We start from the raw sequence: 57,671 nt of genomic DNA, 5'->3' as shown, positions 1-57,671 counted from the left end.
CGGCAAGAATTACCGTACCAATCAGATTAACCATGTACTGGCGACAACGCGCCAGCCAGGTTCGGCGTTTAAACCGATTATGTATCTGGCAGCCCTAGAGTCCAAACAGCTTACCAGTGCATCCATATTTAACAGTGAACCTACCCTGTTTCACTATGACAATGACCGCAAAACCTATAAACCCGGCAACTTTGGAGACAAGTATCTGGGTGAGATTGATCTAAGACAGGCGATCGCCGCTTCAGACAATATCTATGCGGTGAACACCATTATGCAGATCGGTCCTGAGCAGGTTGTGAGTATGGCAAAAAACCTCGGCATTACAAGCAACCTGAGCGCCGTACCTTCTCTTGCACTGGGAACGTCACCTGTCAGCCCGTTGGAGATGGCATCGGCCTTTTCCGTCATTGCTGCTGGTGGACAACGGACGCCGCCTGTCGCCATTCTGCAAGTAACAGATGCCGCAGGACGTGTACTCTATGAATCGCCTCAGACGAAGGCTGAGACGGTTGTGGAACCTGCGGCAGCTTATGTACTGACTCGTTTAATGGAAAGTGTCTTCGAAAATGGAGGAACGGGCAACCGGGTGTCTAAGGCGATCAAACGTCCGGTAGCGGGAAAAACGGGAACAACCAACAAAGATGCCTGGCTGGTTGGGTTCACACCTGAGCTCTCCACCGCGGTATGGGTTGGGTACGATCAAGGCAAATCCATCTCGACTTCGGATGGCCGCCGGGCAGCGCCGATCTTTGCCCAGTTCACAGAACAGGCCCTTGCGAGCGTACCACCCAAAATCTTCACCGTGCCTGATCATGTCGTAAGTGTATATATTGATCCGGAATCCGGCAAGCTGGCAGGCAACGGTTGTGAAGAGAAACGATTGGAAGTTTTTATTGATGGTACTGAACCGACAGAGGTATGCCATGGCACGACGGATGATTCGGATTCTGGAGAAGATGAGAAGACTCGTCAGGTACAGAATCAACAAGGCATACAGGAAGAGAAACATTCTTGGTGGGGAGATTTCAAACGTTGGTGGGTAGAATGACGTAAATGAGCGATGACTTAATTGCGTCACCTATAACATCTGGTTATATTGAACAATTGGAAACTCACTTTGGATGAAAACTCATAATTATTCAGATCGATGAATACGACTAAGGCACAAGCAAAAGACCCCCCCAACCGAACTTTCCGGTCAAGGGGCCTTTTGCTTTCTTTGTTTTAATACTTTGTTGAAATTGATCTGCCTTAGGCGAGTGCCTCCTTCAATACATCTGGAGAAGCATTCCACCAGTCTTCGTTGTGTGAGATCAGCAGTGTCTTAAGTGCAGCTCGAGCTTCAGGTCCAAGCTCATCCAGCATGAAGCGACGCTTCAAAGCATAATCCATGCGATTCACATGTTCCGCCAGAAGTTTCCATCCACGTCTTGCTTCCGTATCAATCCACATCTCACATGCCGTTGCTCCACCATACAGTTGGCCTTCCTCCGTGCGATCGACAGCTACCCATACCAGCCATACCTGGCGTCCGTTGGGTACATCTTCACGATTGGTTGAGAACTTGATATTGCGTTCCACTTTGCTCTTCGCATGCATCGCACCGATATCGATTTTGGCTTCGCCATTATCAATAATGACCGGGGAAAGGTTATTCAGCTCAATGGAGCCTGCACCGAAGCCTTTATGCTTGCTTTTTGCACTAACGATATTCAAGGCAATCTGTTTTTTGCCGTTTTGCTCGTTTTGGTCCATGTTTATAACCTCCAAGGGTTGATACAAATATTTTAACTAATAATTGTCCCATTGCAAACATATACATGCTGTAGATGCTTGTCAACGGGAGGTATTTAACGATGATTCCACGACGCGCCAAGAGCTGGCTCACTGCATCCCTGGCCCTGTGTGTACTTGCCGGAGGGATATGGATCACTCTGGGTTATAATCGCTCAACTCATTCCGAATTGCCAGTACTCGCCCCCGAATCGGGCAAGCCTAAGGCAATAGCCCCAACGCCATCACCTCCAGAAAGTGTACAGACCCCTACTGCCGAAGTGTACAGCAACCGTGTTGTGGAATATCACATGGATGTAAAACTGGTCGAAGGGAATGTACTGGAAGGGACTCAGACGATTACCTGGACACATCCAGGTAAAAAAACCGTCAGCGAGCTTTACTTTCATATGTATCCCAACGCCTTCTCTTCTGCTGACACCACCTTTATGAAGGAATCCGGTGGAAAACTTCGGGGTGATGTCATGCCTACCAATGGTTACGGCTCCATGAACATTACCGAAATGAAAACGGAGGACGGGCTCTCTCTGCTACACCGGATGCAGTATGTGCAACCAGATGACGGAAATATCAAGGACACCACCCTCATTAAAGTACGCTTGCCCAAACCCGTCAAAGGCGGGGAAAGCATCACGCTCCACACCCGATTTAAAGTGAATCTGCCGAAGATTTTTGCCCGGATGGGAACTGCTGATCATTTTGTCATGGCAGGTCAATGGTTTCCCAAATTAAGTGCCTATGAACCTGTGGGCAGACGTGGACGAACAACGGAAGGCTGGAATCTGCACCAGTACCATGGCAATTCAGAGTTTTACGCTGACTTCGGTATATATAGTGTGCGTATTCGGGTGCCTGAAACATACAAAGTGGCTGCTACCGGATTTCCGACGCAGCAAGCCGTGGTGAAGAATGGAGAAAAGGTCTATCAATTCTATGCCGATGATGTGCATGATTTCGCCTGGGCGGCCTCACCCGATTTTGTGTACGCCGAGGAACCCTTCTCTGCACCCAATGTGCCTGGTGTACGAATCAAGTTATATCTGGACCCTGCTCATCAGGATCTGAAAGAACGTTATTTCTACGCCGCGAAGGCCGCTCTAGCCAATTATAGCAAATGGTTTGGCCCATATCCTTACGCTACCTTATCCATCGTAGTTCCACCCAAAGCGGGGAACGGCGCAGGAGGTATGGAATACCCTACGCTAGTTACAGCCTTTGGAGCCGATGACACCACGCCAGGTTATGACCTGGAACGTACCGTAGTCCACGAGATCGGACACCAGTACTTCTACGGCATGGTTGCCAGCAACGAATTCGAGGAAGCCTGGCTGGATGAAGGGTTCACCTCTTATGCAGAAGACAAACTGATGGAGCAGGAATACGGATTGATTCCGAATCTGCCGGTACAATCGGGACTGATTACGTCTCCTTCATCCTTAACACAAGAATCCTGGAAGTTCGATTCACAGAATGAGTATGCGGCCAATGTCTATACACGTGGCAAACTTGTATTGCTTGGTATCGAACATCAAGTCGGTGCCAAAAAGATGGAACGTATTCTCTCTACCTATGTGAAGAAGTACCGTTTCAAACATCCCACTTCATCTGATTTTCAGAAAATTGTGGAACAAGTGACCCGCACTTCCTGGTCTGATTATTTTGATCAATACGTCTATGGTAACGGGATGGCTGACTTTGCTGTAGAGAAGATTCGTATTACGCCCGTACAGAAAGACGGTCAAACATTGTACGAGTCATCCGTGACGATCGCAAAAAAAGGTAGTGATTACAGCGCCGTTCCTGTTCGCATTGCTTTTGAAGACGGGCATATCCTCACCAAGCAATGGAATGGCAAAGAAGAGCGCATCACGTATAAATTAACTCACACATCCCCCGTATCCTGGGCCATGACCGATCCCCTGTACTCGATCGTGCTGGAGAACCGCCATATGAACAATTTCCTGAAATCCGGACTGGATGAGCAGACGAAGTCCCGCTGGAGCATGAGTGTAACCAAACTAATAGAAGCCATATTCGGAGGTCTGTCATGGTGAGGTGGAAACGGTGAAAGCGAAAATACGTGAAGGCTGGTTTCTCGTCCGTCAGCATATGTTCATTGCTGCACTCTTATTTCTCTATCAACTCATTTGGGGATATTTCTTCTATCGAATGGTACAATCGGCCGTCATCCCACTGCTCCTTCGCTATCCAGATGCTGATGCCGGTGAGCTGAGTACACTTTTGTTCAAAATGGAAAGTCAACTTAACCTGTCTACCCATCCGGAGGTTCATCGTTATCTATGGATTCTCGGGGGCATGCTGCTGGTTCGCATGTTGATCAGCCCCCTCATTCAGGCAGGACTGCTCTACTCACTTCAGCACTTTAATTCTACAGAAGAGCGTATCCCCTTTGTCCGCGGAATCAAAAATCTGTGGAAACCGATGCTGCTGCTCCACACCATACGTACATTATTGATACTTCTGCCCGCCTACTGGCTCATACCGAAGCTCTACTCGATTCTCATGGACGGATTTCATTCCCTTCAATTACTTTTGCCTGGCATACCTTATGTTGCTGCCTGGATTGTATATGGTTGGATCATCCACCATGTCATACTCTATATGCAGTTCGGTGTTTCGGCACCAGAAGGAGAAGGCGGGGCTCACGGTACCCTCAAAGCACTCTGGATTGCACTGCGTCATATCATCGCTGTAATCGGCATTGCATTACTGCTGGGCGGAGTACACCTGCTCGTCTTTGGGGCATTCACTACAGCCTCATGGTTATTAACGGGACTGACCGGACTTATACTACAACAGACGTATCCACTTGCCAGATGTCTGTTGAGTCTGTGGAAAATATGCAGCCATTTCCGATTATGGCAGTCCAAAATATCCAAAGGTGAGAGCAGATAGTTTAAAAATTGTTACCATCACATGTTAAACTCATGGCCTAATATGTACTTATAAATAGGCAAACCTCAACCTTTCCCCGTCAAAGGTCGAGGTTTTTTTTGCTAATTTTGTTGCTAAACGTTGCCAAAGCCGTACTCCTCTGTTACAATAATCGCAGTGAGTTTTTAGTAACAACTTTGTAATCTTTACATTCATATTTGTAACTACTTAAAATTAAATCGTCATTTCTTGATTTCGCAGGTGCATAACTAGCATAGCCAAATTCCTGGCACCTGGGAAGCGGGGGAACCAGTTATGGGTGAATTGATCTTGCTACAGAGGGATCATAGGGGACCTTCAACCGAATCCTTAAGCTAACCTCGCAGGCATTGGAAGGGGAATATCTCTTGTTCAAGAAGAAATTAACCGCAGCTGTACTTAGCATCACATTCGCTTTATCGCTTGGTGCAGGTAGCGCATTCGCAGATTCAAAGATGGACACAGTAATTGATTCAGCAATGGGAACTACATACAAAAGTGGGGGAACAACGCTTAACGGCTTTGACTGCTCCGGATTTACACGGTATGTATTCGACAAGTTGGGTATTGATTTGGCACGCCAATCCAGTTCCCAATTCGACATGGGCGATTCCGTATCCCGCATGGAGATGAGAGCTGGCGATCTGGTGTTCTTTAATACAACAGGTAAAGGCGTATCCCATGTAGGAATCTTTGTAGGGGATGGAAAGTTCGCACACTCCTCTTCTTCCAAAGGCGTTACGATCAGTGCATTGAGTGAAAACTATTGGGCCAATCGTTATGTTGGCGCAAAACGGATTATGAGCACGGACGCATATGAATCACTGGCCCTTGACTAGGGACAAGCTGAGCAACATGATGCTGTAACCATTAAACATACTGGAACGAAGCAAGAAGCATAACAGAACCGCCCGGTACATTCTCCGCAGGAATGTATCCGGCGGTTTTTTTGTGCTTCAATCCTTATTCATGTTGCAAGTTATACTCGGGGCATATCCTGCGACATCAACAGGTTCATTTTGCGTTCGTTCGTCCGTGCCCTTATGATGTTTTTACCCATCCCGTTATAATATAAACGAAATTACCGGAACTTTTGTTTCATTTTTTTTCTTGGGAAGGAAGACTTGCTAAATGAACATCACTTTTGTAGAGTGGACAAAGAGTTCTGTTTCAAGGAAAGGAGCATGCAGGTGTATGAAGGAAACCCCTGTGACGTTTCACGTTGTACCCATGCGAGAAGAACATGCGGAGCTTATCTGCAGTTGGCAGTATGATCCGCCTTACAATATCTACAGCTGGCTCCCCTGGGAGCAGATGAAGGCTCTGGAAGTGGAATTCGGAGATGCACAGCTGCGGCAGGAGCAATATGCAATCGTCCTGGATCAGAACGATCGTATATGTGGGTTTGCTCAATACTTCCCACTTCAAGGGGTAACCCGGATTGGCCTTGGCATGCATCCAGAGCTTTGTGGTCAGGGTCAAGGGACAGCTTTTGTCACTGCCATTGTACAGGAAGCTATTCGCCGAAATCCCACGAATGAGATTGATCTGGAAGTACTCACTTGGAATGCTCGTGCCATTCAAGTCTATCTGAAGAGTGGATTTGTCACCCAGGATACATACGAACGACAGACCCCAAGCGGCTTGAAGCCCTTTCACTGTATGGTTTATGAAGGGCCTCGCGGTTAGAATCCATTGCAAAACAACCAAATTTGCCCCTTGTTATGTGATTAGTTCAAAAAATTCCCACAAAATGCTATGATGTCAGTACAGGTTCCGTTATAATGATATGGATAGTTTCAGGTTAGATGATCTTTCATTCTGGAGGGGACATAAGGGATGCACAAATGGATCATGAGCGGAGTATTTTTTGCAGCATGCGCTTTAGCTATTGTTTTAATGTTTACGCTTCCAGGGAAAGAAGAAGTGGCTGAAGAAGCCAAGCCAACCATGCCGGAAGTAACATTGGATGCCGGACAAGCTGAAGCACTGGTCAAAGCCAATTGTATCTCCTGTCACGGGGATCAGCTTCAAGGTGGCGTAGGACCTGCTCTGGCCAACATCGGCAGCCAGGATGATCTGGAGAAGATCTATTCTACGATTGTCAAAGGTAAAGGTGGTATGCCTTCCTTCAAGGGCAAACTGCAGGACGAAGAGATTGCAAATATCGCCATGTGGCTGTCAGAGAAGAAATAATCTCTGCACACGCATAACAAAGAGGCCCTTAATCCCCTTTTCGGAGAATAAGAGCCTCTTTGTTATATCAATTATTAAGCCTCTGCGTCATGCTCAGCCAGAAAGGCCTCAACTTCACGTGCGGACGGCATCCCGGACTGGGCGCCGAGCTTTGTCACGGATAACGCGGCCGCACCCATGGCGAAGCCTACGGCCGCGTCCAAAGTCTCACCGCGCGCGAGGGCTACCGCCAGCGCGCCGTTGAAGCAATCGCCAGCGCCGGTCGTATCCACGGCGCTTACGGCGTAGCCGGGCGCACGGCACGCGCCGGCACGCCCTGCTTGTACGCGTCCACCAGGCGCCGCCGCGTACACAGCCCCCTCGGGGCCGAGCGTCGTGACGACAGCGGCCCCGAGGGATGCGGCGAGCTCTGCGACCGCCGCATCCAGGTCTTCCGGCCGGAGATGATCCCGGCCGGTAAGCACGGCAAGCTCACTGCGGTTTGGCGTGACAACGTCGACGCACCGCAGGAGCTCCTGGGGCAGACCCGGCACCGCGGGAGCCGGGTTGAGCACCACCAGTGCGCTGCCTTCAGCCGCCAGTTGGGCGGCGCGGGTAACCGCTGGCAGCGGGATCTCCAGCTGTAGCAGCACCGCTGCGGCTGCAGTCAGGCTTTTTACCGTATCCGCCTCTTCCAGCATTTCAGGCGCCACTTGCCCATTCGCACCAGGAATAACGATAATCCGGTTGTCTCCCCGAGAAAGCCAGATGGAAGCCGTCCCTGTAACCGTGTCTTCCAATATGCGAACCTGCGAGGCATCTGCACCACTTTCCGTCAGACTGTGCAGCAGACGTTCGCCAAAACCGTCCGATCCCACCGCACCAATCATCGTAGTCTGTCCACCCAGACGCGCAGCGGCAACAGCCTGGTTGGCCCCTTTGCCACCAGCGAGATAATGCAGCTCCTCACCGCTCACCGTCTCTCCCTCTTCCGGAATCGTGTCTGTCTTCACCACAAGATCCATATTGAGACTGCCTACGACAGCAATAAGAGGTTGTTTCTGATTATAGTCTGACATGTATGGTTCACTCACTTCTGGCCTCGCGATAATAACCGACCTCGTTATTGCGACCTCATTTTGTCATATGCTTCGTTATATTGCCCTGCTTCCTTGATATCTACAGATGTGATACCACCCGCATCCCATGATGTGAGACGCAGTGTAATCGTTGTATAATCAATTGTAATAAAAGGATGATGATTGAATGCTTCCGAGATCGCAGCGACCTCATCCACAAATGCAATCCCTTTCATGTAGTTGGAGAACACGAATTTACGTACAATCCACCGTCCCTCTTCCAGTTCCCAGCCTTCCAGCCTTCCCAGATGAGCTTCGACTTCCTCTTGCGAAAAAACCATGCGTTATCTTCCTCCCCATAGGATGGTACATTACAGACATGCGTCCGTATAACCACCGACACCTTCGGCGCAATCAACAGCAACCTCAAAGGCCAGGCTCACCGCCATGCGGTTGGCCCATTTCACGACTAACATCTTACCACGGACAAGCTTCAAAATCCAATCAACTACATGGCATAGAACCAATAACCATAAGGCTTTGAGGGGAATTCCAATTCCATTTACACCCCTAAAGATGCAAGTAAACACACTAAATTAAAGGTACAAATGTCAACTCTTCTTCCCCGATCAAAATATGAATGCGGTGCTGTTCCTTATCATGGATGACCACGCCACTTCCAACCGGAATAACGGACTCCTCGCCCAGTGCATAGAACAGATCCTCCGCCAACGCCTCATCCACTTCAAGTTGGTCAGATGCAGCCAGTCTCTCCCACTCTTCCGCGTCCATTTCAAAGAAAACATACCGATCCGGTATGCGTCCGATTGCCGTTGTCAGATCTGTCAAAATTCCTTCATAATCCCGTCCATGCTTTACGCCCATTGGCTTTTCACTCCTATTCGGCCCCTAAGGAGCGGATTTGATCTTATTATACCTGAAAATAGCCCTTAAAAAAAAAGGCCTTCTGGTCGATAAATACATATATGACCGTTTTAACTGTCTTCGCAACCGTAAGGAATGCCTAACATTGAACGGATTGCGGCCAAAAATTCGTCCGGAAGCCCGAACACAGCCGCTTGAAAGGATTCAATTTTATCTCATGGATGAGGTGTATGATGAACATTTCAACGATTATTGGACTAATTTTGGGGCTGGTCTCCCTTGTATTTGGTATGTTCTTGAAGGGTGCGCCCTTAATCAACCTGGTTAACAATCCCGCAGCCTACATTATTATCTTTGTTGGTACGGCAGGAACCATCTTTATCGCATTTCCGATGTCTGAAGTTAAGAAAATCCCTAAGCTTTTCGGGATTGTTTTCAAAAATCAAGTACTTATTGATCGCGTATCCCTGATCGGCACATTTATGGATTGGGCTTCCACTACCCGTCGTGAAGGTTTGCTTGCACTGGAATCAAAAGTAGAAGAGATTGACGATCAGTTCCTTCGTGGCGGTATGCGTATGATTATAGACGGCAACGATCAGGAATTTGTAAGTGATGTGCTCATGGAAGATATTCATGCTACAGAGGAGCGCCACCGTGGCAGTGCCTTGATCTTCGCTCAGGCGGGGATGTACGCACCAACGCTCGGGGTTCTCGGGGCCGTTGTAGGTCTCATCGCAGCACTTGCCGATCTCAGTGACATGGAGAAACTCTCCCATGCGATTGCGGCAGCATTTATCGCAACACTCCTTGGTATATTTAGTGGTTACGTGTTATGGCACCCGATGTCTAACAAGCTGAAACGGATGTCCAAGCAAGAAATGGAGATCAAGCTGATGATGGTTGAAGGACTGTTATCCATACAATCCGGTGTCTCCACCATCGCCATCAACCAAAAGTTATCCGTATTCCTGACACCTTCCGAACGTAAACAACTGGAAGAGAAGGAGGGATCACCAGGTGAAAAAGGCTAAGAAGCACGAACCACATGAAGAGCATATAGACGAGAGCTGGTTGCTTCCCTATTCCGACTTGATGACCTTGTTGCTCGCTCTGTTTATTGTATTGTTCGGTATGAGTTCAATCGATGCAGCTAAGTTTGAGCAGATGGCTTCCGCACTAAACAGTGCATTAAATGGAGGTTCCGGAATTCTGGACCATTCGTCCATGAATCCGGATACGCCAGGTGCTGATTTGGGTAAGAACAAACAGGAACCTACAGAAATCACCAAGAAAACACCAGCTCAGATTACAGATGCACAGATGGCTAAGAAAGAACAAGAAGACCTGGAGAAACTCAAAGAGCGACTCGACAAATATATCTCGAAGAACGGACTTTCAGACCAGCTGAACACCAAGCTGAATCAGTCTGAATTGAAGATCACCATCAGTGATAACGCCCTGTTCTCCTCAGGCCGAGCAGATGTGAAGCCTGAATCACGATCCCTGGCGAAAGCAATCTCAAGCATGCTGCAGGAGTTCCCTGAATATGAAGTGGTTGTATCCGGTCATACCGATAATATTCCCATTTCGAACAACCAATATAAGGATAACTGGGATCTAAGCGCAGATCGTGCGCTCAACTTCCTGAAAATCCTGTTGCTGAACTCGCAATTGGACCCTTCCAAATTCACACCAAGTGGTTATGGAGAGTATCACCCAATTGCCAGCAATGACACCAATACGGGACGGGCACAGAATCGCCGTGTAGAGGTATCTATCATTCGGAAGTATCAAAGTAACAATACAAATGTAAAAGCCGTTGGCGGAGGAAACTAGAGGCCTGCAGCGATTCATTAACCAAAGACCGTTCTCCAGGTACAAGGAGAACGGTCTTTTGGGTTTATATAAGGCTTATGCCTGGTTCATCTACATATTTCCTTACTATTCGGTATTATTGACTAGTCTTCATTAACTCTGCTTTCCAAAAAAAAGCCCTGCGCTCCTTTTCGGAAAGCAGAGCTTTAATCGGTTAAATTAGTCGAACTCGAACCAACTATTCCAGTGAATAGTCCAACAGACCGCCCAGCTCCGCTTTTTCAGCAGGGGTAAGCTCTCTCCATGAACCTGTCGCCATTTCTCCAAGATGGATGTTCATGATCCGAATACGTTTCAACTTACGAACCTCGTAACCAAAGGCACTACACATCCGCCGAATCTGACGATTCTTTCCTTCAGTCAGGATGATACGGAATACTCGATCCGTCATCCGGGTCACTGTACAAGGCAGGGTCATTTCACCCAGGATCTTCACCCCAGTGCTCATACCCCTAAGGAAACTCGGGGTTACAGATCGATCAACAGTGACGATATACTCTTTCTCATGGCGCCCTTCTGATCTAAGAATCCGGTTAACGATATCACCATCATTGGTCATCAGGATCAAACCTTCCGAGTCCTTATCCAGACGTCCAATAGGAAAGATACGTTCATCGTGCCCGACAAAATCAACGATATTGCCCTGAATATGCTGCTCGGTTGTACTTGTGATCCCGATCGGTTTATTCAGCGCGATATATACGTGTTTTCTCTTTTCCTTGATTGGCTTGCCATTGATTCGTACATCGTCGCCTTCTTCTGCCTGACTGCCCAGTTCAGCCTTAACTCCATTAATGGTTACCTGACCACTATCCACCAACTTGTCGGCTTCACGCCGGGAGCAATAACCTGTTTCACTAATAAATTTATTAATACGCAAAAGGTAATCTCACCTCATCTATTTCTCTTCATCTGTAAGTGTGTCATCTGTTACCTGATCTACCTCAATAACTTCCGGTTGTTGCTCGGATGCAGGCAGTTCAATAATAACCGTTGTTCCCTTGTTCATGACGCTTTTAATATCCATCATGCCCTTATGTGATTGAATAATGCGCTGACTGACCATCAGGCCAAGCCCTGTTCCAGACTCTTTATTCGTAAAGAAAGGCTCCCCAAGCTTGGGCATCATCTCTTCCGGGATACCGATCCCTTCATCCCTGATCTCAATTCTGACGCGTTTCGATTGCTCGTCATGCTTGAGCTTGATATGGATGTTTCCTCCATTTGGCATGGCCTCCATACCATTTTTCAGCAAATTGATGAATACCTGCTTCAACTGGTTCTCTTCACAGTGTACCATAGCCGAATCGGATGAGGCACGCAGTACAAATTCTACACCATGCAGATGCGCCTGACTATCCAGTAACGAGATGACATCGCCAAGAATAAAACGAATGTCCCGATTCTGAAAATGAACCGCCTGCGGTTTCGCCAGAATCAAAAATTCACCAACAATAAGGTTGATTCGATCCAGCTCTGATAACATCAGATCCAGATGACGATGATTCAGCTTGTTGCTCTCTTGCTGTAACTGCAGGAATCCGCGCAGCGTGGTCAGTGGATTACGAATCTCATGTGCCACACCTGCTGCAAGCTGGCCCACGGTTGTTAGCTTCTCAGAACGTCTCAGCAGCTCTTCCATCCGATTACGGCTTGTAATGTCCCTGGAGACACTAATGAGCGCGGTAATCTCTCCAGCCTCGTCTCGTACCGGAGCCGTACTGACACTGACCTCTACTCGGGTCCCGTCTTTCTTCATCCAGGTAGTTTCGTTGGACGTAATGGACATCCCCTCAACGAGTTGGGCATGCTGACGTTTCATTTCTTCTTCTGCCTCTGGCGGGATGATCTTCAGATTACGACCTTCCACCTCACGACTTCGAAAGCCATATAATTGTTCAAATGCGCGGTTAACCCGAAGCACTTTTCCTTCAAGATCCGTAATGTGAATGGCATCCGCTGTCTGATTGATAATGGATTCCAGATGTTCTTTCACCGCCCGATTCTCTTCATACATCTGTTTCAGACGGCTCGTATAATGGCCCAGATTACGAATCATGGCATTAATACGATTGGCCAGCTGGCCAAGTTCATCCTTCCTCTTTACTTTCAGACGGAAATCAAAGTGCCCATCCGCTACATCATTCACTTTGCCCAGTATGGATTGGATCGGACGTGTAATATACCCTGCGAGCAAATAGCTGCCAAAAATCACAATCTCCAGCAAAACCAACGATATGGAGGCATGGCTCACCAACTGCTCAGATACCATGGAGGATATTTGCTTATAGTCCATGACAATACTGATCACATAGGAAGACTGATTGGGTGTGAAAATGGGAATAAAACTCTTCAGTACCTTCTGTTCGTGCGTTTCACTGACAAAAGATACATTTTGCCCTGTTCGAATGGCGCGCACCACAGCACGATGATCCTCATCCGTAGAACCATACTGGTATGTACCAAAACGAATCGGTCTGTTATTCAACTTGCTAAAGTTCGAATCTCTTCCGTCATCACCCATGTTCGGGCTGCCAAAAGTCAACGGATTGATGCCTGTAATCTCCAGAATGGAGGGATTGACCTCACGAATTTTATTTAAAATCTCATCCGGACTAGAGATTTTCACATAGTCATCAACTTCCGTATTATTATAGAAGGGATTGATTATGTAGTTTCTCTTTCCATCATGGTAGTAACCCCAGATATCAATATCCGAAGGACTGGATGTCGAGTATTCGAATCCATCTGACCAGAAATGCTCCAACTTCTGCCCTTGGGGAATCGTCACCTGCTGTTTTTCAAACAATTGCTTAAAGGCCTGATACCAATATGTCATGGATTTGGTGGACAGCCCGATTTCTCTCGGATCTGAGGAGCGGCTAACAACGATGTCATCATCCGTCTGCTCCATTAACGAAATATGTGAGACGCCGACCTTTTGGCTCAAGCGTACAAGTTCTTCATTTGTGATATTATTAATATCCGGGTCCAATTCTTCCGCTGCCATAACAGCAGCAAGCCACAGATTGTTTCCAATCTGCCGTTTTACATAATCCGAACTGTATTGATTCTGTTCGACAGCAATTGCAATCTGCTTTGCAGTGAGCACCATCTTGGTTTCACTGTCCTGCCTCAGATTCTCTTCTGTAGTATAATAACTCAGTGCGATATTCAACACTAAAATAACGAGCACTGAGCACGACATAATCATGGATAATTTCGTTTTAATAGACAAGTTTTTTTGTTCACCTCTCGGCTTGTACCCTCTGGCGATATATGGCAAAACCTATCTCCATCATAACGCTTGTATGTCTTTTTGAAAAGGATAATTGACCCGTGTCCAAAAGTTACCGAATGACTGAAAAGCTCGAAATTCGTTGTTTTTTGCATTTTCGAACTCTACAATGAAATTAATCACTATATTTATCCACATACCCACAGGCTTGTGGATAGTTTGTTTATAACTATGTGAGCAACTACACGGTTATCCACAATTCTATACACAACATGTTAACAACCCGAATATTTGTTCGCTGAATAAACGATTTTGGAAGGAGTTATATAGTAATGACTGACCATTTTCTTCAGACCGATCTTGCGCATTTATCTGAGGAAGCTCAGCATGAGCACTGGATGCGAGAGGCCATTGCCGAGGCCTACAAAGCTGAGGCTCTTGGGGAAGTGCCGATTGGAGCTGTAATCGTACAAAATAACCAAATTATTGGTCGGGGATACAATCTGCGTGAAACTACACTGGATTCCACCGCCCATGCAGAGATGGTGGCTATTCGTCAGGCCAGCGAGACCATCGGAGCTTGGCGTTTGTTGGATTGTTCTCTGTATGTCACATTGGAACCTTGTCCAATGTGTGCAGGTGCAATTGTACAATCCAGAGTTCCCCGGGTTATCTACGGTACGGCTGATCCCAAGGCAGGCTGTGCAGGTACACTGATGAATCTGCTACAGGAGCCGCGTTTTAACCATCGCACCGAGGTTATTGCGGATATTCTCCAACCTGAATGCTCCACGATGCTAACTCAATTTTTCAGAAGTCTGCGCCAAAAGTTAAAGTAGTCACCGACTACAAACATCCCAATTAGAAAGGAAGTGTGCTGTAATGGCACTAACACTCTATGATACAGCCAATGGCATAAGCCTTCGGTTGCTCACACCCCAAGATACACAGTCCTATTTGGACCTGATTCAGGTCACACGCGTCCCCTACCAGTCTGTAGAACCCGTGCGAGACGATGAATTCTATACACTGGATGCTCAGACTCGGCGGATTGAGGATCGGGTCAAGGCAGCAGAAGATGGTACAGGATATCAATTTGGAATCTATACTATTAAAGACAGCCTGCTAATTGGACAAGTAAGTATCAACAATGTCGTATTCGGCGTTGCCAATTATGCGGATATGGGTTACTTTATCCATCCAGATTATCAGGGTGGCGGACGAATGACAGCAGCGGTTAAACTAGCCGTAGCTTATGGCTTCCGTGCGCTAAAGTTAAATCGGATTCAGGCTGCAGTATTGCCCTCCAACAAAGGTTCACAGCGCGTTCTGGAGAAGAACGGATTCCAGTTTGAAGGTACTGCTCGCAAATACCTCAAGATCAACGGCAAATATCAGGATCATCAGATCTATGCTGTACTTGCTGAAGACTTGGACGAACTTGCAAACTAATTAAGAAGAAACGTATCCTCTCAACCGTCTGCATTCCAATTCAAAAATATACAAATTTAATGTACAAAACCGCACTACCCTAGCTATGTAGGAGAGAGTGCGGTTTTATTTATATAGATCACCAGCCACGATTCAAAATCAAAGATCATTATTTTGCGTATATCCCCTCTTACGCTGTCTAACAAAAAAAACGCCTGTACCCAAGCGGAAGGAAATTATCCTTCACTTGAATCACAGACGGTTTGAACTCAGCGAGATTAGTATCCGTATGAAGCGTTCATCAGTTCTTCGAACTCTTGCATAGTAATTACGTCATCGCCAGTAGGAATGTTGATTTTGAATGCTGCTTTTTCGTTAATCTTGGTGTACGTATTGGAACCGGTAAATGCCAATTTCACTTCGTCTTTTGTATCTTCTGGCTTGATCAGCACATCAGCGACCATCTTTTGATATACAGGGAAGTCGTTTTTGTCCAATGCGAAATCGATGTTGAATTGGTTGATTGTCAGAACATCTTTCAATTTATCCAAGTCTTTAGCCATTTCAGCCTGATCTGCTTCAGTGATCTTCAGATCTTCTTTAGCTTTGTCGATATCAGCCTGATCCATTTGCAGCATTTCACGATATTCCTCTTTGGACAGAATATCCAATACTTTAGGCATAGCTTTTGTTACCAGTACAGTAACTGCTTCTTTAACATTGTCATTATTCACCGAGAATTGTACAACTTGCTTCGCATCTACACCTTCAGGAAGTTGTGCATCTTTGGTGTCTAGATTTTTGAAGAATTTAGCTTGATCGTACTCGCTCAGCACTGCGTCCATGACTTCGTTGCTCAGCTTTTGCGTTTTGGCTGCGTCCATAGCATCAGGGTTCCATTCTGTACCCTCTTGCTCAGCCAGTTCTTTCAGGTCAAGTTCCAGGAACTTGTTAACAACATTCTCCGGAATCGGGAAGAACGGAATATTCGGCACTTTCACATAGAGTTTCTCTGCCGTCATCACCATTGGGATGTTAAAGGTCATACCCATGTCGCCTTTAAGCTCGATGCCAAGAGTCATCTCTGTCTGCATTGGCTCACTTTGGTATACACCTGTTACATTCAACTGAGCATCCTTCAGCATGCTCATAAACTGAGTCATGGTAGGATCAGTTTGTGAAGCATCCCCAGGTTTATAGCTCAATTCATTAATGGTGAAATTAGAACTCATTTCATACGAAGTCAATTTGGAAGCATTGGCCGCAGCCGTCTTCAATGCCTCTTTTGGTTCCTGCTTGCTGCTACATGCTGTCAATGCCATAGATACGGTCAACAGCAACGTGAGAAGAAGCGCCCCCATACGTTTAGTCATTTGTTTCTCTCCTCTCGTGATAACCCCAAAAAAAGTAATTCAATATCAATGATATACCATATCACCAGATACCGAAACCTAATTTGGGAAAAATGTGATCTTTCCTCTTTAAAATGGCTACAAAGACCTATGTCAGCTTTGGGAATAACCATGTGCCTGTCTTTATATATGTATGAATACGCAAAAGCCCCCTGTTAGGTAACAAGGGACTTTTGCGTGATTCTGTTTCTTCTATTAACCTTGGGGGTTCAAATGATCCACATGATTTTGATTTTTTACTTTTTTGGAACCGGATAATGGTTCCTGCATGGAAGAGCGTTTGGATGAATGACGATGCTGTTCGGATGCTTGCGCTTCCGGTACGGGAATTGTTTTTGGTTTGCTCATATTATTGCCCCCTCATCATTGTTAGGAATGGGATGGGTCCCTATCTTCCGTTTTGTCATGATTCAGTGCATCCTGATGACGGCGATCATTAATATCTTGCTGAATTTGCTGGGCATGATGACTGTTTACGGCAGGCTTCTCAAGATCATCGACTACATTTTGCAGGTTTTTGTCTACTCCCGCTTTGGCTTTAGTCAATTGAGTTCACTCCTTCAGATTTCAGGCTATTATCTCGTCTGGGATTGTAATGACTGGGCGCATTCATGAATGTGCCGTGTATAATCGTGAGCCAGTTCCTGAATCGGTTCTGTACGCTCATCCGTCGTTCGTCCATCCCGTTCCACATCAATCAGCTGTACGCTGACTTCACGGGAATCGACATATGCACATTTGAAATCAAAAGAGTACATCTCGTGCCCTGCTGTAGCAATGTGTATCCGAATCGCCTGCTGATCGGCTTCATCGGCCATTACCTGAGCCTGGTCTCCAACATTCAGGACTTGAGGCAAACGTTCTTGCCAAGCCCCTACAAGCTCTGTCTGATCGATGTTTAACTCGCGGTTCATCTTACCACCTCCACTCCTATAAAGTGCGGCGATGAAGATGTTTTTATACATATTATCCTTATTCAAAATATAACGTTGTACTGAGCAACGTATACATCGGTCACCAACCTGTATGCTCACTACGCTGGACAAACTCACAACGCAAAAAAGGACCCGAGCGAGATCGCTCGAATCCTTGTTATAAGTGTAGTATGGCGGAGAGGGTGGGATTCGAACCCACGTGGAGTTGCCCCCTAACGGTTTTCAAGACCGCCCCGTTATGACCGCTTCGGTACCTCTCCAGGGAAATTAATTTTTATAAACTTGCCACAAAAAGTATCATACCACATCTCGACATTATAATGCAACCTTTTTATATTAAAATTATGATCCCTTATCAGACAACTGCCTCAGTTATACAAAACACTCCAATCCGCCATTCCGAAATGACGGATTGAATTTGTATTCCCCTTGATGAGGATGGTTAGCTAACTCTTACTTAAGAGCGACGTGCAATCACACTTGCACCGCCCATATAAGGACGCAATGCTTCAGGAATGACAACCGTACCATCTTCCTGTTGATAGTTCTCCAGGATAGCGGCTACCGTCCGTCCAACAGCCAATCCTGACCCGTTCAATGTATGAACAAATTCCGGTTTCGCTTTTGGTTCTCTGCGGAAACGAATATTGGCACGACGTGCCTGGAAGTCCTCACAGTTGGAGCACGAAGAAATCTCACGATAGGTATTGCTCTCAGGCAACCATACTTCAATATCATACGTTTTAGCTGAGGTGAAGCCCATATCTGCCGTGCACAATGTCAGGACGCGATACGGCAAGCCCAACAATTGAAGAACACGCTCCGCATTTTGAGTCATTTGCTCCAGCTCTTCATACGAAGTCTCCGGAGTAGAGAGCTTGAGCAGCTCTACTTTGTTGAATTGATGCTGACGAATCAAGCCGCGTGTATCCCGTCCAGCCGAACCGGCTTCAGAACGGAAACAAGAGCTGTATGCCACAAAATGCTTCGGCAATTGATCTACATTCAGAATCTCTTCGCGATGATAGTTCGTTACCGGAACTTCAGCAGTAGGGATTAGATAATATTCGGTATCTTTCAACTTGAACAGGTCTTCTTCGAACTTAGGCAGTTGACCTGTTCCAAACAAGCTGTCCCGATTAACGATGTATGGAGGCAGAATCTCTTCATATCCATGTTGATCGCTGTGCAGATCCATCATGAAGTTAATCAATGCACGTTCCAGACGTGCGCCCAGACCTTTATAAAAGGTAAAACGGGAACCTGTTACTTTGGCAGCCGCTTCAAAATCAAGAATATCGAGATCCTGCGCAATTTCCCAGTGTGCTTTTGGTGCAAAAGTAAATGACTTCGGCTCTTCCCAACGACGAATCTCAACATTGTCGTCTTCAGAAGCTCCAATAGGTACACTTTCGTTAGGAATGTTCGGAATCGCCATTGTGAGATCATTGATCTTCACTTCCAGTTCCCGAACTTCTTCGTCCATGGCTTTGATTCGATCAGAGACTTCACGCATCTCCACAATCAGATCATCAGCGTTCTCACGATTCTTCTTCAGTCTAGCAACTTCTGCGGAAACTGTATTCCGACGGCTCTTCAGCGTTTCACTCTCTTGAAGCAATTCCCGACGCTTGGCATCCATCTCGGTAAATCCAGCGATAAGATCCAGCGATTTGCCACGTTTAGTCAATGCTTCTTCTACACGTGCATACTCATTCCGCAATATTTTCACATCAAGCACGATATACCCCTCCTAAATAACCTCACAACGTGAAGCCTTATGTTAAATCCATTCTCATAACTCTACTGTATACACCTTACTATATACTTATCGGAACCTGTAACCCAAAAAACAACCTATATCCCCCTTGTCACCCTCCGCTGCGATTCCCGCTATGAAGCAGATACAGGCAACATCAGGCATCCGTTCAGATGCAACTGCCAACCAGTGGCCTTACACGGCTTCTGGTGAAGTGATCCGATGACCGGGAGATCATAGGTTGTACATCATGCATTATTTAGAGTCTACCGTGTGTTTGTAGGATCTGGCCATGTCTACAAAATAAGTATGCAGACGATAGTCATCCGTCAATTCCGGATGGTAGGAGCAAGCCAACAAATGTCCCTGACGAGCCGTAACAATCTCATCCTTGTATGTGGAGAGAACCTCCACCTGGTCTCCGACACTCTCGATCAAGGGCGCCCGTATAAATACAGCCCTTACCGTTTCCTCAATGCCTTTGACTGGCAAATCCGTCTCAAAACTCTCTCTCTGCCGTCCAAATGCGTTTCGGGATACTGTCATATCCATTAGCTCCAAATGAGCTTCTTCATGCCCTGCAATGTGTTTAGCCATAACGATCAAGCCAGCACAGGTACCAAATACCGGTTTGCCCTCAGCAGCAAACGCCCGAATGGCATCCATAAACCCATACTTGCGCATCAGTTTACCAATCGTTGTGCTTTCCCCGCCAGGAAGGATAAGACCATCCAAGTCCTCCAATTGCTGAACCTGTTTGATAGCTATACCTTCTGCTCCAGCACGTTCAATACTTCGAATATGCTCTGTGACAGCTCCTTGAAGTGCTAAAACGCCGATCTTCATACGCTCATTCCCCTTCTCTTACCAGCCACGATCTTGCATACGGTAAACGAACATTGTACTTTTTCACTTCATCATACGTGAATTCTAACTTGATATTTTACCGGAAAAATTGTAAATATACAATCCATCCGGTCGGAATAACTTGTATTTTGTCAATGATATGGCCATGTAAACATTAAAATCATGATCATACTCTTTCCATGAAGTTTGTTATAGACTAAAACAGGTTTTTAATCCCGTCAAAAAGATCCACAAAGAAATCCTTCACAGCACGGAAGAACAAACGGAACCATCCGCCTTTTTCAGCCTCTTCAGCAGTGATCAAGTTCACTGTTTTTTCCTGTGGCTCAATTCCATCTGCTTTATACGTGTACGTTACCGTACCAACCTTCGTACCTGCCTTGAGTGGTGCTACCAACTTGTCAGCCTCAGTTACGTTGGCTTTGAACGTCACATCCAGGTTCTGAGTACCTTTGGGTACAACAAAACTTACCGCATTATCTGTTACAACAGGAACGGTTGTTTCTTTCCCTTTTTTCAAAGGTACCGCTTCCCAGCCCGTCACTTTGGTCTTGCCTGCAACAGCCTGTTTCACTTCAAAGTTGTTAAATCCATAGTCCAATACCTTTTTAGTTTCTCTGAAACGTGCGGATTCCGAATCTGTGCCCATAACAACACTAATTAGACGCATACCGTTACGTTCTGCTGTACCTGTAAAGTTATTACCTGCGTTCGTGGTATGGCCTGTTTTCATTCCATCCAGACCTTCATAGGCATAGCTTTTGAAATTGGTTATATTTTTATTCGCTTCCAGCATCCAGTTGTAATTGATAATTGGAGCTTTATCATTGGGACGGAACTTGTAGGATTGAATCGTTGTAAATTCTGTGTAGTCCGGGTGATCCATAATGATGTATCGGCATAGAATTGCAGCATCCAGAGCGGACATCACTGTTTCCTTGTCTTCAGCTGGGCGGAAGTCAGCAGGCATATCTGCTCGATCCAGACCCGAAGAGTTGATGAAGAACGTATCCTTCATGCCCATACGCTTCGCTTCATCATTCATCATTTTCACGAAAGCTTCTTCCGAACCGGCAACATGTTCAGCCAAAGCAACCGTAGCATCATTGGCAGAGCCAACAGCCATAGCAATATAGAGATCCTTAACTGTGTGCTGGTCACCTTCCGCGAGGAAAATTCGCGACCCGATACTTTGTGCAGCATTCTTTTTAACAGTTACAATATCGTCCCAACCGAATTTACCTTGTTTGACTTGTTCGGCGACAATGTACTCTGTCATCATTTTGGTCATACTTGCAGGTGGCATCGCTTTATCCGCATCAACATTTAGTAGAATCTGTCCCGTTGAGGCTTCCATTAGCACCGCTGATCTAACCTCAAGCCCAAGTGAGTCTACCCCAGGCACCTTTACGGCTTTTTCCGTCTTTGTTGTTGTTGCCGCAGCAGTCAGAACCTGACCGGAGTTGTCCGCTGCAGCCATGACCGGCATTACTGCAGACATACAAAGCATGTTAATTAGCATTACCGAGGCTACGCTCTTTTTGAGCATTTGGCGTTTCTTTTTATTCATGTGTTTGGCTTTCAATGATGAATACTCCCTTCGATCCAAAGCATTGTTAATTGCTTCAGTGCAGCTTATGCTGCGATTTTCTTGTTCCCTAACCTGTGCGTTTGATGTATGAGATGTGTGCTATATGCGCTGTATCGAACGAGCAATATTATTGCTCCTAAAGTTCGTTGTCGATTGTCACTTAGTCCGCATTTTGCAAATGCTTATGTAAAAGGACGTCCGCGCTTCTGTTTAACTGGTAGCCTTTTCTGGCACTGCACTTGCTTTTCAAAACCATATTCATAGATTCACGTCAAAAAGCCGCCGCAACGCCTTAATCCATCCATGGATCGTCACCGCTTGTTCTATTCTATCACAGGGGTATCTGCAAAAAAAGACAGACCCGGTGAAAATCACCGAGCCTGTCCTGGAAATGATTAACTCTCTTCAGATTACAACGAGTAGTTAGGTGCTTCTTTGGTAATCTGTACATCATGGGGATGACTTTCGCGCAGTCCCGCACCTGTAATTCGGATAAAGCCTGTATCGTTACGAAGTTGCTCCAAGTTACTTGTACCACAGTATCCCATACCCGAACGAAGGCCACCAATCAGTTGGTGGATCGTATCAGACAATGGTCCTTTGTAAGCGACACGACCTTCGATTCCTTCCGGAACCAGTTTCTTGTCATCATCTTGGAAGTAACGATCTTTACTACCTTGTTTCATTGCAGCCATTGAACCCATACCGCGGTATACTTTGTAGCTACGTCCTTGGAAGATTTCAGTTTCTCCCGGGCTTTCTGCTGTGCCGGCAAACAAACTTCCCAGCATCACCGCGTGTGCGCCTGCAGCCAGTGCCTTTGTAATTTCACCAGAATATTTAATTCCACCATCCGCGATAATCGGAACTCCATATTCGCGTGCCACTGTTGCACAATCGTACACTGCAGTTACTTGAGGTACACCAATACCAGCGATAACACGTGTTGTACAAATCGAACCTGGACCAATACCTACTTTGACTACCGAAGCCCCTGCTTCGATCAGGTCACGAGTGGCTGCGCCAGTAGCGACGTTACCTGCAACGATGGTCAGACTAGGGAAACGTTCACGAAGCTGACGTACAGCTTCAATGATATTGATGTGGTGTCCGTGAGCCGAGTCTACCGTAATCAGGTCGACACCAGCTTGTACCAAAGCATCTGCACGTTCAAATGTATCTTTGGAAATACCAATCGCTGCACCAACCAACAAACGTCCTTGAGCATCTTTGGCTGCATGAGGGAATTGAATGGCTTTCTCAATATCTTTAATCGTGATAAGACCTTTCAACGTGTTTGTCTCATCAACTAATGGAAGTTTCTCAATCTTGTGCTTCTGAAGGATACCTTCAGCTTCTTGCAGTGTAGTGCCAACAGGAGCGGTAACCAGATTCTCATGAGTCATGACTTCGCTAATTTTGATGCCGTAATCATGAATAAAACGCAAATCGCGGTTGGTCAAAATACCAACCAGCTTCTGATCTCCTTCAATAATAGGTACACCGGAGATCCGATATTTCGCCATTACTGCTTCCGCATCAGATACCAGATGATCTGCCGTCAGTGAGAACGGGTTTGTAATAACACCACTCTCCGAACGCTTAACACGATCTACTTCTTCTGCCTGTTGTTCAACCGACATATTTTTATGGATAATACCGATACCGCCTTCACGTGCAATGGCAATAGCCAATGTCGCTTCAGTTACTGTATCCATACCCGCACTGATCAAAGGAATATTTAGCTTTACAGTATCACTCAAACGAATAGATACATCTACTTCTTTAGGCAGTGTCTCGGATTTCCGTGGCACTAGCAATACATCATCAAAGGTGAGGCCTTCCTTACCAAATTTATCTTCCCACACGCAAGTGTTCCTCCTTATGTTTGCTCAGCTTTACGGTCCAAAACCCGAAGATTCCAGGCTGTATTTTACGCCGAAAATACGTTTTCTGAAAAATTTATTATTGCCATCTTAGCAAAGCGATATTTAGACTGTCAAGGAAAAGTACTTGGTTATATCAGGTGTATTGCCTGATGAACACAACTGTTTTTCCAGAGCGGACAAGTCTAGTTATTACGCAAAAAAACGTCAATTCATATCGAATAACGTTACCTGTATACATCCTATTGTGCTGAAAAATCACCAAATTCAATCTGTACTTTAATCCCATACTGCATAATAAAACTATATAATAAAAACCACCACCGAATAATATCGGCAGTGGTTCTTTGCTTGGCGGCGTCCTACTCTCCCAGGACCCTGCGGTCCAAGTACCATCGGCGCTAGAGGGCTTAACGGTCGTGTTCGGGATGGGTACGTGTGGAACCCCTCCGCCATCGCCACCAAACGCATAGCTTAGCTTACATTTCAGAGATCGTTCTCTGAAAACTAGATTCGAAACGAAACATGCGAATTACAACTTGCTATTGGATAAGCCCTCGACCGATTAGTACTGGTCAGCTCCATGCATTGCTGCACTTCCACCCCCAGCCTATCTACCTCGTCGTCTTCAAGGGGTCTTACATACTGGGAAATCTCATCTTGAGGGGGGCTTCACGCTTAGATGCTTTCAGCGTTTATCCCGTCCGTACATAGCTACCCAGCGGTGCTCCTGGCGGAACAACTGGTACACCAGCGGTACGTCCATCCCGGTCCTCTCGTACTAAGGACAGCTCCTCTCAAATTTCCTACGCCCACGACAGATAGGGACCGAACTGTCTCACGACGTTCTGAACCCAGCTCGCGTACCGCTTTAATGGGCGAACAGCCCAACCCTTGGGACCTACTTCAGCCCCAGGATGCGATGAGCCGACATCGAGGTGCCAAACCTCCCCGTCGATGTGGACTCTTGGGGGAGATAAGCCTGTTATCCCCAGGGTAGCTTTTATCCGTTGAGCGATGGCCCTTCCATGCGGTACCACCGGATCACTAAGCCCGACTTTCGTCCCTGCTCGACTTGTAGGTCTCGCAGTCAAGCTCCCTTATGCCTTTGCACTCTTCGAATGATTTCCAACCATTCTGAGGGAACCTTTGGGCGCCTCCGTTACTCTTTAGGAGGCGACCGCCCCAGTCAAACTGCCCACCTGACACTGTCCCCGCACCGGATTACGGTACCAGGTTAGAACCTAGATACGATCAGGGTGGTATCCCAACGTTGCCTCCACACAAGCTGGCGCTCATGCTTCAAAGGCTCCCACCTATCCTGTACAGATCGTACCCAAATTCAATATCAAGCTGCAGTAAAGCTCCATGGGGTCTTTCCGTCTTGTCGCGGGTAACCTGCATCTTCACAGGTATTAAAATTTCACCGGATCTCTCGTTGAGACAGCGCCCAAGTCGTTACGCCATTCGTGCGGGTCAGAATTTACCTGACAAGGAATTTCGCTACCTTAGGACCGTTATAGTTACGGCCGCCGTTTACTGGGGCTTCGGTTCACAGCTTCGGGATTGCTCCCTAACCACTCCCCTTAACCTTCCAGCACCGGGCAGGCGTCAGCCCGTATACTTCGCCTTACGGCTTCGCACAGACCTGTGTTTTTGCTAAACAGTCGCTTGGGCCTTTTCACTGCGGCCCCCTCGTGCTATTCACACTACCGGGGCACCCCTTCTCCCGAAGTTACGGGGTCATTTTGCCGAGTTCCTTAACGAGAGTTCTTCCGCGCGCCTTAGAATACTCTTCTCGCCTACCTGTGTCGGTTTGCGGTACGGGCACCATCACCTGGCTAGAGGCTTTTCTTGGCAGTGTGAGATCATGACCTTCGCTACTATAATTTTCGCTCCCCATCACAGCTCAGCCTTACAATGTGCGGATTTGCCTACACATCAGCCTTACTGCTTAGACGGACATCCATCAGTCCGCGTCACTACCCTACTGCGTCCCCCCATTGCTCATAACGGCTTACGGTGGTACAGGAATTTCGACCTGTTGTCCTTCGACTACGCCTTTCGGCCTCGCCTTAGGTCCCGACTTACCCTGAGCGGACGAGCCTTCCTCAGGAACCCTTAGGCTTTCGGCGGATCAGATTCTCACTGATCTTTTCGTTACTCATACCGGCATTCTCACTTGTATAATGTCCAGCGCTCCTTACGGTACACCTTCAACCCTTATACAACGCTCCCCTACCCCTGATGCAAAGCATCAAGCCATAGCTTCGGTGGTGTGTTTAGCCCCGTTACATTTTCGGCGCAGAGTCACTCGACCAGTGAGCTATTACGCACTCTTTCAATGGTGGCTGCTTCTAAGCCAACATCCTGGTTGTCTGTGCAACTCCACATCCTTTCCCACTTAACACACACTTGGGGACCTTAGCTGATGGTCTGGGCTGTTTCCCTTTTGACAATGGATCTTAGCACTCACTGTCTGACTCCCGGAAGTAAGTCTATGGCATTCGGAGTTTGACTGAGCTTGGTAACCCTTGCGGGCCCCGCACCCAATCAGTGCTCTACCTCCACGACTCTGTTTTCCGAGGCTAGCCCTAAAGCTATTTCGGGGAGAACCAGCTATCTCCGAGTTCGATTGGAATTTCTCCGCTACCCCCACCTCATCCCCGCATTTTTCAACATGCGTGGGTTCGGGCCTCCAGTGCGTGTTACCGCACCTTCACCCTGGACAGGGGTAGATCACCCGGTTTCGGGTCTACGTCCACGTACTAAGTCGCCCTATTCAGACTCGCTTTCGCTGCGGCTCCGGCTCTTCACCTTAACCTTGCACGGGAACGTAACTCGCCGGTTCATTCTACAAAAGGCACGCCATCACCCCTAAAACGGGCTCTGACTTTTTGTAAGCACACGGTTTCAGGTTCTATTTCACTCCCCTTCCGGGGTGCTTTTCACCTTTCCCTCACGGTACTGCTTCACTATCGGTCGCTAGGAAGTATTTAGCCTTGGCAGATGGTCCTGCCGGATTCATACGGGGTTTCACGTGCCCCGCACTACTCGGGATCCGTCTCGGAGGGAACAGACTTTCAACTACAGGGCTTTTACCTTCTTTGGCGGGCCTTTCCAGACCTCTTCGCTTAACCGGTTCCTTTGTAACTCCATGTGAGACGTCCCACAACCCCAAAGAGCAAGCTCTTTGGTTTGGGCTTCTCCGCGTTCGCTCGCCGCTACTGACGGAATCACTATTGTTTTCTCTTCCTCAGGGTACTTAGATGTTTCAGTTCCCCTGGTATGCCTCTACACAACCTATGTATTCAGTTGTGAGTAACTGGAAATTACCCCAGCTGGGTTTCCCCATTCGGACACCCCCGGATCAAAGCTTGCTTACAGCTCCCCGAGGCAGTTTCGTTGTTCGCCACGTCCTTCATCGGCTCCTAGCGCCTAGGCATCCTCCGTGTGCTCTTAGTAGCTTAACCTCGTGCTCCAGTTTCGACTGCTCACTTCCCTTGTTTTGCTTGCGCAAAGCCAAAAGTCGCTCCCATTCGATACCATCGTACGTGCAATCTACCGTTTTTATTGAAACTTGTTTAACACAAGTTCAGCTAAAAAGGAATGTTCTAATTCGCGTTTGTTTCGTTTCGATATCTAGTTTTCAAAGAACAAGCTCCATGCAAAAGCAAGCTTTTTGAGAGTTTGAGCTCTCAAAACCGAACAACGAGTGAGTGTTTTGCAGCTAAGCTGCGTATTTGAATGTTTCCGTTGCAGGAAACGATTCTCCATAGAAAGGAGGTGATCCAGCCGCACCTTCCGATACGGCTACCTTGTTACGACTTCACCCCAATCATCTATCCCACCTTCGGCGGCTGGCTCCTTGCGGTTACCCCACCGACTTCGGGTGTTATAAACTCTCGTGGTGTGACGGGCGGTGTGTACAAGACCCGGGAACGTATTCACCGCGGCATGCTGATCCGCGATTACTAGCAATTCCGACTTCATGCAGGCGAGTTGCAGCCTGCAATCCGAACTGAGACCGGCTTTGTTGGGATTGGCTCCATCTCGCGATTTCGCAGCCCGTTGTACCGGCCATTGTAGTACGTGTGTAGCCCAGGTCATAAGGGGCATGATGATTTGACGTCATCCCCACCTTCCTCCGGTTTGTCACCGGCAGTCTATCTAGAGTGCCCACCCGAAGTGCTGGCAACTAAATATAAGGGTTGCGCTCGTTGCGGGACTTAACCCAACATCTCACGACACGAGCTGACGACAACCATGCACCACCTGTCTCCTCTGTCCCGAAGGAAAGATACATCTCTGCATCGATCAGAGGGATGTCAAGACCTGGTAAGGTTCTTCGCGTTGCTTCGAATTAAACCACATACTCCACTGCTTGTGCGGGTCCCCGTCAATTCCTTTGAGTTTCAGTCTTGCGACCGTACTCCCCAGGCGGAGTGCTTAATGTGTTAACTTCGGCACCAAGGGTATCGAAACCCCTAACACCTAGCACTCATCGTTTACGGCGTGGACTACCAGGGTATCTAATCCTGTTTGCTCCCCACGCTTTCGCGCCTCAGCGTCAGTTACAGCCCAGAGAGTCGCCTTCGCCACTGGTGTTCCTCCACATATCTACGCATTTCACCGCTACACGTGGAATTCCACTCTCCTCTTCTGCACTCAAGTCACCCAGTTTCCAGTGCGATCCGGGGTTGAGCCCCGGGATTAAACACCAGACTTAAATGACCGCCTGCGCGCGCTTTACGCCCAATAATTCCGGACAACGCTTGCCCCCTACGTATTACCGCGGCTGCTGGCACGTAGTTAGCCGGGGCTTTCTTCTCAGGTACCGTCACCTTGAGAGCAGTTACTCTCCCAAGCGTTCTTCCCTGGCAACAGAGCTTTACGATCCGAAAACCTTCATCACTCACGCGGCATTGCTCCGTCAGGCTTTCGCCCATTGCGGAAGATTCCCTACTGCTGCCTCCCGTAGGAGTCTGGGCCGTGTCTCAGTCCCAGTGTGGCCGATCACCCTCTCAGGTCGGCTACGCATCGTCGCCTTGGTGAGCCGTTACCTCACCAACTAGCTAATGCGCCGCAGGCCCATCCCCAAGTGACAGATTGCTCCGTCTTTCCAGTTTCCTTCAGGCGAAGAAAACAATTATTCGGTATTAGCTACCGTTTCCGGTAGTTGTCCCAAACTTGAGGGCAGGTTGCCTACGTGTTACTCACCCGTCCGCCGCTAACCATCAGAGAAGCAAGCTTCTCTTCAAGTCCGCTCGACTTGCATGTATTAGGCATGCCGCCAGCGTTCGTCCTGAGCCAGGATCAAACTCTCCAATAAAGTATTGAAAAGAGCGATAAGCTCATTTTGAATCTGACGAGATTAAAAATCTCATTTGTGCTCCAGTCGATTCAAGCCAAGGCTTGTCTCAAACTTTCGCGTTCATTCTGCAAGCAGAATGTTTACTCACTCGTTGTTCAGTTTTCAAAGATCAAACTTATTTTGTTACCGAATGTCTTTCTCTTCAGCAACTTTTATATCTTATCACATCCGAACCAACTTTGCAAGCTCTTTTTTTAAGTTTCTTTCGAAGCTTATTTCATTTGCTTGCCGCACCGTGTAAACCGTGTTTTCTTGGCCGGAATTAGAATATACCATGTACAGATATTGAATGCAAGTCTTTTTTTGAAACTATATTAACAATCGGATTGATCTAATACGGACGTACATATGGTATTCTCCCAACTTAGCAAGTTCATACACACGTCCATTTTTACTTTACCGTTTAACATTCCTAGCAGGAACCTTTCTTGGCCATAAACTGTAACTAAAGCTTATCAGAAAATCAATACCGAGTATCAATCCCCACACTCTGATCAAATTATTGAAGACAGCTGTACGTTCAGCATCTCCAATCCACCATATCATGGCCAATAAAAAAGCACTTCCTATAGCCCAAGCCAATAGATGTCTAAACCATCCACTACGCTCACGACTGGCATGTTCTCTACCATATAACTTGTTACTACGAGGGTTTTCTCCACCTTTGAACCAATATAGGAAATATCGATCCGCCCAAGCGATCATCTGGTGACCATAGGCAATGCTTACTCCTATATACACCGCAGCTATACCATGAATCATACTTGCTGTAGCTCCTCGCTGTAGATCCATAACTGTAGCTACCAGCAATAACAGATCGATAACCGGCGTCGCCATTAACAAACCGATGCCTATTCGCTTCATGCCAAGGAGATACCTGACACTCAGACCTGCGAACACAAACACCCAAAAGGCAATCTCACAACCTATAATGAAATAACCAATCATTTCAGCCTCTCCTTTTTTGATACAAATGTATTAAATATAATTTAGCACGTGTGTACTATAATAATCAACAGTGATATAATATGCCTATGCCTAAACTTGTTGATCACGATAAACAGCGCGTGCTCGTGGCCGAGGCAGCTTGGCGTATTATACGAAGAGATGGCATGGAACAGGCCTCTGTTCGGAATATTGCTGAAGAAGCTGGAGTTTCGGTTGGTTCGATGCGTCACTACTTTTCTACTCAATCGGAACTACTACGATATGCCATGAATTTGGTATCTGAACGGGTGTCTCATCGAGTCCAAAAAATGTCCTTCACCGGCTCTCCCATGGACAATATGAAATGCCTATTGCTCGAATTCTTACCAAACACAGAAGAAAAACTGGCCGAAATGGAGGTGTGGTACGCTTTTACAGCCAGATCGAAAACCGATCCTAGACTCAAAGAACTTGCTAATACCGTATATGATGAACTCAGACAAGCTGTAGGCTCTGTTATCACCTACCTGATAAAGCTCGACCTCTCCAGACCCGATCTGGACAAAGAACTGGAGATCGAGAGATTGTATGCACTGGTAGATGGCTTAGGCATACATACCGTGCTTAGACCGGATCAGATGAATGCCAAGCTCATGGACGATGTTCTCACTTTGCATCTTGCTTCCTTGTGCCGTTAAACCAAAAAAACCGCAGCACATTCGTTGTGACTAAGGCCCGTTACGATAACAGGAGTTAGTTCTGAATGTCTGACGGTTTTTCTTTTTATCCGATAATGATCCGGCCCTCCGGATGACGATACAGTTTCTTCTCTTTGCGCGGACGAAGGGCATACGCGATGGTTAATGGCCCGATCCGACCTACAAACATGGTAAAGGTAATGATGATTTTTCCCCAATTGGTCAACTCATCAGTCACTCCCACAGAAAGACCCACGGTACCGATTGCGGATGCAGCTTCAAACATCAGTGAAAGGAATGGCGCATCCTCTGTCGTAAGCAGAAGCATCACCACGATCATGAATATGATCAGAGAAACCATAATAATGGTCAACGCCCTCATCAGCAGTTCTTTCGGAACACGCTGGCGGAAAAACACAATATCCTTATTTCCCCGAATCATGGCATACACCGCACCAATCATGATCAGGAATGTAGTCGTCTTGATTCCGCCCCCGGTCGATCCTGGGGAAGCCCCGATAAACATCAGCAGAATGAAGAAGAATTGGGTAGCCTGCCTCATCTCCGTGATATCGATTGTGCTCGTTCCCGACGAACGTGTAGAGACAGACTGGAAGAAGGACGCATAGATCTTCTCGCTCCATGTGAGTGAAGCCAGTGTATGTCCATTGGTGAATTCGAAAACAAACAACACAATCGCTCCTATACCGATCAGCGCTCCGGATACAGACAGCACCAGTTTGGACTGAAGAGACAAACGGCGGCGTTTGCGATACTCGAACAGATCATTTAATACAACAAAACCCAGTCCACCAGAGACAACGAGCACAGAAGCAGTCACATTGAATATCCAGTCTCCGGTGTAGTATTGAAAGCTGTTGCCGAACAAATCAAAGCCGCCATTATTAAACAATGAAACGGAATGAAATATTCCATAGTATACGGCCTGACCCAATGGCATCTCCGTTGCCCAGCGCAGCGCAAGTATGACAGCAGCCACCCCTTCAATAGTAAAGGAGAAAATCAACACCTTGCGGATAATGCGTACTATCCCTTCCATACTGTCTGCATTAATGGCTTCTTTGAGTAATAACCTGTCCTTGAGTGAGATTCGCTTGCCCAATACAAGCGCAAAGAGGGTAGCCATGGTCATGAATCCGAGTCCACCAAGCTGCATCAGTACCATAATGACGATCTGACCAAACAAATTAAAGGTCGTCCCTACATCCACAACGACAAGTCCAGTTACACATGCGGCAGAGGTTGATGTAAAGAGCGCGTCAATAAACGCCAAATGCATACCGCTTTGGTTGGAGATTGGCAACATGAGAAGCACCGTTCCAATCGCAATGATAAGCAGAAAACCACCGACCAGAATTAACGGAGGAGATAAGAATTTGGCAAAGTGAAGCCTGAACTTCATGAAGGGCACCTCTTTTAACAAAAATACGAACAGGTTAATCTAACAATTTCAAGACGCGGTGTTACCCTAATGTTGTGCTGTGAGCAAGGGCCTTCTGACAAACTTTATTTTTAGCGTCTATGTAAACCTAAAGAGGAACTTGCCCCAGCATGATACTGAACGGCAGGTTCCTCTTCTATTATGAACGTATCCTACGTTCCTTATTTAATCTTGCGTACGAGGACGCATGTGCGGGAAGAGCAGTACGTCACGAATCGACGGGGAGTTGGTAAGCAGCATGATCAGACGATCAACCCCGATTCCCAATCCGCCTGTTGGTGGCATACCATATTCGAGCGCACGGATGAAGTCGTCATCCATCTCATGAGCTTCGTCGTTCCCATGTTCTTTCTCCAGCATCTGTGCTTCAAAGCGCTGACGCTGATCGATTGGATCATTCAGCTCTGTGAAGGCATTGGCATGCTCACGTCCAACGATGAACAATTCGAAGCGATCCGTGAAGCGCGGATCTACATCATTTTTCTTCGCTAGTGGCGAGATCTCAAGAGGATGTCCCATAATGAATGTCGGTTGAATCAACGTCTCTTCTACAAATTCTTCAAAGAACGCGTTCAGAATATGACCAAATGTCATATGTTTTTCAACCGGAACCTTATGTTCCTTCGCCAAGTTGTGTGCTTCCTCATCCGTCATGTGTACGGAGAAGTCTACGCCTACAACTTCCTTAACTGCATCCACCATCGTAACACGGCGCCACTGTGGCGTAAGATCTACTTCATAATCTCCATACTGGATCACTTGCGTACCCAGTACTTCCTGTGCAATATGAGCAACCAGGTTCTCCGTCAATTGCATAATATCCTTGTAGTCGGCATATGCCTCATACAACTCAATCATGGTGAACTCCGGATTGTGACGTGTGGACATACCTTCATTCCGATATACACGGCCGATCTCATATACCTTCTCCAGCCCGCCAACAATCAGACGTTTCAGGTGAAGTTCAATCGCAATCCGCATGTACAGTTCCATATCCAGCGCATTGTGATGTGTGATGAACGGACGTGCTGCCGCTCCTCCTGCGATGGTATGCAGCGTAGGTGTTTCCACTTCCAGATATCCAAGGGAATCCAGGTAACGACGCATCGATTGAATGATTTTGGAACGTGCGATAAAGGTCTGTTGTACGTCCGGGCTCATAATCAGGTCAACATAACGCTGGCGGTAACGCAGCTCTACGTCAGTGAGACCATGGAATTTATCCGGAAGCGGATAGAGCGATTTGGACAGCACTTCAATATCTTTCACTTTGACAGAAGTTTCACCTGTTTTGGTCTTAAAGATCACACCCGTTACCCCAACGATATCGCCAAGGTCCAGCAGGCTAAATGCCGCATACTTGTCTTCAGGCACGCTATCCTGACGAACATAGATCTGGATTCTGCCGCTCAGGTCCTGAATATGTGCGAAGCTTGCTTTACCCATTCCCCGCTTCGCCATAATCCGTCCGGCAATACTGACTTCGATGTGCTTCTCTTCCAGCTCTTCCTTGGTCAGTTCTTCATACTTCTTCAGAATGGAGCCGGCTTCTTCGGTACGTACGTATTTTTGGCCAAAAGGGTCGATTCCCAATTTGCGGAGCTCGTCCAATTTGTCACGGCGAATTTGTAAAAGCTCGCTAAGTTCGGTTTCCTGATTCAAGACTTCATCCGTCATGATCTGTATTCATCTCCTTATTTACATTGCAGGCATCGCGAGAGGACGTTTTTCCTCTAATGTTGAAAAAGCTTCCCTAAGGAAGCTTTTGTTTACCGCGCCCAACTGCTTCGTTGCTATAGCTTTTTAATGTCCATAATTTTATATTGAATTACACCAGCAGGCACACTTACATCAACAACTGTACCTTTTTTCTTGCCGAGAATCGCTTTACCTACAGGGCTCTCGTTCGATATCTTGTTCTGAAGCGGGTCTGCCTCCGCAGTACCTACAATCGTATATTCCGTGATGTCGCCAAACTCCAGATCTTCTACAGTGACGGTTGCACCCACGCTTACAGCATCGGTATCGATCTCGTCGCTGTTAATAATCCGCGCGTTACGAAGCAATTTCTCCAACGTGATTACACGTCCTTCGATGAAAGCTTGCTCATTCTTCGCGTCTTCGTATTCAGAGTTTTCACTGATATCTCCATACCCGATGGCTACCTTAATCCGTTCAGCCACTTCGCGGCGCTTCACTGATTTCAATGTTTCCAATTCTTCTTCCAGCTTCTTGAGTCCTTCTGGTGTAAGGATAACTTCCTTGTCGCTCATCTCAACCGATTCTCCTGTCATGGGAATAAATTTGATTGTACGGCAACGGAATCAGTGCTTGTTACAGAGCTCCGCTCGCATACATCTTCAAAACTATATGAAGTTCTCCAGAGGAATAGAATATTCCTCCTGATGCTATATCCTTATTAACGCACATGGCGAATTTATACTGAGAAATTATAGGGGAACGATCTCGAAAAGTCAATGTTACGTCCCCTATAGGTGTAAACGTTTTACAGATGCGTTTATAATTAAGATGCATTTCCGGCGATTACCGGTTCTGACTCCAAATTACCTTCGCTTTTCAGCTGACTCACAAAGTTCTCCAGAATCTGTACCATCTCGTCCCGCTTGGTTCCTTCCATAATAACATCCTTGATGCGGGCAGATCCTTTCAGGCCTTTCAAATACCAAGCCAGATGTTTGCGCATCTCGCGTACGGCAACTGTCTCATTCTTCAATGCGATCAGGCGATCCATATGCAGGATGGCAACACGGATCTTCTCTTCGCCATTCGGGTCAGGAAGCAATTCCCCCGTGCTTAAGTATTGAATGGTACGATACAGCATCCATGGGTTACCCAGGGCAGCACGACCGATCATAACTCCGTCACAACCCGTTTCATCCAGCATACGGCGTGCATCCTCTGGTGTATGGACATCACCATTGCCGATCACTGGGATAGAGACAGCTTCTTTTACATCTTTGATATGTGACCAGTCAGCTGTGCCTGTATAGAGTTGCTCACGCGTACGGCCGTGTACACTTACCGCCTGTCCACCAGCACGTTCAACCGCGAGCGCGTTCTCCACCGCGAAGATATGCTCGTTATCCCAGCCGATACGCATCTTGACGGTCACCGGCTTCTCCACCGCGTCCACAACAGCGGATACCATCTCATAGATTTTGTTCGGATCAAGCAACCAACGTGCACCTGCATCACATTTCGTTACCTTTGGCACAGGGCATCCCATGTTAATGTCGATGATGTCTGCATTGGTTTCTTTGTCCACGATTTTGGCTGCTTCTACAAGGGAATCACGATCTCCCCCAAAAATCTGAAGGCTCAGCGGTTTCTCACGCTCATCTACAAACAACATCTCACGTGTACGCTGGTTGCCATGGACAATGGCTTTGCCACTCACCATCTCCGCGCATACGAGGCCTGTTCCGAATTCTTTTGCGATCAAACGAAAAGCCGGATTACATACGCCAGCCATCGGCGCAAGTACGACCTGGTTTTTCATTTCAATGCCACCAATGTTAAGCACGGTAGTCGTTCCACTCCTTTTTTAATTCTGTATATATCACGATATAAAGTTTGATCGGTGTCTTGGTTCTTGTAACATGGCGAAACCGAAACGGTCCTAGTTTCCCCGCAGCTCCTCGATACTGATTGCCAGCACACCAGCAATTCGATCGAGTTCTTGCTGTGATACCTTACGGTTTCCCCGTTCAATGGTTCCCAGAATGGCCAGCGAGATGCCGGTCTCGGCCGCAAGTTCATGTTGTGTTAAACCTTTCAACTTCCGGAATGCCCGGATTCGGTTGGCCAATTGCATGTTTTCCAAAGCTGTATTCCATCCTTTCCATCCAGTACAGACAACGATGAGTGTACAAAGGTATACAAACCTGAAATCTCGCCCTCCGGTACGATATCCGACAGTGGTACCAGTACAAAAGCCCGTTCTCCCATGCGGGGATGAGGCAATTGAAGCAATTCGGTATCTCGCGTCTCACCGTGCATCCAGAGCAGATCCAGATCAACGGTGCGCGGTCCCCAGCGAATATCACGAACACGACCGAGACGGTTCTCGATATCCAGTAATTCCGTGAGCAACTGCTCTGGTGTCAGCATCACCTGTACGGCGACTGCCATATTCAGAAATGCAGGCTGATCTACATATCCTACAGGTTCCGTCTCATATAGTGCAGAACAACGCAGAACGGATATATGAGGGTGTTCATCCAGCAAAGACAATGCTTCAAACAGCGTCTGTTCCCGGTCACCCAAATTGGCCCCTAAAGCAATATAAGCCTCTGAAGATTCAGAGGTCGAATGTGCAATCATGATCGGTTCTCACTTTCTTGTGCGGCGAAGCTCTACCGTTACGCCCTCAAAATGAATATCGAATGGCGGATGTGGCTTCGTCACCTTGACTGTCAATGCATTGATAATAGTATAAGTGTCTAGTAAAGAAGATGCAATATGTTCGCCCAAAGCTTCAATTAACTGGAATGACTTATTCTCTACAATCTGTTTTACCAGCTCATGGATCTCCGCATAATTAATCGTTTTGGTCAGATCATCGTTACGTCCGGCCTCACCCAGGTCCATATCAATCTCCAGATCAATATAGTACCGCTGCCCAAGCTTCCGTTCTTCTGCAAAAACACCATGATATCCGTAATACTCCATACGATGCAATACCATTCTATCCATACGATCCGCCTGCCCTCTATATATATTGAAATTTTAATCTATTTGAAGTCATGCCTTAGCTTCGCCTTTGAAAAACGCTGCGCTTCCACTGGACGGGTCACCAGGGACCCGCCAGCACTATCTCCTCCGTATACCCGGAGAAGCATACAACATGGCATCACACATGTCTGCCGTCCGCCGAATCGGCTTCACATCATGAACCCGAACCATCTGGCAGCCTTGGGCAATGCCAAATGCAACGGTCGCAGCGGTTCCTTCCAATGCATCATCCGCCCCAACATTCAGGGTGTTCTGGATGAATCTTTTGCGTGAGGTGGCTAGCAGAACGGGATACCCCATTTCATTGAGCAAACCGAGCGATGACATGAGCTTCAGATTTTCTCCGAGATCCTTCACAAAACCAATGCCCGGGTCCAGGATAATTTGCTCTGCTTTCACGCCCGCTGTTAACGCAATCTGTATGCTCTCCTGCAAATCGCTCACGACATCACTCAGATAATCGGTGTAATTCCGATCCTGCCGATTATGCATCAAAATGATGGGACACCCCAGCTCTGCTGCCGTGCGGGCCATATCTGGATCTGTCTTGGCACCCCACACATCATTAATAATATGAGCACCGGCCAGAATAGCCTGACGTGCAACATCGGCCTTATACGTGTCTACCGATATCGGAATGTGCGGGGCTTGCTGATGCAATGCTTCAATAACCGGAATAATCCGGCTAAGCTCTTCATCGGCGCCCACGACATCTGAACCTGGCCGGGTGGACTCCCCGCCGATATCAATCAGGTCTGCCCCGTCCTCCATCATCTGCTTGGCATGAGCAACCGCCCGCTCCACTTTGGTATAACGTCCACCATCCGAGAATGAGTCAGGCGTGACGTTAAGAATGCCCATAATCTGTGTTCTTGTACCCAGCTTCAACTCAGCTGGCCCCCATGTATAGTTCCGTTCATAGATGACAGGTGTAAGTGTCATGAAGTATACCCCGCTTTCTGCCGGTACATACCCAGAAGGACTGCTGTAACCGGGCCAATATGTCCGTTGCTAATTATCGTTTCGGCTCCGTCCTGATCCCGCAGAGTTGTCACCGGAACCAGTTCGGCCACCGAGCCGGTTAGAAATATTTCATCTGCTTGCAGGAGATCCTCCCAGGAAGCTAACGTTTCTATGCAGGGGATTCCTTGCTGCGAGGCAATCTCCATTACCACAGCTCTCGTGATACCCGGCAGAATGCCGGTTGAGAGTGCTGGCGTGTAGAGAACATTTTCCCGTACCCAAAACACATTGCTGACGATCCCTTCCGCTATATGACCATCCCGGGTTAATTGTAGCCCTTCTGCACCCTGCACATGCTGCCCGTATCCATTAAGCTCCCGTTTCGCCAGAATACTGTTCATGTAATGCAGCGACTTGAACCGAACTTCTCCTTCGGGCGTGTTGCGAGGTGTAGACAACCGTTGAATCATTTTTCCACTCTCATATAAAGAAGGAGAAGGTTCAGGTAATGCTTTTGCCAGTAAAATATGATTTGGCTTCGAATAATCACCAGAAGGTAAGCCTAGCGGTGCTTCACCGGCTGATACCGTGTATCGCACATACGCATCCCGAAGTTCGTTCGCATCCATCAAACGTTGAAGCCAATCTGTCACCTCTGCCGCGGTCGTTGTAAAAGGAATGCCAAGTTCCTTACACCCCGAAGCCATGCGCTCCAGATGCCGTTCCAAAAAATATGGGACACCTTGATACGTCCGGAACGTCTCAAACAGTCCAAGTCCGTACAAAAAGCCGTGATCCGTTACAGGAACCACGGCCGCCGCCATATTGACCAACTCTCCGTTTATCGCGGCATATTGCATGTTAAACCTTCACTTGTTGGGACAAAAAGTTACGAAGCATCTGATGACCATGGTCTGTAATAATGGATTCCGGGTGGAATTGAACCCCTTCAATCGCATATTCTTTGTGGCGCAAACCCATAATCTCACCTTCAGCTGTCTCCGCTGTAATCTCCAGGCAGTCAGGCAAGCTGCTGCGCTCGACAATCAGGGAGTGGTAACGGGTAGCTGTGAATGGAGATGGCAATCCGGCAAAGACCGATGTCCCATTGTGGTGCATCTCGGATGTTTTGCCGTGCATCATGCGCTCCGCACGAATGACATTGCCACCAAACGCTTGTCCAATGGACTGATGCCCCAGGCACACACCAAAGATCGGAATGCTTCCCTTGAAATGATCGATGACTGCCAGACTAATGCCCGCTTCATTCGGTGTACACGGGCCCGGAGAGATCAGAATATGATCAGGTGCCAGTGCCTCTATGCCTGCCAGATCAATCTCGTCGTTGCGGCGAACTTCCACCGTCTCGCCCAGTTCACCCAGATATTGAACCAGGTTATACGTGAAAGAATCGTAATTATCGATAACCAGTATCATATGCCTGCTCCTCCTCATCTTCCGTCAATGCAAGTGACGGTTGCTTCGTTTTATTTTATTTTATTTTAGTTTAGTTTAGTTAACAGCTTCTGTTCTTTTCGCTTGTTCTTGTTCAATAGCTCTGCTTGCTTCCGCCTCTTCGCTGTAATTCACAGCTCTCATCATGGCTCTTGCCTTGTTGCGGCATTCCTTGTATTCCCGATATGGATCGGAATCAATAACAATCCCTGCCCCGGCCTGTACATAACCAATACCGTCCTTAATGGCAAGTGTACGAATGACGATGTTCAATTCCATATTCCCACTGTAATCCATCCACCCGATGGAACCCGTATAAGGCCCACGACGCACAGGCTCAAGTTCCTCGATAATCTCCATGGTGCGGACTTTCGGGGCTCCTGTAATCGTTCCACCCGGGAATGTCGCAGCGATCACATCAAATACGGATAACCCTTCTGCCAGCCTGCCTTCCACCTGGGAAACGAGATGCATGACATGGGAATACTTCTCGATGGTCATCAGTTCAGGCACATGAACCGAACCGTAGGCTGCAATCCGTCCGATATCATTACGTTCCAGATCAACGAGCATAATATGCTCCGCCCGTTCCTTCTCACTGCTGAGCAGTTCATCCGCCATAGCTTTGTCCTCTGCTTCATCCCGGCCCCTTCTTCGGGTCCCTGCGATGGGACGTGCACTGACTTTGCCATTCTCCACTTTGACCAGAAGCTCGGGAGATCCGCTTACCAGTTGAAAGTCTGGACTACGCAGCATTCCCATATACGGTGATGGATTCACAAGGCGCAGCCATTCATAAATATGCTCAGCGCTCGAATGAAGCCGCTTTTCCTGTCTCAAGGACAGGTTCACCTGGAACACATCGCCCTGCCTGATATATTCCTGTACCGTACGCACAGCTTGTTCAAAGTCCTCCTGGGGAAAGGAGGTTTCCCATCCTTCCGATTCCCTTTCCGCATCTTCAGGCTGCGGGGTACGATTGACCTGCTTGTTGCGGCGTTCCAGTGCCTGTTGTTGTTCCTCAGCCTGTGCAGCCCCCATAATATGAAGCCAACGTTTCTGCATCGCTGTCGCTCGTGCTTCTGCCGCTGAATATAGACTACGGATATCCGTTTCGTTCCGGTTAGGCTCTATAGCCAGATGAACCATGCAGAAAAGTGCCTGCTGCTCATGGTCATACGCCCATATTTCTTCAAAGCGCATCCACCAATAATCCGGCAGAGCCGGGTTATCCTCAGCCAAATCTGGGAGCTTCTCCAATGATCTTGCTACATCGTAGCTGAGATAACCTGCGTATCCACCCCCAAAGTCTGGAGCCCCATTAACCTTGGGTGCACTATACGGGGCAGTCCATCTCTTCAATACATCAAGCGGCTTGCCGCTGTCCGTCGAGGTGGCTCCTTGCGTCACATCATGAATAACCGCTTCTTGACCCTTGCCGGAAATAACGGATACGGGGTCTAACCCCAGAAATGTATATCTCCCGCCTTTGCCATTCTCCAGCACAATTGCGTAGGGTGACGCCTGCTGCCAGGCTGCCTCCCACGATAACGGTAAACCGCCATGATACGGTCCCTCATCCGACTTCGTGATATAGGGCATCATGGTCCAGCCTTGTTCAGCCCACTCCATCCAGTCGGCGTATGTTGTCATCAGGTGTGTCATTGCGGTGTGCCGCCCTCCATCTGTCGCTAGTTCTATTGTCTGATAGTATACTAAAGCGCCGCCCCTTTTAAAAGCATTACGCCAAAAATCCTCCATACCCGTCATACGGGCAAGGAGGATTGGTTTTGTCATTTGTAGACTTAGCCTTCGAAGTTGTAAAGAGGTGTGCTGAGGTAACGTTCGCCGTTACTTGGCACGATTACGACCACGCGCTTGCCTTCACCCAACTGTTTCGCAACCTGAAGACCTGCACGGATCGCCGCACCGGAAGAAATACCAGACAGAATGCCCTCTTCCTTCGCTACCTGACGAGCCGTCTCGAATGCATCATCATTCTCAATGTGAATGATCTCATCATAGATTTCCTGATCCAGAATCTCAGGGATAAAGTTGGCACCAATCCCCTGGATCTTATGTGGTCCTGGTTTGCCGCCCGCCAGAATTGGCGAAGCTGCTGGCTCAACCGCAACAATTTTAATACCAGCAAAAGCTTCTTTCAGCACTTCGCCTGTACCTGTAATTGTTCCACCTGTACCGATTCCTGCAACGAAAGCATCCAACGTACCGCCTACAGATTGAATTGCTTCAACAATCTCAGGGCCAGTCGTTTCACGGTGGATCTTCACGTTGGCTTTATTTTTAAATTGCTCAGCCATGAAATAGGAAGGGTTTTCTTTCAGCAGTTCTTCGGCTTTTTTAACAGCACCATTCATACCTTCAGCTCCAGGTGTAAGCACAAGCTCAGCACCATACGCACGAAGCAAGTTACGACGCTCCAAGCTCATCGTCTCAGGCATTACAATAACGGACTTGTAGCCTTTGGCTGCAGCCACCATCGCGAGTCCAATTCCTGTGTTACCACTTGTTGCTTCAATAATGGTATCACCTGGTTTTAGCTTGCCTTCTTTTTCCGCTTCTTCCACAATGCTAATTGCGATACGGTCTTTCACGCTTGAACCTGGATTCTGGTACTCCAGCTTCACGAATACTTCAGCACTGCCTTCAGGTACGATACGGTTCAGACGAACAAGCGGAGTACCTCCGATGAGTTCTGTTACGTTATTAACTACTTTAGCCATATGAATGCCCTCCTTAGTGGATGAATAAAACTTGAGTCCTGTTAACCTATACTGTGCGGCCGATAGCCTCTAGCTGTTATAGAAGAACTGCGGAAATCCTGTTGATCCTATCCCTTACTGCCAAGATTTCTAGCAGGGCGGAGGTTTCCGAAAGTTTCTTTGTTCATAAATAAATCTTTTATATCCGAGTAAACGAGTAGGTATTTATTATTTTCATCTTATCAACGTTAACCCTTATTGTCAATATGAGTACTCAAAAAAAATACTCTGCCTTTGGCCCTAAGACCGCAGACAGAGTATTTTTATCAAGATGCAGCAGTACTATACAATCTTCTCCATTGAATTCAGGAGGCAGGAATCTCGGACAGGATTACGGCTTCATACTTGTTACGCAGCATTTGCTCTACCTGCGGCAACGGATCAGCCTTACTCAGAGCCAGTTGCATTCGAATCTCCTCATGGACCTCTTCGGCCGATTGCACCTGGCGTTCTTCTTTATCATTAAGTCTGATAATAACATAACCTTCTTCCACTCGAACCGGTCCGGCAATATCGCCTACATCCAGCCCGGCAGCAAGTTGAAGGATTTCTTCTGACTGGAATGGATCATTCCGCTCAATCCATCCCAGCCTGCCACCAGCATCACGAGAGAAGCTGTCTGTCGATTGCTTGCGAGCAGCTTCTTCAAAGTCCTCCCCCTTCTCCAACGCATCCAGTAAGGAATCGGCTTCATCTTCTTCCTTCACTACGATGATGGACAAGTCATATTTCTCGGGGGAAACGTAATCCTCACGGTGTTCAGTCCAGTAATGCTCAATATCTGCATCCTTGATCTGTATGCCGATCGTTGCGATTTTCTCAAGCAGCAGCCTGTAGCCGGCTTCCAACTCAAGTTCCTGTTTCGACAGGCCCAATTGAGACTTCATTTCGTCAAAATATGATTTCTCTGAATCGTACCCATCCATCGCGGCGGCAAGTTCTCTTGCAATCTCTTGGGGAGTGACGATCAGCTTGCGTTCAATTGCTTCGGCAAATACTGCTTTACGGTTTAACATCTGGAGTAATAACTCGCTGCCATAGCGTCTTTTCAGCGCATCAGTCCACTCTTTGTCCGTGATAACTTCTCCGTTGATCGTCGCTACGGTGCTTCCTTCTTCCGTATTAGCATCATGGGATGCATCTGCCTCGTCTTTGCCCTGTCTGAGACCATGCATAGCCATCACACTACCCATGACCAGCATACCTAGCGTCAAGACAATTACAGCCGTCCACAACCCTTTTTCCTGTCTTGTCATTCCGCATCCCGTCCCCGCATAGATCAGTTCTTGGCTTGCTCTAGGATGGTCTCAAGTTGTTCTTTGTTAAAGTCATAGGCTTCATTACAGAATTGGCAGACCACTTCAGCCTGGCCCTCTTCTTCAATTAATTGCTCCATCTCCGTTTGGCCCAGGCTGATTAGTGTCTTCTCTACCCGCTCACGTGAACACTCACAGCTAAAATGAATATCCAATCCTTCCATCACTTGTACATCTGGCAACAATCGGCGAAGCAACTCTTCCAATTCAAGTCCCTGCTCCAGCAACGTCGTCACTGGCGGCAACGTACTAATGGCGTTTTCGATCGCCGTGATCTCTGGATCTGTCAATCCCGGCAACAGCTGCATAATGAATCCACCTGAGACAATAACGGAATTATCCGTATCAACGAGCACACCAACGCCTACAGCAGAAGGAGTTTGCTCCGATTGCGCAAAGTAGTACGTGAAGTCTTCGCCCAGTTCTCCTGAAATAATAGGCACACTGCCACGATATGGTTCTTTCAGTCCCAAATCCTTCGTTATGTTGATGAAACCTTCCGTTCCAACTGCGCCTGCAACGTCCAGTTTCCCCACACTATTGCTTGGCAAATGTACATGCGGATTAGAAACATATCCTCGTACTTCGCCTTTCGCATTGGCATCAGCTACAATCTGTCCAATGGGCCCATCACCATTGACTTGTACCGTTAACTTCTCTTCACCTTTGAGCATTGCACCCATAATGGCTGCTGTTGTAACCGTACGCCCCATGGCAGCTGTAGCCGTGGGAAACGTATCGTGTCTTCTGCGTAGTTCCTCAACCAGTTCCGTAGTCTGGATAGCAAAGGCTCTTACCTTTCCATTCATTGCTGTACCACGAATTAACCGGTCATGCTTGTTGTTGTTTTCCAAGTCATTCAGCCTCCTTTGGCGTATCGCCATAATAGTCGTAACACAGAAAAAACGGCACAACACTTAAGCTGTAATCTCAGCCCGCTGTATGCCGTCACTATGCTCACCTTTCCCGGTTCCGCTCATATATAATACGCAGCCCTTCAAGCGTAAGCAGCGGATCAACTTCCTCTATACTACGGGTTTCTTCTGCGATAAGTGTAGCGAGACCACCCGTCGCGATAACTCGGGGCTTCGCCCCCATCTCCTCGCGAATACGTTCTACAATACCATCTACCTGCCCTGCATAGCCAAATATAATACCCGCTTGCATGGCATGAATAGTATTACGGCCAATGACCTTTTTAGGTTTCTCCAGCTCTATACGAGGCAACTTGGATGCCCGCTCATAGAGCGCTTCAGTGGCAATCTGAATGCCAGGTACAATAGCTCCCCCCAGGTAGTGACCTTTCTCGTCAATACAGTCAAAGGTCGTTGCAGTACCGAAATCGACCACGACGAGAGGGCCGCCATACTTCTCAACGGCTGCCACTGCATTAACAATACGATCTGCACCCACTTCACGAGGGTTCTCGTATCGCAGATTCAAGCCAGTTTTGATACCAGGCCCAACGAGCAAAGCTTTTTTGCCTACATACTTCTCACACATCGCTTCGATTACATTCACCAGTGGCGGAACCACAGATGAGATGATGACACCTTCGATGTCACTTGCCCTGATGCCGGACATATGAAATAAATTATAAATCAATACGCCGTATTCATCCACTGTTGACTGACGTGATGTACTCAGACGAAAGTGGTGCAGCAATTCCCGGCCTTGATATACGCCGAGCACCATATTGCTGTTCCCCACGTCTACAACTAGAATCAAAGAGGTTCACCCCTCTTTCTTTTCATTTAAATCCAGACTAATATCCAGGCTCTCAAAGGAATAGGTTAACCTGCCAACCGAAATTACATCCACACCACTCTCTGCAATGCCACGAATGGTCTGAAGAGACACGTTACCGGATGCTTCAACCTTCACATGAGGAGCCTGTTCACGAATAAGTTCAACCGCTTCACGCATCCGCTCTGGATGCATGTTATCCAGCATAATGATATCTGCCCCGGCTTGCAAGGCTTCTCTCACCTGCTCCAGATTTTCAGTCTCCACTTCAATCGTCATCGTATGTGGGATAACGGTTCGCGCACGCTGTACCGCCTCGGTGATTCCGCCTGCACCCTTGATGTGGTTATCCTTAATCATAACGGCATCGTACAGTCCAAATCGATGATTCGCTCCGCCACCCACGCGCACCGCATATTTCTCAAGTAATCGGTGGCCCGGCGTTGTCTTACGTGTATCCACGAGCCTGGTCTCAAGACCATCCAACACATCCACGTAGGCACGCGTACGCGTAGCTATTCCGGACATACGTTGCAGCAAGTTAAGTGCCAGTCGTTCCCCCGTAAGCAGTGAATGTGTACTTCCCTCTACCTCGGCCAAAATCGTGCCATGGGTGACCTGGTCTCCGTCTGTTACCTTCGGTGTAAATACAAGATCAGGATCAACGACTTGAAATACAAGTTTAGCTACGGTCATGCCTGCAATAACACCATTGTCTTTGGCGTGTATAATGGCCTTGGATTGGTTGCCTGCTGGAATCGTCACACTTGTTGTAACGTCACCTGCACCAACATCTTCACGAAGCCAGTTTTTGATTGATTCGATAAGCCCTTCATTATATCCATTCAGTATCATGACATCAATTCCTCCACAATCGCTTGTTCTCGCTGCTGCAGACTATGCTTCTGCCACACGATATCATCACGTGCCGGGAAATCCTCACGATAGTGAGCCCCCCGACTCTCCTCGCGATGTAATGCACCGCTAGTAACTAACCAGGCACAGGTCAGAAGGTTGGCATACTCCAGCTCTTCCTTATGCGTGAGTGTCTGATCAAAAAATTGCAATTCCTGTTGCAGCTTGTCCATGGCCTTCTGCAGGTCCTCACCATTCCGGCGCAAACCTACCTGACGAACCATCATTTTCTGTAGTCGTAAACGTCTTTCAGATATAGGTTTTTGCTCTTTCATGATCTTGCTATTCATGTTATTCATGTCCACAGATGAAGGCGTAGCCCCTCTTGCTTGTAATAAACCAAGCGGAGGGAGAGATTGAATACGATCAACAATTCTCCGCCCAAATACAATCGCTTCTGATAAAGAATTGCTTGCCAGGCGGTTGGCTCCATGCACTCCTGTAGAAGACACCTCGCCACAAGCAAATAATCGGGAGATGTTGCTCTCTCCACTTAAATCCGTTTTCACTCCACCCATCATGTAATGGGCAGCAGGTGCAACGGGAATCCAGTCCGTTGTCATGTCTAATCCATAACGCATACAAGTCTCATATATGGTAGGGAACCGATGCTTGATCATCTCTGGCTGTTCATGTGTAATGTCCAAGTACACAAAGGTACTGTTGGTGGACTCCATCTCACTAACAATCGCTCGTGCCACGATATCGCGTGGGGCAAGTTCAAGCTGGGCATGATAACGATCCATGAAGCGCTCACCCTTCACATTGCGCAAATATGCTCCTTCGCCGCGTACGGCTTCTGACACAAGGAAACGCGGGGCCCCAGGGTAACATAGAGAGGTGGGGTGGAATTGGATAAATTCCATGTCACGAACAATAGCCCCAGCCCGATAAGCCATGGCTACACCATCGGCAGTAGCTACATCCGGATTCGTCGTGTATCGGTACAGTTGTCCTGCCCCACCAGAACAAAGAACGGTTGCCTGTGCCTTCACGAACACTTGCGATCCGTCATCCTTCTGAACCAGAGCGCCAATGCATTCCCCTCGATCTCGATCCGTAATCAGGTCAACAACAAAATGCTCATCCCATACTTCAATCCCAGGATGTTCATTCACTTCAACAGCAAGCGCACGTACAATCTCATATCCCGTTGCATCTCCGTTGGCATGCAAAATACGGCGGTGGCTATGCGCACCTTCCTGCGTCAACGCCAACTCGCCGTTCTCCAGATCAAATAAAGTACCCAAACGAATCAGTTCCTTCACTCCGTCGGGACCCTCATTCACCAATACCTCTACCGCTTCGGAGCGGCATAAGCCCGCTCCTGCTACAAGTGTGTCCTGCAAGTGGTAAGCAGGCGAATCATCCTCAGCAATAACCGCAGCGATGCCTCCCTGCGCATATCTGGTGTTACTTTCAAGTAATGACTTCTTTGTGATCATTAATACACGTTGTTGTTCGCTTGCCTTAATGGCAGTAAACAAACCAGCAATCCCTGAGCCTATAACCAGTACATCCGTCTCTACCATGGGTAGCGCAGACAGATCGAAATCAACTAAATATTGCGGTATCATGTTATTCACCTGTCTTGGAGCAAGAGTAGCGCATCCTACTTTACCAACAACATGCGCTCTAGCGATTCTCTGGCTTTGTCGGCAACGGCCGGTGGCACGTAGATTTGCGGCTTCATCGTTTCCAGGCATTTCACCAGTTTCTTCAAGTTGTTCACCTTCATGTTGGGACATACGAGGAACTTGGTAGCAAAGTGGAACTGTTTATCCGGACTATCCAGACGAAGCTGATATCCTGTACCATCTTCGGTACCTACGATAAATTCCTTCGCTGATGAATTTTTGCAATACTCCAGAATAGCTGTTGTGCTGCCTACAAAATCACCCATTTCTACAACCTCAGGGCGACACTCTGGATGGACAACAAACTCCGCATTGGGATGCTTGGCTCTCATCTCCACCACATCTTTGACTGTAAGCATATCGTGAGTGTTGCAGTAGCCTTCCCAGATAATCATTTTCTTGTCTGTATGCTGCTGCACATAATGTCCCAGGTTTTTATCCGGTACCCAGATAATTTCGTCGGAATCCACCGATTGAATAACCCGGACTGCGTTCGCTGATGTACAACAGATGTCAGTCTCTGCTTTGATCTCAGCCGAGGAATTGATATACGTAACCACCTTGGCATTAGGATGTTGTGCTTTCAATTTGCGTAGTCCATCCACATTCACCATATCTGCCATTGGGCAGCCCGCACGTTCGTCCGGGATAATAACTGTTTTATTTGGCGCAAGAATTTTAGCGCTTTCACCCATAAAATGAACACCACAGAAAACGATCACATCCGCATCTGTCTGTGCTGCCTTCTGGGCTAACAGAAACGAATCTCCACGGAAGTCGGCAACCTCCTGTACTTCGTCACGTTGATAATAATGGGCAAGAATAATGGCATTACGTTCCTTCTTCAACACCATAAGCCGCTCACGCAGCTCGCGGTTCATCTCAGCCTTGCGCTCTAAAGCCAGAGCTTCCACCTGTGATCCTCTCCTTTATCGGGACAGCGTCATGCGCTGTTTCGTGGGCTAACCTAAGTCGTTATCTTCGCTTGAGAAACGAATCACAAGCGGTTTAACAACTAATTTACACAACGTTCACGACTCTGTCAATAAATGAAAAAGGCCCGGGACAGCGCTGTAACCACCTGTTTGCTAACTGGTTCGCCATCTAACTCCCGTTTATCTTTATCTATCCTCTTTTAAAATAATGGATAAAAAAAGAGAGCCCCGAGGGCTCTCTTGATTTCACCTGCTATCATAGCCAGATGTATTGTGCATTAAGACGTTGGCTTAGTTCCGCCATCATCCGGGTTATTGTTATTACCCTTTTCCAGATTAGGAGCTTCGTTTGGAATATCTCCGGCTGGTGGCTCAGGCGTTTCATCTTTACCTTGAATACGAACACGCACATCACCGATGGTGTCGATGATTGGCTCTCCGCCTTCAGATGGTGTGCCTTCACCATCATTGTCATTCTCTGCTTTTGGAGTCAAAGAACCTGTTTCGATCAATTGCTTGATCTGATCCATTTCCAAAGTCTCAACCTCAAGCAAAGTTTGAGCGATCAGGTGCATCTCTTTTGAATGTTTAACAAGCAAGTCCTTACACTTCTCATAACAGTCATTGATAAAGCGTTGCATTTCCTGATCAATCTCGTAAGCAATGGAATCTGAGTAATTCTGTTCATGACCGATATCCCGACCAAGGAATACCTGTCCTTGTGAACTTCCGAATTGCATAGGTCCCAATTTCTCACTCATACCGTATTCCATAACCATGCTGCGAACAATACCTGTCGCTTGCTGGAAGTCACTGTATGCACCAGTACCAATTTCTCCGATGAACAATTCTTCAGCTACACGACCCCCGAGAAGTCCGGTTACTTTATCCAGCAATTCCTGCTTGGTAACCAGCATACGGTCTTCTTTTGGCAACATGATTACATATCCACCCGCACGTCCGCGCGGAATAATGGTCACTTTATGTACCATATCAGCATGTTCGAGGAAGTATCCAACAATGGTATGACCTGCTTCGTGATAAGCAACGATTCGTTTCTCGCGATCACTGATGACACGGCTTTTCTTCTCCGTACCAACGATGACACGGTCAATCGCTTCGTCAACTTCCTTCATGGAAATATCTTTACGGTTACGACGCGCTGCAAGCAATGCCGCTTCGTTCAAGAGATTTTCCAAATCCGCACCAGAGAAACCTGTTGTACGCTTCGCGATAATATCCATCTTCACATCTTTGGTCAGTGGTTTATTACGGGAATGTACTTTCAGGACAGCTTCACGACCTCTTACATCAGGGCGGTCAACCGTAATTTGACGGTCAAAACGTCCAGGACGCAGCAAGGCAGGGTCCAAAATATCTGCACGGTTCGTTGCGGCTATGATGATAATACCTTCATTAACTCCGAATCCGTCCATCTCAACGAGCAACTGGTTGAGTGTCTGTTCACGTTCATCGTGACCACCACCGAGACCAGCACCACGCTGACGTCCTACAGCATCAATCTCATCGATAAAGATGATACATGGGGCATTTTTCTTCGCATTTTCAAACAAATCACGTACACGTGATGCACCGACACCGACAAACATTTCCACGAAGTCGGAACCTGAAATAGTGAAGAATGGTACACCCGCTTCACCGGCTACGGCACGAGCGAGCAATGTTTTACCGGTACCTGGAGGCCCTACGAGCAATACGCCCTTAGGAATCCGCGCACCTACTGCTGCGAATTTACGAGGGTCCTTGAGGAAGTCTACAACCTCAACAAGTTCCTGTTTCTCTTCGTCAGCACCCGCAACATCTTCAAATGTAACCCGCTTCTTCTCTTCGTTGTAGAGACGAGCACGGCTTTTACCAAAGTTCATTACTTTACCGCCGCCGCCTTGAGCCTGATTAAACAGGAAGAAGAACAGCAGGAACATAATGATCAAAGGAATAAAGGAAGTCAGCAACGTCAACCAGATGCTGTCACCTTTCATTGGCTCCTGATGATATTGGAAATTGTTAGTTTCACTTGCAGCTACAAGCTCACTAATTGCCTCATCCGTAGGAGGAATATACGTTGAGAAATTTTCTGATTTGGCGCCATCAGGTGCCTTCTTGTATTGACCGGTCACGAGATACGTTTGACCGTTGAATTGAACCGTCAATTCAGAGACATTGTTGGCTTTGATCGCTGCACGCAACTGATCATATCTAGGATTATCGGTGGCTTCGCCGCCATTGCTGACGAACTGGACTATCCCCACCACAACTAAAAAAAGAATCAAATAAAAACCAGAATTCCGGATGAACCGATTCATCCCCTACCTCCTCTCGAGACACTTTAATTATTTTAACATAGCCCGACATGGCTTCTCAACAGAAGCCAAGAACAGCTCAAGGCTTGGGTCGGGCAGGATATTAGCTACTATAGACTTCCGGCTTCAAAATCCCGATATAGGGCAGGTTCCGGTACTTCTCCGCAAAATCCAAACCGTAACCAACGATGAACGCGTCAGGAATGTCAAAGCCTGTGTAATGAGCTTCCAACTCAACTTTACGGCCTGAAGGCTTGTCGAACAGCGTAACCACTCGCACCGACTCGGCACCGCGGTTTTCTAGCAGTTCAATCAGATAGCTGAGTGTAAGTCCGCTGTCGATAATATCTTCGACAATCAGAACTTCCCGTCCTTCTACGGATACATCCAGATCCTTAATGATTTTGACAACACCTGATGACTTGGTGGAAGCGCCGTAACTGGATACCGCCATAAAATCCATTTCAACAGGTACCGTTATGTTTTTAACCAAATCAGCCATAAATATAAACGCACCCTTGAGCACACAAATGACCAAAGGATTGCGATTTGCATATTCGGCACTTAGTGTTGCGCCTAATTCCTTGACTTTACTCTGAATTTCTTCTTCACTGATCAATACTTCCTGAATGTCGTTCTGCAACTGTGCGAACCTCCTAAGTTATACTATGAAAGCCTTACCTGAACCATAACCACTACCCCTGAATCGCTGAATCGCCTACAGTCATGTACAGGATTGCGGAAGTGCCCTCCCTGACAGGAGCCACACTGGACCGTCGAACACCCGGTAACCAGATGATATGACCTGCTCCATCACATACCACAGGAATACGTGGACGGACAGATGGGGGGATTTTCTCATCGATGAAAATATTTTTCACCTTTTTGCTTCCGTTTAATCCCATCACTTTCATGGTATCTCCAGGTAACCGTGAACGCACAACCAGCGGCATAAGCAGTTGATCCGCATCAAACGCGGCTTGATCCGCCGATTCCGGTACATGATAGTCCTCGGGACTCACCGTCATCAACCGAATATACCGGTTAATTGGGGTGAGTGAAAGCTCATAAGTTCCACTCCATTGCGCAAGACGATACTCGTAAGATTGATCCTGTACGTCCGTCCGTATGCCAAAAGAAATCAGATTATACTCCCGAGTGCAGGCGAGTGTCTGTCCTATATCCAGGCTCCAGGTCGTCACATGGGTCTCCATGACCTTGCGCCGAATGGTTTCTATACGGGTAAAGTCGACAAAATCACTGTCCAAAGGCAGATAATTCAATATTAGTTTAATCAACCTTCGTTGTAAAGCGACATGTAACTTCAAGAAGGAAGGCACCTCAAAGGTTTGCCTTCCGCCGTTCACCTGCACTAGACACCTGTATGTGTCATATGCACTCTGCTCCATGAAATCGTCTTCATCACCCACAATTTCGGCAAGCCGATTCAATGACGGCGTGAGTTGTCCATTATACTGCCCCAAAAAAGGAAGCACATCCAAGCGAATGGCATTACGCCGATATTTACGCAGGGCGTTGCTCTCATCATTGAAATACATAAAACCCTGGGTATTACAAGCTTCTACAAGGTCTGTCTTGTTTATACGAAGGCATGGACGAATAAGTTCCACATTTTTTTCTCGTCTTTTAAACTTCATTCCTGAGAGTCCCGGCAAGCCGGTTCCACGAAGCAAATGAAGCATGACCGTCTCTGCCTGATCATCCGCATGATGTGCCAAAGCGATGCTTGCTGCATTATATTTGGAAGCCACTTCATGAAGAAAGGCATATCGCTTGTTGCGGGCTGCTTCCTGTGGTCCCTGACCCGTAAGCTCCATATATGAAGGTACATCGGCCTTGGTCCATTCAAATGTAATACCAAGCTGTTGTGCCAGTTCCATCATTTTCTCCGCTTCATCATCAGATTCACTCCGGAAGCCATGATGCACGTGGGCACAGATCAATTCAAGTGGCACATGCCGCTTGCTAATCTCGTGCATGATATGCAAAAAAGCTACCGAGTCCGGCCCGCCCGATACTGCGACGACAATCCGATCCCCGGGAACCCATAACTGATGCTCTTCCGCTGCATCCAGCACGTTCTTCACCAGCATGTTCCAGCGTAAAGCCTCCATACCTGTTCCTCATTCCTTGCGTTATGTATATGCACTCTCACAGATCAGAAAAGTAGTGCATAGATGAGCACTCCAATAAGTAATATCACAGATACAGCGAATGCGTTCATAAGCCAGCGCGGTGTTGTACTTTTGGAACGACGGCGGAGAGGCGTGGGGCGTGCCATCATTTCCTTCCACCCTTGTGCCGCATGGCCTGCATCACGAAACTGACCTCGTAATGCCTGAGTCGTCCAATTGCGAAAAGGACCCAGTCGTTCACTGCGCTCCACCAGTGCTACGAGCTGATTCACACTTCGCAGTTGCGGTAATCCTTCGGCTGCCAGTGCCTTGAGCGCGTCTGCTTCAAGTACATGAATCAACAATAATGCAAATGCAAATACATCATAGGTACCATCTGCCGTACGGCTACCTGCATTCCAGAAACCCCGATCATACCATTCAGTGAACTGTTTGACGCTTCGACCAATCGACGTAACTCCGCCGTAGTCGATCAATTCCACCTGCCCATAGTCGGATACCAACACATTCTGAGGTTTGAGATCACCAAACACCCATCCCGCCTGATGCAATTGTGCCAGCTTCTGCAAGAGTCTAAGTCCCACCAGAAGTGTCCAGTCTGTCCCCTGACGCCGAATAAAGTGATGAAGTGCCTCACCTCTAACGTAACGCATCACATAAAAGGGAATATCCCGGCCACGAACGGCATAATCATCCACATCTTTAAGATAGGAAGGAATGCCGCTCTGCCGAAGGGCCTCATGATTACGCTGTAGTTGAAAAGATTTGAGCACATTAACTTCCGATTGCAGATCAACCGGATCAAATCCCATTTTTAGCGCATAGTGTTTGCCATTTTCACCCCGTTGGACAAGAAAAACGATGCCATTAGCTCCTTTGCCCAGTAGCTTCCGAATCGTGTAACGACTGCGATTCCATTTCCCTGTAACCACTGTTCCTGGCGGGAAAGAGGCGTCAGACAACGTTGTCACCGAGCATCCCTTCTCTTTCAATGCGATAGTTCCCTTCTATTTCCTGCTGTTTCTCCAGTGTACCATAACGGTAAAAATCAATCACCTTCTGAATTGCAGGACCTGTCGGCGTTGCACCCTTCATCTGCAACCTTCCAAACAAGGACCGAACACGGCCTGGATCCGTTGTCCAGTCAATATCCATTACCGCATCTTCTCCACTGTGTCGTCCCGGAAAATGAAATACGGAAAGCTTGCTTTGACCTATACGCGCCTGCAAACTTAACATTAAATCGCGAATGCCTTCTTCTACCGCAGCCAGTTTGGGCTTCATGCTGGCACTGACGTCGATTAGCAATATAACCTGTAACGTTGTAGTTTCAGCCATATCATCCATCACTTCCACGACCCGAGCGCGTTGTGCAGGCTCCAGATCGGTTACTGTTTTGGGCTCCTTCTCTCCCAAAATTTGTGTTAACTCTCTATTAACCGCCTGCTGAATGGTCTGAACCACCGTTTTCCTTGTCATCATCTGCATCGTATGGGCAAGCTGACGTGTACCTACAATTTGGCTGATTCCACCTCCAGCTCTGGCAATATCCTCAATCTCCCGGCTACCCAACTCACCAATGGTTCCATAATCAATCACGCCAACCACATTAACCGTAATCCCCTCTTCCAGCGCTTCGGCCGCTGCCAGCACTGGACTTGGTCCTACATTGGAACAACCGTCGGTGATCAATAAGATTTGCTTCATCCGATATCCCTCCGTTATTCGTTACTCTCCAACTCTATGACTAGCATTGCCAGAATGAAGAGACTTCAAACAGAAGAATATGCAATTAACTGACGGTCCGTGGACGCTCCATTCGGTTGATGCCAGGCACACGCAGTGTGGCCCATTCAGGGCGGAAATGCTCTACTTTTCCAACAACGACGGTCATATCATCCAATATCTCATGCTGCTGATATCTTATGACACTTTCAAGCAGGCAATCGGCCAAATCTTGCGGATCATCTGTATCAATCTCTTGAATGAGCCGTTTCATCCATAACTCTTTGTTCACTGCATACCCCGGTGCATCATAGATGCCATCCGTCATCATAATGAGGATATCCCCCGGCTGAAGCTGTACCGTCACCAGATCCACTTCAATATCTTTAATAATACCGATTGGCAAATTGCTGGCCGAAACCTGAATAACCTCCTGTCCTCGTTTTATAAAACTTGGCGTCGATCCGATTTTCATAAACGTGGTCTCTGCCGTATATTCATCAATCAGTGCCATATCCACAGTGGCATACATCTCTTCAGGGGAGCGCAGCATCAGAACGGAGTTCACGGATTTGATCGCCAGTTTCTCGTCCATGCCGGATTGTAACAACTGTTCCAGTATGTTCAGCGCCGCGCTGCTCTCCATGCGTGCCCGTTCTCCATTGCCCATTCCATCACTGAGCGCCACTGCAAATGTACCATTGCCTAACTCAACCGTACTGAAGCTGTCGCCTGACATCACATCTCCCCCTTTTGCGGCGGCAGCAACACCCGTGGTTACCTCGAACGTTTTGGCCGAACCAAACGTGACGGTTGCCAGTCCCTGACGAGGATCGGTCAAGGTCTCATGCAAGACGGCAATATGCTCGTCCAGTACATCCGAAATCAGCGGAGCAATCATTTTCCGGCACTCATCGAATCCACGTGTATATGCATGTACAATCTCAATCTCTACATTGCCCGCTTCCAGATTGATGATCTCAATGGAGTGAATGGACAAGCCCAGTGACTCCAGTGCGTCCCGAATCTGCTCCTCCTGCTGTACCATCTCATCACTTTCCCGCTGAATTTCTTTGGCCAGGTCCTCCATGACCTGAGATACACCGGACAATTGCTCTGCAACCAGCTGCCGGCTATCGATAATTTGACGCTTCCATTGCATGTTATGTTGATGCAGTCCATACTGGGCACGCATGACTTCAAGGACCTCTTCCGGTTTCGCACATACCCTGTTCCAGTCCACTGGAATCTGCTTGCCTGAGATCTCCGGGTTTCCTTCAATCGTACTCATCACGTCCGTCATATATTTGTAGGTTTGAATAAACTTCGCATCCCAGCATTGTGTACGCTTGAAGCAGCTTGCACATGTGCTCTCGGCAACCGCATTCATGAAATGGTCCATTCCACCTTCTTTCTGTACCTGCTCCCCTGCACCGGACATCTGATCAAAGCTACGTGACAATTGACGGAATACCTGTGAGAACCGGGTTACCCGTTCTGCCGTGATATCCCGTATCCGTTTGGCATACTCATGCTGCGATTTGGTATGATCCTGCGTACCCGGTACATATTTGGATATCGCCGTCATCAGGCTTTTAGGTGTTAACATGAATAGTACGATAGCTGCACACGTCTCCCATAATGAGTTCATCACATCGCCCGGTCCTCCCAGATATATGGATAGAATGGACGAACCCAGCAGCATGCCCAGTGCAACCGCCGCACGTTTGCCTTCTCGAAGCATACCCGCCAGCATCCCGGCAAAAGCAAGCAGGCTCATCTGATACACCGCTGACATGTCAGCCAGACTCAGAATCAAGCCGGTAATGACCCCAACTGAGGCTCCAAGGGGGGCTCCGCCCACCAGCGCAAAGATTAATATGAGATAACGGGAGAGCATATGCTCGACGGATAAAGACTGAATGGTCCACCCTACGGCTCCCGTCATAACGGAAGCGAGCAATATGATCAGGCAGAGGATCTCCTCGTTCTTTAGGCTGAACTTTTTTTTGCGGTAGGTGAAGATCGGTATGGCTTGTATAAAAACAAGGGTGAGCACGAAACTTAATACCGAATCCATCGTGAGCATCAGCATCGCGTACCAGCTGAAGGATGGTCCGATCACAACCGCGAATAACTTGACCATAAATGTAGTCGTAAACACCATCGTTGGTGCATAAGATAATTCAGCACGATCATATGACTCCAGACCCCGGAAGAGCAGATAAAAGATGGCGATCTCCGATGCAACAATGAGTGGTACTGGAAACGGTGCAAAGAGACTGCCTGCGAGAAGTGCAGCGCCTACCGGAATGATGTAATCCCTGCGCATGAAAGCAATTACAGCGAAGTAAGCAATGGCAAAGGGAGATAACTCATTCAGGATCATTGCCTTTCCGAGCAGGAACCCCATAAACGTAAGCAGCAGTACCCATTTGCGGGAAGCAACCATCTGGACAGCCTTGCGGGAGCCAAGCCATTGTTTCAGACGTACCGACAGCTCCTCCCGAGCTTCCGTACCTCCTTTACCTGCTTTCATTCCCGGAAATTGAATGACATTCCACTTTTCCATCATCCTCAAGGCACCCCATTCGATTAATTTGAATTTTCGTGTTTCGTTCTCGATGGTTCTGATTATA

51 protein-coding genes, 1 tRNA gene, 3 rRNA genes and 1 riboswitch (1 of these 56 only partly in view) are annotated in these 57,671 nt (G+C 47.5%); of the genes, 11 read left to right on the top strand and 44 right to left on the bottom strand.

The annotated features are described in order from the left end of the window. Positions 1-1,048, top strand: partial view of a transglycosylase domain-containing protein gene (locus tag MHI48_RS00550; RefSeq protein ID WP_076329949.1) — the 3' portion only. The gene continues 1,031 nt to the left of window position 1, outside the view; 1,048 of the gene's 2,079 nt are visible here — the last part of the coding sequence; the start codon falls outside the window, past its left edge; its stop codon occupies positions 1,046-1,048. A 203-nt stretch (positions 1,049-1,251) separates the two neighbouring features. Here the strand turns inward: MHI48_RS00550 and MHI48_RS00545 are convergent, their stop codons facing one another. After that, on the bottom strand, positions 1,252-1,755 hold the full coding sequence (locus tag MHI48_RS00545) for a YwhD family protein (RefSeq protein WP_017691308.1): 504 nt from the start codon (positions 1,753-1,755) through the stop codon (positions 1,252-1,254). A gap of 101 nt (positions 1,756-1,856) precedes the next feature. On the opposite strand from MHI48_RS00545, the gene MHI48_RS00540 reads away from it, so the two are divergent. The 5 genes from MHI48_RS00540 (at position 1,857) to MHI48_RS00520 (ending at position 6,924) form a co-directional block, all read left to right on the top strand. Continuing rightward, positions 1,857-3,848 carry a M1 family metallopeptidase gene (locus MHI48_RS00540; RefSeq protein ID WP_076329950.1) on the top strand — a complete coding sequence of 664 codons (1,992 nt, stop codon included), beginning with the start codon at positions 1,857-1,859 and terminating at the stop codon, positions 3,846-3,848. A 10-nt stretch (positions 3,849-3,858) separates the two neighbouring features. Then, positions 3,859-4,710 carry a hypothetical protein gene (locus MHI48_RS00535; protein WP_076329959.1) on the top strand — a complete coding sequence of 284 codons (852 nt, stop codon included), beginning with the start codon at positions 3,859-3,861 and terminating at the stop codon, positions 4,708-4,710. Positions 4,711-4,955: 245 nt separating this feature from the next. Continuing rightward, positions 4,956-5,093: riboswitch (cyclic di-AMP (ydaO/yuaA leader) on the top strand. Positions 5,094-5,096: 3 nt separating this feature from the next. Then, on the top strand, positions 5,097-5,567 hold the full coding sequence (locus MHI48_RS00530) for a C40 family peptidase (RefSeq protein WP_036607285.1): 471 nt from the start codon (positions 5,097-5,099) through the stop codon (positions 5,565-5,567). A 355-nt stretch (positions 5,568-5,922) separates the two neighbouring features. Continuing rightward, the gene (locus tag MHI48_RS00525) at positions 5,923-6,417 is read left to right on the top strand and encodes a GNAT family N-acetyltransferase (RefSeq protein WP_036607287.1); all 495 of its coding nucleotides are present in this window, start codon (positions 5,923-5,925) and stop codon (positions 6,415-6,417) included. 150 nt (positions 6,418-6,567) lie between these two features. After that, the gene (locus tag MHI48_RS00520; RefSeq protein WP_036607288.1) at positions 6,568-6,924 is read left to right on the top strand and encodes a cytochrome c; all 357 of its coding nucleotides are present in this window, start codon (positions 6,568-6,570) and stop codon (positions 6,922-6,924) included. 74 nt (positions 6,925-6,998) lie between these two features. Here MHI48_RS00520 and rbsK read toward each other — a convergent pair whose 3' ends face one another. The 4 genes from rbsK to MHI48_RS00500 form a co-directional block, all read right to left on the bottom strand. Further along, on the bottom strand, positions 6,999-7,982 hold the full coding sequence (gene rbsK / locus MHI48_RS00515) for a ribokinase (RefSeq protein WP_076329951.1): 984 nt from the start codon (positions 7,980-7,982) through the stop codon (positions 6,999-7,001). Positions 7,983-8,026: 44 nt separating this feature from the next. After that, complete coding sequence (locus tag MHI48_RS00510) at positions 8,027-8,323, bottom strand: 4a-hydroxytetrahydrobiopterin dehydratase (RefSeq protein ID WP_076329952.1); 297 nt, start codon at positions 8,321-8,323, stop codon at positions 8,027-8,029. A 30-nt stretch (positions 8,324-8,353) separates the two neighbouring features. After that, the gene (locus MHI48_RS00505) at positions 8,354-8,509 is read right to left on the bottom strand and encodes a hypothetical protein (RefSeq protein WP_179086614.1); all 156 of its coding nucleotides are present in this window, start codon (positions 8,507-8,509) and stop codon (positions 8,354-8,356) included. 64 nt (positions 8,510-8,573) lie between these two features. Next, entirely contained in the window at positions 8,574-8,867 is a 294-nt protein-coding gene (locus tag MHI48_RS00500) for a hypothetical protein (protein ID WP_074092938.1), read from the bottom strand. 233 nt (positions 8,868-9,100) lie between these two features. Here MHI48_RS00500 and motA point away from each other — a divergent pair, with 233 nt between their 5' ends. Then, on the top strand, positions 9,101-9,901 hold the full coding sequence (motA, locus tag MHI48_RS00495; protein WP_036607291.1) for a flagellar motor stator protein MotA: 801 nt from the start codon (positions 9,101-9,103) through the stop codon (positions 9,899-9,901). Next, a complete protein-coding gene (motB, locus tag MHI48_RS00490; protein WP_036607292.1) occupies positions 9,888-10,706 on the top strand; it encodes a flagellar motor protein MotB in 819 nt (272 codons plus the stop codon). The genes motA and motB overlap by 14 nt, the downstream gene beginning before the upstream one ends. A 217-nt stretch (positions 10,707-10,923) precedes the next feature. On the opposite strand, the gene rluF is transcribed toward motB, so the two are convergent. Both rluF and MHI48_RS00480 read right to left on the bottom strand, forming a co-directional pair. Then, positions 10,924-11,625: a 23S rRNA pseudouridine(2604) synthase RluF gene (gene rluF, locus MHI48_RS00485; protein WP_036607293.1), complete on the bottom strand. Its 702-nt coding sequence runs from the start codon at positions 11,623-11,625 to the stop codon at positions 10,924-10,926. Positions 11,626-11,643: 18 nt separating this feature from the next. Then, positions 11,644-13,983: an ATP-binding protein gene (locus MHI48_RS00480; protein ID WP_076329960.1), complete on the bottom strand. Its 2,340-nt coding sequence runs from the start codon at positions 13,981-13,983 to the stop codon at positions 11,644-11,646. Positions 13,984-14,315: 332 nt separating this feature from the next. On the opposite strand from MHI48_RS00480, the gene tadA reads away from it, so the two are divergent. Continuing rightward, entirely contained in the window at positions 14,316-14,822 is a 507-nt protein-coding gene (gene tadA, locus MHI48_RS00475) for a tRNA adenosine(34) deaminase TadA (RefSeq protein WP_076329954.1), read from the top strand. Between the two features lie 43 nt (positions 14,823-14,865). Next, positions 14,866-15,435 carry a GNAT family N-acetyltransferase gene (locus MHI48_RS00470; protein ID WP_076329955.1) on the top strand — a complete coding sequence of 190 codons (570 nt, stop codon included), beginning with the start codon at positions 14,866-14,868 and terminating at the stop codon, positions 15,433-15,435. Positions 15,436-15,692: 257 nt separating this feature from the next. Here the strand turns inward: MHI48_RS00470 and MHI48_RS00465 are convergent, their stop codons facing one another. The 13 genes from MHI48_RS00465 to MHI48_RS00405 all read right to left on the bottom strand — a co-directional run bounded on the left by MHI48_RS00465 (position 15,693) and on the right by MHI48_RS00405 (position 30,186). Next, complete coding sequence (locus MHI48_RS00465; protein ID WP_076329956.1) at positions 15,693-16,787, bottom strand: hypothetical protein; 1,095 nt, start codon at positions 16,785-16,787, stop codon at positions 15,693-15,695. 234 nt (positions 16,788-17,021) lie between these two features. Beyond that, a complete protein-coding gene (locus MHI48_RS00460; RefSeq protein WP_036607296.1) occupies positions 17,022-17,174 on the bottom strand; it encodes a small acid-soluble spore protein P in 153 nt (50 codons plus the stop codon). Between the two features lie 21 nt (positions 17,175-17,195). Beyond that, positions 17,196-17,372: a hypothetical protein gene (locus MHI48_RS00455; protein WP_179086615.1), complete on the bottom strand. Its 177-nt coding sequence runs from the start codon at positions 17,370-17,372 to the stop codon at positions 17,196-17,198. Positions 17,373-17,401: 29 nt separating this feature from the next. After that, complete coding sequence (locus MHI48_RS00450; RefSeq protein WP_036607297.1) at positions 17,402-17,740, bottom strand: hypothetical protein; 339 nt, start codon at positions 17,738-17,740, stop codon at positions 17,402-17,404. A gap of 192 nt (positions 17,741-17,932) precedes the next feature. Beyond that, positions 17,933-18,021 (bottom strand) — tRNA-Ser (locus tag MHI48_RS00445). Between the two features lie 197 nt (positions 18,022-18,218). Continuing rightward, complete coding sequence (gene serS / locus MHI48_RS00440) at positions 18,219-19,502, bottom strand: serine--tRNA ligase (protein ID WP_017691327.1); 1,284 nt, start codon at positions 19,500-19,502, stop codon at positions 18,219-18,221. A gap of 273 nt (positions 19,503-19,775) precedes the next feature. After that, entirely contained in the window at positions 19,776-20,366 is a 591-nt protein-coding gene (gene pdxT, locus MHI48_RS00435; protein ID WP_076329957.1) for a pyridoxal 5'-phosphate synthase glutaminase subunit PdxT, read from the bottom strand. A 217-nt stretch (positions 20,367-20,583) separates the two neighbouring features. Further along, positions 20,584-21,972, bottom strand: a complete 1,389-nt coding sequence (locus MHI48_RS00430) for a D-alanyl-D-alanine carboxypeptidase family protein (protein ID WP_076329958.1) — start codon at positions 21,970-21,972, stop codon at positions 20,584-20,586. Between the two features lie 416 nt (positions 21,973-22,388). Continuing rightward, positions 22,389-23,846, bottom strand: a complete 1,458-nt coding sequence (gene guaB, locus MHI48_RS00425; protein ID WP_036607306.1) for an IMP dehydrogenase — start codon at positions 23,844-23,846, stop codon at positions 22,389-22,391. Positions 23,847-24,213: 367 nt separating this feature from the next. Next, a 5S ribosomal RNA gene (gene rrf / locus MHI48_RS00420) occupies positions 24,214-24,330 on the bottom strand. A gap of 79 nt (positions 24,331-24,409) precedes the next feature. Then, positions 24,410-27,337, bottom strand: a 23S ribosomal RNA gene (locus tag MHI48_RS00415). A 306-nt stretch (positions 27,338-27,643) separates the two neighbouring features. Beyond that, positions 27,644-29,196: ribosomal RNA gene (locus MHI48_RS00410) — 16S ribosomal RNA — on the bottom strand. The 16S, 23S and 5S rRNA genes sit together here, the layout of an rRNA operon. Positions 29,197-29,634: 438 nt before the next feature. Further along, on the bottom strand, positions 29,635-30,186 hold the full coding sequence (locus MHI48_RS00405; RefSeq protein ID WP_127551168.1) for a hypothetical protein: 552 nt from the start codon (positions 30,184-30,186) through the stop codon (positions 29,635-29,637). 86 nt (positions 30,187-30,272) lie between these two features. Here MHI48_RS00405 and MHI48_RS00400 point away from each other — a divergent pair, with 86 nt between their 5' ends. Then, on the top strand, positions 30,273-30,863 hold the full coding sequence (locus MHI48_RS00400; RefSeq protein WP_076254656.1) for a TetR/AcrR family transcriptional regulator: 591 nt from the start codon (positions 30,273-30,275) through the stop codon (positions 30,861-30,863). An 85-nt stretch (positions 30,864-30,948) separates the two neighbouring features. On the opposite strand, the gene MHI48_RS00395 is transcribed toward MHI48_RS00400, so the two are convergent. The 24 genes from MHI48_RS00395 to spoIIE form a co-directional block, all read right to left on the bottom strand. After that, entirely contained in the window at positions 30,949-32,286 is a 1,338-nt protein-coding gene (locus tag MHI48_RS00395; protein WP_036606097.1) for a TrkH family potassium uptake protein, read from the bottom strand. Positions 32,287-32,490: 204 nt separating this feature from the next. Continuing rightward, positions 32,491-34,002 carry a lysine--tRNA ligase gene (gene lysS, locus MHI48_RS00390; RefSeq protein WP_036606098.1) on the bottom strand — a complete coding sequence of 504 codons (1,512 nt, stop codon included), beginning with the start codon at positions 34,000-34,002 and terminating at the stop codon, positions 32,491-32,493. A gap of 116 nt (positions 34,003-34,118) precedes the next feature. After that, positions 34,119-34,598, bottom strand: coding sequence for a transcription elongation factor GreA (greA, locus tag MHI48_RS00385; RefSeq protein ID WP_036606099.1), 480 nt, complete (start codon positions 34,596-34,598; stop codon positions 34,119-34,121). A 251-nt stretch (positions 34,599-34,849) separates the two neighbouring features. Further along, entirely contained in the window at positions 34,850-35,869 is a 1,020-nt protein-coding gene (gene dusB, locus MHI48_RS00380; RefSeq protein ID WP_036606100.1) for a tRNA dihydrouridine synthase DusB, read from the bottom strand. 96 nt (positions 35,870-35,965) lie between these two features. After that, complete coding sequence (locus MHI48_RS00375) at positions 35,966-36,160, bottom strand: helix-turn-helix domain-containing protein (RefSeq protein ID WP_036668438.1); 195 nt, start codon at positions 36,158-36,160, stop codon at positions 35,966-35,968. Continuing rightward, positions 36,121-36,669 carry a 2-amino-4-hydroxy-6-hydroxymethyldihydropteridine diphosphokinase gene (gene folK / locus MHI48_RS00370; RefSeq protein ID WP_127551172.1) on the bottom strand — a complete coding sequence of 183 codons (549 nt, stop codon included), beginning with the start codon at positions 36,667-36,669 and terminating at the stop codon, positions 36,121-36,123. Before folK ends, MHI48_RS00375 begins: the two co-directional genes overlap by 40 nt. Positions 36,670-36,678: 9 nt before the next feature. After that, on the bottom strand, positions 36,679-37,041 hold the full coding sequence (folB, locus tag MHI48_RS00365) for a dihydroneopterin aldolase (protein WP_036606103.1): 363 nt from the start codon (positions 37,039-37,041) through the stop codon (positions 36,679-36,681). A 117-nt stretch (positions 37,042-37,158) separates the two neighbouring features. Continuing rightward, complete coding sequence (gene folP, locus MHI48_RS00360) at positions 37,159-38,022, bottom strand: dihydropteroate synthase (protein WP_405142717.1); 864 nt, start codon at positions 38,020-38,022, stop codon at positions 37,159-37,161. Further along, complete coding sequence (locus tag MHI48_RS00355) at positions 38,019-38,903, bottom strand: aminotransferase class IV (protein WP_405142715.1); 885 nt, start codon at positions 38,901-38,903, stop codon at positions 38,019-38,021. Before MHI48_RS00355 ends, folP begins: the two co-directional genes overlap by 4 nt. Before the next feature lies 1 nt (position 38,904). Further along, complete coding sequence (gene pabA / locus MHI48_RS00350) at positions 38,905-39,480, bottom strand: aminodeoxychorismate/anthranilate synthase component II (protein WP_036606106.1); 576 nt, start codon at positions 39,478-39,480, stop codon at positions 38,905-38,907. A 75-nt stretch (positions 39,481-39,555) separates the two neighbouring features. Beyond that, positions 39,556-41,163: an anthranilate synthase component I family protein gene (locus MHI48_RS00345; RefSeq protein WP_076329922.1), complete on the bottom strand. Its 1,608-nt coding sequence runs from the start codon at positions 41,161-41,163 to the stop codon at positions 39,556-39,558. Positions 41,164-41,303: 140 nt separating this feature from the next. Next, the gene (gene cysK / locus MHI48_RS00340; protein WP_036668448.1) at positions 41,304-42,242 is read right to left on the bottom strand and encodes a cysteine synthase A; all 939 of its coding nucleotides are present in this window, start codon (positions 42,240-42,242) and stop codon (positions 41,304-41,306) included. A gap of 344 nt (positions 42,243-42,586) precedes the next feature. After that, positions 42,587-43,537, bottom strand: coding sequence for a peptidyl-prolyl cis-trans isomerase (locus MHI48_RS00335; protein ID WP_076329921.1), 951 nt, complete (start codon positions 43,535-43,537; stop codon positions 42,587-42,589). Positions 43,538-43,560: 23 nt separating this feature from the next. After that, positions 43,561-44,481 carry an Hsp33 family molecular chaperone HslO gene (hslO, locus tag MHI48_RS00330; protein ID WP_047844508.1) on the bottom strand — a complete coding sequence of 307 codons (921 nt, stop codon included), beginning with the start codon at positions 44,479-44,481 and terminating at the stop codon, positions 43,561-43,563. A 73-nt stretch (positions 44,482-44,554) separates the two neighbouring features. Beyond that, positions 44,555-45,325, bottom strand: coding sequence for a type III pantothenate kinase (locus MHI48_RS00325; RefSeq protein WP_026081372.1), 771 nt, complete (start codon positions 45,323-45,325; stop codon positions 44,555-44,557). 6 nt (positions 45,326-45,331) lie between these two features. Then, complete coding sequence (gene nadC / locus MHI48_RS00320; protein ID WP_076329920.1) at positions 45,332-46,198, bottom strand: carboxylating nicotinate-nucleotide diphosphorylase; 867 nt, start codon at positions 46,196-46,198, stop codon at positions 45,332-45,334. After that, the gene (gene nadB, locus MHI48_RS00315; protein WP_076329919.1) at positions 46,195-47,835 is read right to left on the bottom strand and encodes an L-aspartate oxidase; all 1,641 of its coding nucleotides are present in this window, start codon (positions 47,833-47,835) and stop codon (positions 46,195-46,197) included. Before nadB ends, nadC begins: the two co-directional genes overlap by 4 nt. A gap of 35 nt (positions 47,836-47,870) precedes the next feature. Then, on the bottom strand, positions 47,871-48,809 hold the full coding sequence (gene nadA / locus MHI48_RS00310) for a quinolinate synthase NadA (protein WP_036606114.1): 939 nt from the start codon (positions 48,807-48,809) through the stop codon (positions 47,871-47,873). A gap of 299 nt (positions 48,810-49,108) precedes the next feature. Further along, positions 49,109-51,154 carry an ATP-dependent zinc metalloprotease FtsH gene (gene ftsH, locus MHI48_RS00305; RefSeq protein ID WP_341005676.1) on the bottom strand — a complete coding sequence of 682 codons (2,046 nt, stop codon included), beginning with the start codon at positions 51,152-51,154 and terminating at the stop codon, positions 49,109-49,111. Between the two features lie 100 nt (positions 51,155-51,254). Beyond that, positions 51,255-51,794 (bottom strand): hypoxanthine phosphoribosyltransferase, encoded by a 540-nt coding sequence (hpt, locus tag MHI48_RS00300; protein WP_017691352.1) that lies wholly within the window; start codon positions 51,792-51,794, stop codon positions 51,255-51,257. A gap of 52 nt (positions 51,795-51,846) precedes the next feature. After that, on the bottom strand, positions 51,847-53,286 hold the full coding sequence (tilS, locus tag MHI48_RS00295; RefSeq protein ID WP_405142711.1) for a tRNA lysidine(34) synthetase TilS: 1,440 nt from the start codon (positions 53,284-53,286) through the stop codon (positions 51,847-51,849). 44 nt (positions 53,287-53,330) lie between these two features. Further along, positions 53,331-54,278 carry a protein kinase domain-containing protein gene (locus tag MHI48_RS00290; protein ID WP_036606117.1) on the bottom strand — a complete coding sequence of 316 codons (948 nt, stop codon included), beginning with the start codon at positions 54,276-54,278 and terminating at the stop codon, positions 53,331-53,333. Continuing rightward, the gene (locus MHI48_RS00285) at positions 54,262-55,014 is read right to left on the bottom strand and encodes a VWA domain-containing protein (protein WP_405142708.1); all 753 of its coding nucleotides are present in this window, start codon (positions 55,012-55,014) and stop codon (positions 54,262-54,264) included. Before MHI48_RS00285 ends, MHI48_RS00290 begins: the two co-directional genes overlap by 17 nt. Positions 55,015-55,099: 85 nt before the next feature. Then, complete coding sequence (gene spoIIE / locus MHI48_RS00280; RefSeq protein ID WP_405142706.1) at positions 55,100-57,607, bottom strand: stage II sporulation protein E; 2,508 nt, start codon at positions 57,605-57,607, stop codon at positions 55,100-55,102. Positions 57,608-57,671: the final 64 nt, after the last annotated feature.

The sequence above is a fragment of the Paenibacillus sp. FSL H7-0942 genome (assembly GCF_045040715.1).
GTDB lineage: Bacteria > Bacillota > Bacilli > Paenibacillales > Paenibacillaceae > Paenibacillus > Paenibacillus amylolyticus.
Note: the sequence above shows the minus strand (reverse complement) of the source record. Positions and strands in the feature narration are given on the sequence as shown.

Excerpts from the sequence above, each read along its gene's own strand:
- MHI48_RS00545 (WP_017691308.1), bottom strand. The coding sequence starts at position 1,755 with ATGGACCAAAACGAGCAAAACGGCAAAAAACAGATTGCCTTGAATATC.
- MHI48_RS00540 (WP_076329950.1), top strand. The coding sequence starts at position 1,857 with ATGATTCCACGACGCGCCAAGAGCTGGCTCACTGCATCCCTGGCCCTG.
- MHI48_RS00525 (WP_036607287.1), top strand. The coding sequence starts at position 5,923 with ATGAAGGAAACCCCTGTGACGTTTCACGTTGTACCCATGCGAGAAGAA.
- MHI48_RS00520 (WP_036607288.1), top strand. The coding sequence starts at position 6,568 with ATGCACAAATGGATCATGAGCGGAGTATTTTTTGCAGCATGCGCTTTA.
- rbsK (WP_076329951.1), bottom strand. The coding sequence starts at position 7,982 with ATGTCAGACTATAATCAGAAACAACCTCTTATTGCTGTCGTAGGCAGT.
- MHI48_RS00510 (WP_076329952.1), bottom strand. The coding sequence starts at position 8,323 with ATGGTTTTTTCGCAAGAGGAAGTCGAAGCTCATCTGGGAAGGCTGGAA.
- MHI48_RS00500 (WP_074092938.1), bottom strand. The coding sequence starts at position 8,867 with ATGGGCGTAAAGCATGGACGGGATTATGAAGGAATTTTGACAGATCTG.
- motA (WP_036607291.1), top strand. The coding sequence starts at position 9,101 with ATGAACATTTCAACGATTATTGGACTAATTTTGGGGCTGGTCTCCCTT.
- tadA (WP_076329954.1), top strand. The coding sequence starts at position 14,316 with ATGACTGACCATTTTCTTCAGACCGATCTTGCGCATTTATCTGAGGAA.
- MHI48_RS00470 (WP_076329955.1), top strand. The coding sequence starts at position 14,866 with ATGGCACTAACACTCTATGATACAGCCAATGGCATAAGCCTTCGGTTG.
- MHI48_RS00465 (WP_076329956.1), bottom strand. The coding sequence starts at position 16,787 with ATGACTAAACGTATGGGGGCGCTTCTTCTCACGTTGCTGTTGACCGTA.
- MHI48_RS00460 (WP_036607296.1), bottom strand. The coding sequence starts at position 17,174 with ATGAGCAAACCAAAAACAATTCCCGTACCGGAAGCGCAAGCATCCGAA.
- MHI48_RS00450 (WP_036607297.1), bottom strand. The coding sequence starts at position 17,740 with ATGAACCGCGAGTTAAACATCGATCAGACAGAGCTTGTAGGGGCTTGG.
- pdxT (WP_076329957.1), bottom strand. The coding sequence starts at position 20,366 with ATGAAGATCGGCGTTTTAGCACTTCAAGGAGCTGTCACAGAGCATATT.
- MHI48_RS00405 (WP_127551168.1), bottom strand. The coding sequence starts at position 30,186 with ATGATTGGTTATTTCATTATAGGTTGTGAGATTGCCTTTTGGGTGTTT.
- MHI48_RS00400 (WP_076254656.1), top strand. The coding sequence starts at position 30,273 with ATGCCTAAACTTGTTGATCACGATAAACAGCGCGTGCTCGTGGCCGAG.
- MHI48_RS00395 (WP_036606097.1), bottom strand. The coding sequence starts at position 32,286 with ATGAAGTTCAGGCTTCACTTTGCCAAATTCTTATCTCCTCCGTTAATT.
- lysS (WP_036606098.1), bottom strand. The coding sequence starts at position 34,002 with ATGACGGATGAAGTCTTGAATCAGGAAACCGAACTTAGCGAGCTTTTA.
- greA (WP_036606099.1), bottom strand. The coding sequence starts at position 34,598 with ATGAGCGACAAGGAAGTTATCCTTACACCAGAAGGACTCAAGAAGCTG.
- MHI48_RS00375 (WP_036668438.1), bottom strand. The coding sequence starts at position 36,160 with ATGCAATTGGCCAACCGAATCCGGGCATTCCGGAAGTTGAAAGGTTTA.
- folK (WP_127551172.1), bottom strand. The coding sequence starts at position 36,669 with ATGATTGCACATTCGACCTCTGAATCTTCAGAGGCTTATATTGCTTTA.
- folB (WP_036606103.1), bottom strand. The coding sequence starts at position 37,041 with ATGGATAGAATGGTATTGCATCGTATGGAGTATTACGGATATCATGGT.
- folP (WP_405142717.1), bottom strand. The coding sequence starts at position 38,022 with ATGACACTTACACCTGTCATCTATGAACGGAACTATACATGGGGGCCA.
- MHI48_RS00355 (WP_405142715.1), bottom strand. The coding sequence starts at position 38,903 with ATGCAATATGCCGCGATAAACGGAGAGTTGGTCAATATGGCGGCGGCC.
- pabA (WP_036606106.1), bottom strand. The coding sequence starts at position 39,480 with ATGATACTGGTTATCGATAATTACGATTCTTTCACGTATAACCTGGTT.
- MHI48_RS00345 (WP_076329922.1), bottom strand. The coding sequence starts at position 41,163 with ATGACACACCTGATGACAACATACGCCGACTGGATGGAGTGGGCTGAA.
- cysK (WP_036668448.1), bottom strand. The coding sequence starts at position 42,242 with ATGGCTAAAGTAGTTAATAACGTAACAGAACTCATCGGAGGTACTCCG.
- MHI48_RS00335 (WP_076329921.1), bottom strand. The coding sequence starts at position 43,537 with ATGACAAGACAGGAAAAAGGGTTGTGGACGGCTGTAATTGTCTTGACG.
- hslO (WP_047844508.1), bottom strand. The coding sequence starts at position 44,481 with ATGGCGATACGCCAAAGGAGGCTGAATGACTTGGAAAACAACAACAAG.
- nadC (WP_076329920.1), bottom strand. The coding sequence starts at position 46,198 with ATGATACTGAATGGATATAATGAAGGGCTTATCGAATCAATCAAAAAC.
- nadB (WP_076329919.1), bottom strand. The coding sequence starts at position 47,835 with ATGATACCGCAATATTTAGTTGATTTCGATCTGTCTGCGCTACCCATG.
- ftsH (WP_341005676.1), bottom strand. The coding sequence starts at position 51,154 with ATGAATCGGTTCATCCGGAATTCTGGTTTTTATTTGATTCTTTTTTTA.
- tilS (WP_405142711.1), bottom strand. The coding sequence starts at position 53,286 with ATGGAGGCTTTACGCTGGAACATGCTGGTGAAGAACGTGCTGGATGCA.
- MHI48_RS00285 (WP_405142708.1), bottom strand. The coding sequence starts at position 55,014 with ATGAAGCAAATCTTATTGATCACCGACGGTTGTTCCAATGTAGGACCA.
- spoIIE (WP_405142706.1), bottom strand. The coding sequence starts at position 57,607 with ATGATGGAAAAGTGGAATGTCATTCAATTTCCGGGAATGAAAGCAGGT.